This window comes from Nocardia sp. NPDC051990, from assembly GCF_040680755.1.
Taxonomy (GTDB): Bacteria; Actinomycetota; Actinomycetes; order Mycobacteriales; family Mycobacteriaceae; genus Nocardia.
The window spans coordinates 604842-662512 of record NZ_JBFAXH010000001.1; the positions used below are offsets into that span (position 1 = coordinate 604842).

Here is a 57671-nt window from a genome sequence, read left to right on the forward strand (position 1 = left end):
CTCCGGCGCACCAATTTCCACTCGGCACCCGCATGCAAGCGGCGCGGCGGGTACAGCTCGTCGAATTCGCCAGGCGTGCGGGCCTGCTCATCATCGAGGACGACTATGACGGCGAATTGCGCTACGACACCGCGCCTTTGCCACTGCTGGCGGCGATGGCCCCGGACGTCGTCGTCCATCTCGGCACCACAAGCAAGATCCTCACACCGACCTTGGGCACCGGCTGGCTCGTCGCCGCCCCAGATATCACCGAAGCCGTTGTCGCGCATCGCGAGCGAACCGGTACCGGCCCGAGCCCCGCCGGCCAGCGCGTGCTCGCCGCATTCGCCCGGCACGGCGATCTCGCCCGACACCTGCGCCGGCTGCGCCGCGCGGTGCCGCCGCGCCGAGCCTTGGTCGTGGCCGAGCTGCGCCGGCGCGGACTCGAAGTACTCGGCGACGATGCCGGTTCTCACGTGGTGGTGCCACTGGATTCACCCGTAGCCGAACAGCGCGCCGTGACAGCGGGCCGTGCACGCGGTGTGGCGCTCGACGGACTGTCCCGCCACCACCTTGCCGCACAACAACATCCACTCGCCACGGCAGCTGGTCCGCACACCTTCGGCATCGCACTCGGCTACACCGCACTGAGCTGGGCCGAGTTGAGCACCGCCATTCCGATTGCCGGAGACTGCCTTACGCAGCCCAGGTGCTGATTTCAGCCGAACAGTCGGGCGACGAAGGGCATGCTGTCCGGTAGCGAACCCGCGACGGTCGCACTGTGGTCCAGGCCGGGGTAGACGTGAACCTCGGGCCGGACGCCGTTGGCTTGAAGATCGGCGACCAGTTTCGCGGTCAACGGCGCGGGCACATCGGTGTCATTGGTGCCCTGGCCGATGAAAAGCGGACGGTCGTAGCCGGTCATCGGCACCTAGATATACCGGCGACCGGTACCGGATCGCACTAACCATTCGGATCGCCGGTGCGGTCGTAGCATAGTCCCCATGACCGAAGAGGACATCCTGGCGCGTATCAAGAAACTGGTCGATCGCGAGCATGAATTGCGGTCCAAGGCGACCGCTGGTGCGGTCGATCCGGTGCTCGAGCGGCAGCAACTCGCCGAACTGGAGGTAATGCTCGATCAGGCCTGGGATCTGCTGCGACAGCGCCGGGCGCGGATCGATGCCGGTGCCACACCAGATGAGGCGCAGCAGAACCCGGCCCGCCAGGTCGAGGGTTATCTCCAGTGACCGCTGATTCCACCGCCGAATACGACGTCATCGTGATCGGCGGTGGGCCCGCCGGTGAGAACGCCGCCGCCTACGCGATCGCGGGCAGTGACCGCACGGCCGTCATCATAGAGCGGGAACTGGTCGGCGGTGAATGTTCGTATTGGGCGTGTATACCGAGCAAGGCGCTACTGCGACCGGCCCACGTGCTGTCCAGCGCCGAGGCCATGGTCGGAATCACCGCGAGCGGCCTCGACGTCGACGCGGTGTTGCGGCGGCGCGATGCCTTCACGCATAACCACGACGACCGCTCGCAGGTCGACTGGGCCACCGACAATCGCATCGCAGTGGTCCGCGGGATGGGGCGGCTCGTGGGCGAACGACTCGTCGAGGTCGGCGGCCGACAACTGCGCGCCCGCCACGCGGTGGTGCTGGCCACCGGCACCAAGGCCGCGGTTCCCGACGTACCCGGGTTGCGCGACGCGCTGCCGTGGATTTCCCGGGATGCGACCAATCTGCATGAGGTTCCACGCCGGGTGGTGATCATCGGCGGTGGTGTGGTCGCGTGCGAGGCGGCTACCTGGCTCGCTGCGCTCGGCGCGGAGGAGATCACCATGCTGGTCCGCGGCGATGCCTTGCTCGGCAATGCCGAACCGTTCGCGGGCGCACGCGTGACCGCGGCGCTATCCGAAGCCGGTGTCCGGATTCGATTCGGCACCCAACCGACTCGGGTGACCCGCGTCGATGCGAAAGACTCCGGCGAGGGCTGGATTCATGGCGGTCCGGTGACCGTCGAGATCGGGCAGAGCGAGATCGAGGCCGACGAGATCGTGGTGGCTGCCGGTCGCGGGCCCGCGACCGCGGAACTCGGCCTGAACTCGGTCGGGCTCGCCGACGGCTATGTCGAGGTGGACGACCGGTTGACAGTGCGCGGCGTCGACGGCGACTGGCTCTACGCGGTCGGCGATGTGAATCACCGGGCCGCGCTGACACACATGGGGAAATACCAGGCCAGGGTGTGTGGTGATGTCATTGCCGCACGGGCCGAGGGGCGTGCGCTCGCGGATGCGCGATATGCGGCGACGGGCGACCACGGGCAGGTGCCGCAGGTGATCTTCACCGCACCGGAAGTCGCGTCCGTCGGGCGTACCGAGGCGGCGGCGCGTAAAGCGGGCTATGCGGTCGACACCGTGGAGCTGGATATCGCGGTCGCCGGATCGTCGCTGGCCCGCGACGACTACGCGGGGCGGGCGAAGATCGTCATCGATACCGCGACCGACACGCTGCTCGGCGCGACTTTCGTCGGACCCGGGGTCGGCGAGCTGATCCACGCGGCGACCATTGCTGTGGTCGGCAGGGTGCCGCTGGCCGCGCTGTGGCACGCAGTGCCAGCCTATCCAACGGTGAGCGAGGTCTGGTTGCGTCTGCTGGAGGCCCGCCGCGCATAGTTACCATCGGAAAGATGTCCGATATCACGACCGCCGATGGAGTTGTCCGCGGCTACCGCGGCCGTCGCGCGCTGCGCTGGCGCTCCCTGCCCTATGCCGCCCCACCGGTCGGCGACATGCGTTTTCGCGCGCCGGAGCCGGTGACGCCGTGGACCGATGTCCGCGAGGCGACCACATTCGGGTTCGCCGCGATGCAGCATCGGTCCGGTGCCAGGATCGGGCCGCGCGAGTATCAGCCGACCAGTGAAGACGCGCTGACACTCAATGTCGTCGCACCGATCGAACCATCGTCGACACCCCGGCCCGTGCTGGTGTTCATTCACGGCGGCGGATATCAGATCGGCACCTCGGCGCTCGGTCTGTATTCCGGTGCGCGACTGGCGGTCGGCGGCGATGTGATCGTGGTGTCGCTGAACTACCGGCTCGGCGCGTTCGGCTATGTCGATTTCGGTGAATTCAGCACGCCCGAACGACCTTTCGACAGCAACCTCGGGCTACGCGATCAGGTCGCTGCGTTGGAATGGGTACAGCGCAATATCGCCGCATTCGGCGGAGATCCGGGCAATGTCACTATTTTCGGCGAATCCGCCGGTGCCCATGCGGTGCTCGCGCTGCTGGCCACACCGGCAGCCAAGGGACTCTTCCACCGAGGCATCGCACAGAGCCCGCCCGCCGATTGGGGTATGAGCGCCGAGGATGGGCGCGCGTTCGCCCGCCGATGTATAGACGCGCTCGGTGCCACACCAGATACCGCGGCCAAAGCCCTGATCACCGCCGGTGCCAATGACATTCGGCGGGCTGTCGACAGGACCAGCGATAAGGTTTGGCGGGAGCGCCCCGGACTGTTCCCCGTCGCGCCGGTCGTGGACGGCGAATATCTGCCGCAGTCCCCGATCGATGCGATCACCAGCGGTGCCGCACACCAGGTTCCACTCATCATCGGCACCAATCGCGACGAGGGCACCTTGTTCGCGAAATTCGCCGATGAACTGCCGACCACCCCGGACCGCCTGCATGCCCTGCTCACCCGGGCCGGTGGCGCAGAACTCGAATCCCGAGTCATAGCCGCCTATCCGGGCTATCCGGATGCGAAGGTCGCCGTTCGTGCCGGTGGTGATTATGTGTTCTGGCGGCCCTCGGTCACCGTCGCGGCCGGGCACAGTCGCTACGCCCCGACCTATGCCTACCGTTACGACTTCGCTCCGCGCGCACTGCGGCTCGCGGGAATCGGCGCGACTCATGCCACCGACCTGATCCCGGTCTTCGGTGCGGGCAATTCGCCGATCGGCCGGGCCTTGACCGTCGCGGGTGGGCGGCGCGGACTGCTCTCGGTCACCCAGCAGTTCCAGGACAATTGGCTCGCATTCGCGCGGACCGGCCGACCGCTCCCCTCCTGGCCCGCCTATACCGAAGACCGGCGCACGACGCTGATCATCGATGAGATCACCCGGTTGGAGAATGATCCGGAACAGGCCAAACGGATTGCCTGGCAAGGAATCCGGGTGCCTACCTTGATCTGACCTACTTCAATAGGCGTGACATGCGGCGGTCGGCGAGTACCTTCCCGCCGGTCTGGCAGGTCGGGCAGTACTGGAACGAGCGCTCAGCGTAGGAAACCTCGCGGACGGTGTCGCCGCAGACCGGGCACGGCAGTCCGGTGCGGGCGTGTACCCGCATGCCGGAACGCTTTTCGCCCTTGAGGCGGGCGGCATCCTGCCCGACGGAGCGCTGCACGGCGTCAGCGAGCACCGAGCGCATGGCCTCGTACAGCACCGAAATGGTCGCCGCCGACATGGTTTTGGTAGTGGCGAAGGGCGAGATCTCGGCGGTGTGCAGGATCTCGTCGGAGTAGGCATTGCCGATTCCGGCGAGCAGGGACTGGTCGACGATCGCGGTCTTGATGCGTTGCGATGCGCCGTGCAGGATCGCGCCGAATTGCTCCTCGGTCACCTCGAGGGCGTCGGGGCCGAGGCGCGCGATGCCTGGCACGAGTTTCGGATCGTCGACGATGTACACCGCGAGTCGTTTCTTGGTGCCCGCCTCCGTCAGGTCGAATGCGGGCGTCATGCCCTCGGGGGTGAAGAAGTGGACCCGTAGTGCGAGCGGGCTCTTGCCGCCCGGTTTGGGTGGTGTCTGGCTCGGCTCATCGATCCAGCGCAACCAGCCGCCGCGCGACAGATGAGTGATCAACCAGAGCCCGTCGCACTCCAGCCCGAGGAATTTCCCCCACCGGCCCGCCCCGGTCACATCGCGGCCGGACAGCGCCGTAACCGGCGGATCGAACGTCTTGACCGCACTCAGGGCCGCCACATCGACACGCCCCACCACGGCGCCGACCGCGTGCTCCCGCAGGAACTGCGCCAACGCCTCCACTTCCGGTAGCTCAGGCACGATCCTCAGGCTACCTGGCACCACCGACATCGGCGCAGTTCACGCACGCGCGGGTGGATCAAGATCAGGTGGCGGGGCTTCTCGGGGGATGCCGCCATGGATTCCACCTGATCTTGATTGGCGTGGATCAAGATCAGGTGGAACTGGTGGCGGGGACTTCTCGCTTGGGCGGATGCCGCCATGGATTCCACTTGATCTTGATCGCCGACGCACCACGGCGACCGGCCGGTCCCCGATCACCGTCACCACGACTCGCGGAACTGCGAGCGGCACAGGCGAATTGGCCTTCGCCGCTGCCACCACCGGGACGACAAACCTTGTCGCCCAAGCCACGTGCACCGATCCCGAAGCCCCGCACCACTAGCTCCCCCAGCGCCTCGGCGCATTCGAGGCCATCCACACCTCGGCAACCGCACCCGCCCTCGCCACCGTGCAGGCCGTCGCTACTCAGGAGCCCGGACGCAGGAGGTGAACATCCATGATCCAACAATGCTTCGATGGCATCCGGCACAGTGCGACGCAACTCGATCCAAATCCCTTGCCGGGCAGTCGATTGTGGGGAAAGCTCGATTCGGCGAGGCGTATGAGCCGCCAGCTGATCTTGACTAGGCGAAAGCTAGGTCAGGCCGAGGGTAGATCGCGGATAAGAACGTCGAACGTCGGCGCGTCAGGCCAGCTCGGCTTGCTGATTCCAACACGGTTCCAACCCCAGCTGCGATAGGCGCGATACGCGCGTTCGTTGTCCGGTTCGACCAGCAGTGTCGCGCGCTGCTCTGGACGGCTCCCCAGCAGTTTGTCATGCAGCGCTCGCGCGAGACCGCGTCCGGCGTATTCGGTACACACCATGATCTCCGACAGCGCGAATGTGCGGGTGCCGTCCTCTTCGATAAGCGCGCTGCGGTCGGTGACGGTCTCGTCCGGCTGGAAGTTGGTCCACCATGCAGCATTCGGCCTCAGCGTCCAACCCCAGGTTTGGCCAGCTGCGCGGCTGTCCGCTTCGGCGATCACCATGGCGAACTCGCCACTGCGTGTTGGGTCGGTATAGCTGTCGAACCGGTGCATGAATGTCGCGGGCGAGTCGAACGGGTCACCGGAGGCGATCGCGTCGACATAGGAGCGGCGGTAGATGTCCTCGACGACCGCTCGCAGATCGCGGGCCTCCACTGCGTCTAGGTATCGGAACTCGATCCGTTCAGTAAGGCTCATGCGCTGATCGCTGTCTGCTCGGTCAGCGTGTCGAATTGGTGCCCGAAGTCGGCTCCGGCGGGGAGCGTCATGGTTGCGCGCCGGACTGGTTCGAGGACCTTCAGTGTGCGCGGCGAGGAGACAGCGGACCCGAGGTGGTCCAGCACCGGGAACGCTTCGGCGAGTGCCCCGTTGACGTCTCCAGCCGCCGCGCGGGCAGAGGCCAGCCATGCCCGAGCATTGATGGTGTTGCGCGCCGACGTTTGTTCGCTGGCAGCTGCTTCCAGCAGTTCCACTGCCTTCGTGTGCTGGCCAATGCGTCCGAACCCGCGGGCCTCGTGTCCGCTGACCTCGGCATGGTTGACGAACCGGAGCCAGGGCGGGCATTCCTGGATCGGTTCGTGCTCGACTGCCTGATCCACCTCGCGCCATGCGGTCGCGATCGCGCGGCCGAACGCGGAACGGTCTTCAAGCAGCGCGGCGGCTTGGGCTTGCCGGATCGCGACCAGGGCGTGGATACGCCCCGGCGGTCGTCCGCGCATGAGGTGGCGCGCTCGGTCGATAAGGTTCAGCGCGTGGTGCGGGCTCGCCTGCCCGCTTACGCTTAGCGCGATGGATTGGTTCGCGGCATATAGGCAGGTGTGGGCGGTCAGATCCGGATCGTCTGCCTGGCTTGCCAATGCCATCGCGTCGGAGAAGCAGCGGCGAGCGAGCGGCTGCATGTCAGCGTCTAACGCCAACCAGCCCGCCATGACGGCGAGTTCTCCGGTGGCGGAGGCGTAGGCATCCCCTGCCTGTAAGTCGAACTCACATGCTTCAAGCCGGTTCTTAGCGCGTGCTAGACCTTCGATTGCGTAGCTGACGAGCTGCGCACCATCAGCTCGCTGATCCTCCTGCTCCAGCTCGTCAACCCGATCGCGCAGTCGCCGCGCATCGGACAAGCCAAGCCGATGTGCGGCGTCGATGTCCCAAGAGCCCAGGACCGTCGCAGCCCCAGCCATGGCCGACAACCTGCCGAACTCTCGCCGTCTCACGTCACCATCGACTTCCCACGCATAGATACCTAGCGCACCATCTGACCCATCGGTTTCGTGTACACCACGATGCCCAATATTCGTTGGGCGCGCTGCGTTGACTGCTGACCAGAACCGCTCCGCCTGCTCCTGGTTTAATCCCGCGAGCGTGGTGTCGAGGTCATGGGCCGACTTGCCTCGTACTGGCCGCTCCGCCGTAGCACGCTGCCACTTGCGCACCGTCACCGGCTGATAGCCGAGCCGTTGTGCGAACTCTTCCTGAGTCAGGCGCATGGCCACGCGCCACAACGCCTTGACTTCAACACCCGTCCAATCAGTAACGATCATCCGCCGCCCCGTCCCGCGCCTGCAATCCGGTGTAGCGGAAGCGTATCGGTTTTGTGCGGTCTTGTGCCTGGGAACGAACCGGCTGCTCAATCACGCTCGAAGTAGCCCCGGTGCCGGGGAGTACGTCATCACCTACGCCGCCGGTGATGAACTCCGGCGCCGGGTGCGTTCCAGCGTCGAGCGACACGGGAGACAAAGGATGTACAGCGAACGCGAAGGCGCTCCGCCACAAGGCGGTCAAATGCTGACCGCACCAGAACGGCCGCACCGGGCCGAATTCGTAGGGCCGCCGCGCCCAGTCCGCTGCGATGTGCCGGGTGACGTCATTGCTCAATTCCGCGATGCCCTTATGGAATTGGACACCACAGCGGACCCCGCCCCAAGCCCAGCGCCGAGCGAAGAGATCGCTCGCGCCCGCCGCGCCCTCTCCATATGGGCGACCCCAGAACGCCCCGATGGCGGGATGTCATATGGCCTGCCATCGGGTGCAATCCACGAGTTCTCTTCCCGGAACAGGAGTGCCTCATGACCCGGGATCGGTTGCGCACCAGCCAATCCCCGGATGGCCGACTGGTCGCGCAGTGGCATCTCGACGGCACGATCGCCCGGATTCACCAGGTGCAGAACCACGCTGACGCTAGACGCGGGCTGGTCGTCTTCGATACCGCCAAGCTGCCGGATCTGGCCGACGCACGTGCAGCGCTTCCCAGCTACGAAGCTCTGTGGGACACGATCCGGCACGAACGCCTCTCGGCAATTTTCAGCGTCGCTGAAATCCCCACGGGCACTGCATGAATGTCTACGGGGATTCGGTGACCGCCGACCGGGCGCCGCGCGGTGTAGACGCGCCTATGCCCAATGCCGCCCGCATCTACAACTACTTGCTCGGCGGTAAAGACAATTACATGGTCGACCAGCGGGTCGCCGAGCGAATGCTCGCGGTCGCACCGGACACCAAGACGACGGCGTGGTTCAGTCGCAAATTCCTACTCAGAGCCGTGGAAGACGCGGCCGAGGCTGGAATTCGGCAGTTCATCGATATAGGTGCCGGTATCCCCATCTCACCCAATGTGCACGAGATAGCGCAGAAGATCGACCCTTCGGCGCGGGTGGTGATGATCGACTACGACCCGGTCGTTCATGTGCACACCCACGCGTTGTTGTCCGCCGCGACCGGGGTCACGTCGATACTCGGTGATATCCGCCGGACCGACAAGGTCATCGAGAAGTCGAAGACCGAGGGGCGCATCGACTTCGACGAGCCGGTAGCGATTCTGATCGTCGGCGTCCTGCACTTCGTGATGGACGATGAGTATCCGGCCGAGATTATCGCGCGACTCCGCGATGTGATGGCACCAGGAAGCATTCTCGCCTTCACGCACGCTTCGGCGTGGTCGTCCGAGGAGCTTGTTGCGCAGGTGACTGGCGACACCGAAGGCAGCTCGGCGCAGTGCCAATTCCGGACCCCGGATGAGGTGGCCATCTTCCTGCACGGATTCGAAGTGGCCGAGCCCGGTCTGGTGCCGGTACAGGAATGGCTCGACGACGAACTGCCCGCTACCGGGCTGCACGTACTCGCTGCCATCGGTCGCGTCGTCGGCGCTGGATAGAGGGTGTCATCGCTCCTGTAGCCACCCACTGATGCCCCCACCCCACAAGCAATCGAAAACCACTGGGAGAGAACATGGTCAGCACAGAATCCTCGCCCAGCACCATCGCGCCCGAAGCAGTCGGTCGCGTGCTGAGGCTGGTTATCGACGCGGTCAACGAATGCAACCTTCGCTGCCTCTACTGCCATCCGGGCGAGGTGTGGAGGCAACAGCAACTCCCGCCACCGGCGTTGTGGTCCGCGCTCGAGGCAGCCGAGGCCGCGGGCGTGCTCGAAGTGGTCCTGACCGGCGGTGAGATCACCATGCATCACAGCCTGCCCGCGGTGCTGGGAGCTACGCATCAGCTCCGGCGGACGGCGTCCACGCTGATCACCAATGCCACCCAGCTCACCCCTACAATCGTCGACCTGCTGACGGCATCGAACCTGACCCGCATCTGCACCAGTGTGGACGGCGTAACCAACGATCTCCACGGCTCCGCGCGGGGGAAGAACCTTGCGAAGGTGCTCGACGGTTTGCGGAACCTGAACGAGACCGGCAAGTCGATCACTGTCATCACGGTTGTGCATCAACGCAATTGGATGCAGGTGATCGAACTCAGCGAGTTCCTTGCCGCCAACGGACTCGCATCGCAGCATCATCTGTGCGCACCGAGCTTTTCCGGGCAGGCCCGCGCCCACTATGCACAGCTGGGGTTGCGTGAAGACGAGTTCCACGGCGTGCAAGAGTTAGTGGACGACCATCACCAGCGATTGGCCGACGCGGGGCTGTACCTGACGTTCAACTCGATCTGGCCAGCCACCGGCGTCCGGCCACTGGCAGTCAACCCGACGCGGACGATCACGTTGCAGCAGTTGTCCGAGCAAGTCAAGGACACCCTCTGCAATGTCCGCCCCAATGGAGAGTTCCGGTTGCAGGCCGCCACCTGGGGGCGCGAGATGGTCGGCAACGCCGCTCTCGGCTCCGTGCACACCGAAGCGGCGGCTGACTTGCTCGCCCGCGCCGAATCGGTGCTGGAGGAAGGAACAGCGCGCCAGCTGCCCCGAGAGCTGGAGGCCCAGCACAAGTTTCAGCTCGGCACCGCCGCGAACCGGGATACGACCGAGCAGCTGATAGGCCGCACCGACAGTCCCGCCCCCAACGTCGACCTGATCCCTATCGGCAGCGTCGACCAGCACTGGTTGCTGGACAACCCAGTCGATATCGCAGATGTCGCCGCACAGCTCGACGCCCGGCCAGATGAACACCGCGTGGTGAGACATCCCAGCGGCACAGTGTTGATCTTCGACCGTCCCCGCTCGCTGGTGACATTGCTGAAACCCGCGGAATGGAAACAGATCCCCACCACCCCGACTGCGCGGGGGATGTCATGACGACCGCCACCCTGCTCGATCAGGCTCGCCAGTTCCTCCACTGCGACGACGGATTAGCCGCACTCGCAACCGAAGTGCTCAATCGTGCTCCGGCAGATACCGCGGTCCGGGCGGCGCTGGCCTGCCATCTCGCCGCACCACACACCCCAGCGGCGACGCTCGCCGCGAACGCAGGACTGGACATCGAGGCGGTCCGCGAGATGTACCGGTTCGCGCGAACGAATCACCAGTTTCGGCAGCTGGTCGGGTCGCCGTATTACCCGCACCGGTTGCGGTGCGGGTTCGCAGCAGCGACGGTAGCTGAGTGGCGGCGGCGTCCGGAGATCCCGCAACGGATTCTCGCCCGCAAACCGGTGTTGGCCGAGACCGTGGAGATTCACCCCCCCCCGCGGCACCTGCAACTACCGCTGCCGCATGTGCCTATGGTCCGACCAAGCCGAACTCACCTATGCCACAAAGCAACTCGACACCGACGGCCTCATGAGCGTCGGCGACTGGATCCGTGTCGTCGATGAACTCGCCGCCGCTGGGGTCCGGCGTCTGGTCATCTCCGGCGGCGGCGAAGCGCTGATCAACCCAGATCTGCCCGACATCCTCAACCATGCTGCCGGTCTCGGGTTCGAAATCCACGTCTACACCACAGGATTCAGCGCCCGGCCCGGCAGCAGACTGTTCACCGCGCTGCTGCGCTGCCAACGGATTCGGTTCTCCATACACTCGCCCGACCCGGTCACCTACGACCACGTCGCAGGCACGAGGCCCCCCCAGCGGGCGCTGGAACGAGTGACCGGTAATCTCGCCGCGCTGCTCGACGACCGGGGCGAATTTCCTGCGGTCGGGATCGGCATGGTGATCCAGCCCGAGAACCACGACCAGATCGAGGCGATGGCCGACTTCGCCGAAGCGTGCGGCGCCGACTGGCTCGATCTCCGCAAGGACGAGGTCGACGTGACCGACGGGCTCGATGGCGCACAGTTGACCGTGGTGCGCGAACAACTGAACGCCGTGCGTACCCGTGCCGGTGGATCAACCAGGATCGACATGGGCGACGAGCTCGTCGCACTCGCCAACGGTCTGACTCCGGACCGGGCGCGTACTCCGGAATGCGCTGGCCGCTGGTTCCGGCCGACGATCGGCGCATTCGGGCACCTCACGCCGTGCGATCTGAAGGCCGAACCACGATTCACGGCCACCGGCTACAACCTTGGCAATGTCAAGCGCTCTCGCATCCTGGACGTTGTCGCCAGCACGAGCGGGCACCGGATCGACGACGATTGTTCGCAGTGTATGCCCAGCTCGCGCACCGGCAACGCCGTGGTGCACAAGCTCCTCGAGGACCTACAGGCGGGTGTCAGCCTGGAAGAACAGCCGTTCGCCTAGCGGCTTTCCACCCGTTGAAGCAGGGCGGTCCGTGCCACCGCGGCCAGGCCGCGAACGATCAGTCCGACCGCCACCACGGGCGCGAACACGACCCACGGCGACCCCTTGTGGTAGTCGCAGTAGAACCGCAACGCGCTCCGGTGGTGTGACCGGACCTTCCGGAACGGTGCGGACCGCATACTGCCGCCCTCGCGGTGGCGGATCTCCACGTTCGGGTCCAAGACGACCCGCCACCCGTTGCGGTGCATGTCCAGGGCCATCTTGGTTTCCTCGAAGTAGAGGAAGTAGCGGTCGTCGAAGCCGCCTACCGCGTCGAACGCCTCGCGTCGAAACAACATGCAGCAGCCGGAAATCCAGTCCACATCACTGACTTTGGTGACCTGCTCGCCGAAGTAGCGACGTGTCGCCGGATTGTCCCGCCAGATCCCACCCAGTAGCGCGTGCGCGATGCCGACGACCAGCGAGGGGAACCGTCGCCCACTCGGGTACGGCTCGCCGTCCAGACGCGCGATGCGGGGGCCGATCATACCGATGCGTTGATCAGTGTTAGCGGTCTCGATCAGCGCGGCGATCGAGCCGGGTGTGAGTTTGGTGTCGGGATTGGCTACGAGGATCCAATCCGCGTTGGTCGCGGCTGCGCCTTGGTTGATCGCGGCGGCAAGGCCGACGTTTCGGGTGTTGCGGATGACTCGGCCGCCGAACTCTTCGACGATTTCGGCGCTGCGGTCGGTCGAGACGTTGTCGATGCCGACCACATCGACGGTGTATGGCTCGACTGCCGCTGGAAGTGTCTTCAGGAATCCGGGTAGATCTTCAGCGCTCTGGTAGGTGACGAGGGCCAAGCCGACACACTTCTCATCCGAGCTGGACATGATGGCGAACCTATCACTCGCCAACCCACCGCACAGCACCAGCAGCCGTACCCTCCCGGATCTCGCTCCTATCGCGGATCAAATCCTGCGAGAAACCTTGGGGCTCAACTACATCGAGCTCGCACAGCGCCTGCAACAAGTAGGGATTGCCCGGCGTGGACTAGATCGGGTGGCGCTGAAGAAGATCGAGGAAGGCGAGCGCCGCGTCGACACCGACGAACTCGTAGCCCTTGCCATCGCGCTGGACGTCTCCCTCATCACCCTGCTCATGCCGCTGGAAGCGGGCAGGCACGAGCGCTTCGTCGAGGAAATCACAGCGGCGCAATGGTGGGAGTGGCTACGGGCGTCCGAGCCGTACGCCGCCGCGCTGGGTGAACGCGGCGGACGCGGGCGATTGGAGTTCGCATTGAGAATGCCTGCCGTCATGGGTTGTCGATGAGCTTGCCGACGTAGTGCAAGCCGCGCAGCGAGAGGAGTAGCCATGTCGCCTGAACGACTGGCACCCGGCGAAGTAGGCACTTATTGGCCCGCTGTGCCGAGATGGAACGAAAATCGGCAGCACTTCGAGTGGTCCGTCACGATCGGCGAGCCCGTCGGCGATCCGAAATCTGTGTGGGCTCACGGCGCGTCAAAAGCAAGATCTACAACAAGATCGTGGAAGACACCCCGCTCGAGGTGTCTTCGCTGAAGACGTTGCGCTCGACGATGGCGACCCGCGTCACTGAGCAGTACCTGCATTTAGGGAAGGACTACGCTCTGGCACGAGCCAGGGAAATCCTGGTTCACGAGATCGGCAGCAAGGTCACGACAGCCCACTACGTTGCGGCCAGTTATCGACTTCACCGGGTCGGCCGATCCGGTTCCCAGCGAATCCCTTCACGAAAACCTTCACACGCCCCGGAGGGGAGATTCCGCCGGTGCTGTTTAGCAGGTCAGGCTGTTATTCGGTCCTCCGAAGCATATAAACATCCATGATCCAACCCTTTTCGGCACGCAATCGGGTGCGCCGGTCGACGATCTCCTGCTCGACCGCACGTAGCGGCCCCTCGATCACTACCTCGTCGGACATGCCCAGATACGCACCCCACCAGATGTGCACATCATCACCGGGCACCTCGGTGAACGAACAGTCACCATCCAGCATCACCACGGTCGAGCCGCTGAGCCCGTCCTCGCGCAGTCGACGCCCGGTGGTGACGTGCACCGGCTCGCCGATGCGGTGCAGCACCATCCGATGCCGAGCCGCCAATGCCTGCACGCTGGTGACGCCTGGAATCACCTCGTAATCGAAGCTCAGCGCCCCGCGATCGAGCACCCGCTCGACCATGCGCAGTGTGCTGTCGTAGAGCGACGGATCACCCCAGACGAGAATGCCGCCGACACCGTCGACCCGCGCGAACGCATCTTCCAGCAGCGCCGAGCGGCGATCGTGCCAATCCTCGACAACGCCTCGGTAGTCGGCGGGATCCCGGTCGCGCGGCGGATCGGCGATCTGCACAATGCGGTACGGATGATCGAGATGTTCGGCGAGGATCGCCGTGCGCACGTCGACCAGCTCCTGTTTCTCGACCCCCTTTCCGATGACGAAAAACACCTCGACCTGCCGCATTGCCTTGATCGCCTGCACCGTCACCTGGTCCGGATCCCCGGCACCGATGCCGATCACATAGAGCTTGCGCATGGCTCGAGCTTGCCAGGCACGACATGGGTAAGCTCGCCAGACGTGGCTATTAACGCTGACACCCAGTACGAGGACCTGCTGCGACTGGTCCTGGAGTCCGGCACCGCGAAGGCGGATCGCACCGGCACCGGTACCCGCAGCATCTTCGGCCATCAGCTGCGCTACGACCTCGCCGCGGGCTTTCCGCTGATCACCACCAAAAAGGTGCATCTGAAGTCGATCGTCTACGAATTGCTGTGGTTCCTGCGCGGCGATTCCAATGTGGCCTGGCTGCAAGAGCACGGCGTCTCCATCTGGGACGAATGGGCGGACCGCCACGGTGAACTCGGCCCGGTCTACGGCGTGCAATGGCGGTCCTGGCCCACACCGAACGGCACCCATATCGACCAGATCGCCGAAGTGCTGCACACGCTGCGCACCAATCCGGATTCCCGGCGCATCATCGTCTCGGCCTGGAACGTGGCCGAACTCGACAAGATGGCATTGGCGCCATGCCACGCGTTCTTCCAGTTCTATGTGGCCGACGGCAAGCTGTCCTGCCAGCTCTATCAGCGCAGCGCGGACCTGTTCCTCGGCGTGCCGTTCAATATCGCCAGCTATGCCCTGCTCACGCACATGGTCGCGCAGCAGACCGAGTTGGCACCCGGTGATTTCATCTGGACCGGCGGCGACTGCCATATCTACGACAACCATGTCGAGCAGGTCACCGAGCAGCTGACCAGACAGCCCTACCCGTTCCCGACATTGAACCTGCGGCCCGCGCCGACGCTGTTCGATTACACCTACGAAGATGTGGAAGTGGTCGGCTACCAACACCATCCGGCGATCCAGGCGCCGGTCGCGGTATGAACGCAGCATCGCGTAGCGATTCGGTTGGTCGGGTGACGGGAGGGCGTGACCGCACCATCGGTCTGATCTGGGCGCAGACTCCGGACGGGGTGATCGGCTTCGAGAACACCATCCCCTGGCGCCTGCCCGAGGATATGGCGAACTTCAAGGCCGTCACCATGGGGCATCCGGTCATCATGGGGCGGCGCACCTGGGACTCCCTGCCGGCCAAATTCCGCCCGCTCGACGGTCGCCGCAATATCGTGGTGACCCGCCGGCCGGACTGGTCGGGTGTGGGTGCCGAACGCGCCGCATCGCTGACCGAAGCCATGGCGATGACCACGCCACAGGACATCTGGATCATCGGCGGCGGCGAAATCTACCGAGCCGCCATGGATTTCGCGACCGACCTGTTGGTTACCGAGGTGGATACCGCCGTCGACGGTGACGCCTACGCACCCGTCATCGGCCCCGAATGGCACGCCGACGATACCGAGCCGTGGCACGAGTCCAAGTCCGGCCTGCGCTTCCGGATTCGCTGCTACACCCGAAAGTAAGCCAACTATTTCGCAACTCTCCGCATCGCGCGTTCGCTGCCCGCACAACACCCTTCCCGCACCGACCGGCATTGAACACACGGCATACCGGCGAGGCGGCCAAACCGGACACACGTCACCCGCCATTCGGGCATACTCCTGGATATCAGCCCGTGTCATCAGCTCTGATCCGGCTGATATGCATCTGCGAAAGGCGGTGTCCATGGACAAGAAATCGCTGACTGCGGTAGCGCGCCAACAATTGAAGTTGGCTGCCACCGCCACGAGCGGGCGCAGTTCGCAAACCATTTACGGTGGTCACGCCAATGCGCTGCGGCAGACGGTGGTCGGTCTATCGGCGGGCCAGAGCCTGGCCGAACACGATAATGCGGGTGAGGCCACCCTGCTGGTGCTCAGCGGCACACTGACCTTGCTCAGCGGCACCAACGAGTGGAAGGGCTCGGCGGGAGACCTGCTGGTCGTGCCAAGGGCGCGGCACAGCGTCAAGGCCGTCGACGATGTCGCATTCCTGCTGACAGTCGCCAAGTAGTAGCCGACGGGCCGTACCGCATGGCCGATGTGCCGGTGCCGGGCTCTAGGGTGGAGCGCATGGGTGCGCCGCAGCCGATCCTCGAACCGCTCACACCGGCCGCGATCTTCCTCGTCGCCACCATCGACGAGGGGGGCGAAGCGACGGTGCGCGACCTGCTCGCCGATCTTGCCGGGTTACGCCGTTCGGTCGGCTTTCGGCTGCCCGGCGCGGGGCTCACCTGCGTCACATCGATAGGGTCGGCCGCGTGGGATCGCCTCTTCGCGGGACCGCGACCGGCCGAATTGCATGTGCTTCCCGAATTCGTCGGCGCGCACCACAGCGCACCGACCACGCCGGGAGATCTGCTCTTCCACATCAAATCCGAAAGCCAGGACGCCTGCTTCGAATTGGCGATGACCATCGGTGACCGGCTCGAGGGCGCGGTCACCATTGTCGATCAGACCGTCGGCTTCCGGTATTTCGAGCAGCGCGATCTGCTCGGCTTCGTGGACGGTACCGAGAATCCGGAGGGTGCCGCGGCCGTCGATGCGGCCGTCATCGGCGATGCGGATCCCGACTTCGCGGGCGGCAGTTATGTCATCGTGCAGAAGTATTTGCACACGATGGCGCAATGGCGGGCGCTTTCGGTCGAGGAGCAGGAGCGGGTGATCGGACGCACCAAACTCGACGATTTCGAGCTCTCCGATGCGGATAAGCCCGCGAATTCACATGTCGCGGTGAACACTGTCGCCGACGCCGACGGCACCGAACGAAAGATCCTGCGCGCCAATATGCCCTTCGGCAGCGTCAAGGACGGCGAATTCGGCACGTATTACATCGCCTACGCGGCCAGCCCGAGCATTACCGAAACCATGCTGTCTCGAATGTTCGTCGGGACGGCGGAGGCGGCCTATGACCGGATCTTGGACTTCTCCATCGCGGTGACCGGCACGCTGTTCTTCACACCGCCCCTCGACTTCTTCGACGACCTCCCCGACGCACCCGAGGTCGCCGCGACCGCGCTTGAATCTCTATCGCCGAATCGTGTTGGCAGCAACGGTTCTCTGGGTATCGGCATGTTGAAAAGGAGCACGCAGTCATGAACAATCTCTATCGCGAACTCGCGCCGATCACCGCCGAGGCATGGACGGCCATCGAACACGAGGCGACGCGCACCTTCAAGCGCCATATCGCCGGTCGCCGGGTGGTCGATCTGTCCGGACCGCACGGCACCGACTACTCCGCGGTCGGCCTCGGCCGCACCACCGTCATCACCGCACCGGATGAGGGTGTGCAGGCCCGCCAGCGCGTGGTCGCACCGCTGGTCGAGTTGCGGGTGCCGTTCACGTTGTCGCGCGAGGAACTCGACGATGTCGAGCGCGGTGCACAGGACACCGATCTGGATGCGGTCAAGGAAGCGGCGCGCAAGATCGCCTTCGCCGAGGACCGGGCCATTTTCGAGGGCTATCAGGCCGCGAATATCACCGGCATTCGGGCGAGTTCGTCCAATTCCCCGATCACACTGCCCAGCGATCCGCGACTGGTGCCGGAGTCCGTCGCCCAGGCGCTGAGCGCGCTGCGGTTGGCGGGCGTCGACGGTCCGTATTCGGCGCTGTTGAGCGCGGATCTGTACACGGCGGTCAGTGAGACCTCCGATCACGGTCACCCGATCCGCACCCATATCGAACGCCTCCTCCCGGACGGCGAGATCATCTGGGCCCCGGCCATCGACGGTGCGTTCGTGCTGACCACGCGCGGCGGCGACTTCGATCTTCAGCTCGGCCAGGACCTCTCCATCGGCTACCTGACCCACGACGCGCAATCGGTGCAGCTCTACTTCCAGCAGAGTCTGCAGTTCCTCGTCTACACCGGTGAGGCGGCGGTCGCGCTGGCGTCCTGAGCTGTCGTCGGAGATATTGGGGACCTCGCCCGCGTCGGGAAGCCACCGGTCAACCCACCAACTAGGTTGGTGTGCGGTACGCAGGAGGACGAGATGTCGATGGTACGCGCGGGTGTGGTTCCGACCGGGCGGGCAATGCTGTACGGGACGCTCGGGATCGTGGTCACCGTGCTGGTCTGCAGTGCGACCGTGGCCGGATTCGGGGTCAACCGAATCTTCACCGGACTGCTGGCCGGTGCGGTCGCGGGAATCGCAATTCTGGCCGCATTGTTCGGGCGCGATGTCGTCGTCCTTACCGAGGGAGCGATCTACCAGCGCACCCCGTGGCAGGAATCCAGTATCGACTGGGAGCGGGTGGTGGCCGGACGGTTCGCACTCGACGAGCGGGCCCGCTGGTCTCTCGCGCTGGATCTGATCGGCGGCGACGAACGGCACGGCGAACTCGTACTGCTGTCCATCCCGCCGGTGCGGCGGCCGGTCGCCGGAGCGTACGACATGCGCAAACGCGAGCAGGTCAACGAGATTCGGGCCATGTTGCGGCGCAAGCGCGTGCCCATCACCGTGCTGCCGGAGATCGCCGGTGCGCTGCAACAACATTGGCAGATCGCGCCGCCCACCCGCTGATAGCCGGGGCCGCGGTGACCGAGACGGGCCGCGCTCAGGTCATATACCTTGGCAGATGTGTCGATGATGAAGGGCGCCGATGTCGCGGTGCCGATGTCGTCAATCCGCTGTGCTCGATGCGGTGAGCGGCGCGGAGGCGGCGCGGTTCGACAGCACCGGTGCGACCACCGAGACCGCGTTCGTGCTCGGGGAGCTGTATCGACGGCAAGGGGCGTGGAAGTTCCGGGCGGTTGGTCAGGGGTATGCGACCGGATTGGCCGGGCTGGCTACCGAGTTCGGGATTTTGGTCGATGATCCGGGGACCGGGCAGACGCAACACCAGCCTGCGGCTGTCAACGGCGAGTTGATCGTTCGGCGCGACGGCACCTTCATCCGGCCGCCCTCGGGGCATCCGGGCGGCGGTGTGCGCGAAATCGCACGCATGTACAACTGGGGCTTCGAGTTCAAAGCCACACGCGGCAAAGGCTAGAGTCGCGCACAACACGACCCCCCCAATTGATCGCCAGCATCCGCGAACTCACCGATCGCCTCACCGCGGCGATCGATTAGCTGTTGCGGGTCACGGCTGTTGGGACCGGGGCGAGCTCATGACTGGCGCTGCCGCTCCTTCTCAGCGATTGGTCGGATGATCTGGGCCAGCGTCGCTCCTGCACGGATGAGCGCGAGTCCACGCTGGGCGATGGCGATCAGACGTGCGTCGAGCGCTTCGAGCGAGTGACCTGCGTCGTCCAGGTCCCGGATCGCCGTGATTGCTTTCTGGACGTCGGGAATGCGGTAGCCGGCAGCCCGCAGGGCTGCTGTGATGCGTGCCTCTCGGATCGCTGTGAGCTGATAGCGACGAACCGATCCTGCTCGGGTGATGATCCGTTCCGGCCGCACCAGCCCCTGCTGCTCCCAGAAGCGGAGGGTGGAGGCACGCACCTCGAGTGCTTGTGACAGTTCGGTGATGGTCATCGCATCTGCTGCTACGGGGCTGGCGTCGGTCTCGACCTCGTTGTGGATGGCCTGCAGCGCTTCGCGGGCAGCGAGCGCTTGCTCTCGTTCCTGGTTGAGCCGTGCGTGGAAGGAGGACACCAGAGCGGTCGCCTGGTCGGTTGGCAGCGAGCGGATTCCGCGCATCGCTCGGCGTGCCTCAACTGGTCCAACGGCATGGGCGAGATCGCGGTAGGCGCCGAGGTCGCGGACGTGGTCTGCGGAGAACTGTCGGTATCCGTTACCCGCCCGGGTCGCGGATGCAATGACACCGAGCCGCTCCAAGTCACGGACCTGCTGGACGGAGTAGCCGGTCGCCGCTGCCACCGCCGAGACCGTCAGCAACTCTGCTGCCCGATGGTCACGATCATGAGTCAAGCCTCCATAAGCACTTCAACCGCACACTTGAACCATGAGTATGGACCAACTCCTCGAGACGATCCGAGCGTTCGACGGTGTCCTCGAGCTTGCGCCGACCGACGGCAGCCCGTTCCCCGAGATTGCGTGGGGCGACCATTTCTTCTACTACGCCCCCGATGGCCAAGTGCCGCAACGTGAACAGCCCTACGCCACCATCGTCACGAAAAACTACCCTGACGACAATTCGTGTGACCTCGATCAGCCGGGCCGATGGCGGCTGAACATTCACGTCGGCAGGAGCGCCTTCTCCGAACTCATTGGCGAGGATCCCCGAGCTAGCACGGGCGTAGTCGACTTCACGGCTGTCGACACCGTCCTGCCTCATCCGGTGTATCGCACACAGGGCTGGATCTCGATCGTCAACCCGAACGCGCAGACGCACGCATTGGCGGTAAGTCTTCTTCGCACGGCGCACGACGCAGCACGTCGACGAGCGGCCCGCCGTAGATCCAGCTCGCCTACCGGTGACACGACATCGGAGAGTGACCGATGAACCACCACAACGCTCCCTTGTCGAGCGAGGGCAGGCGACGATGAGTTGAGCGCTGCCAGCCCTCCTGCAACCAGCGGTCACACCGGAGCGGCGGCGACGGCCTCGGTCTCGGTCTCGATAACCGCCCCTGGCACGGCGAGTCCTGCCATGGTGATGGCGGGCGGATTCGGCCGTGGACCCCACATTTCGCCGAACGCCGCGAATCCGTCCCGCAGTGGCTGGCCGCCGACGATCAGAATCGTGCGTTGTGATCGTCATGCCCGCAACTGACAACCGACGCCGACATCCAGGGCTTCAATCGGCTTCGCGCGCAGTGGCTTCCGGACTCACCTGATCGCGGATGGTGCGCAGACCGGTGACAAAGGCGTCGAGCTGGTCAGGGGGCAGCAGACCGGTGAACCAGCGCTCGATGACCTCGAGGTATTCGGGGAGTACGCGGGCCAAGCGGGTCGCACCGGCGGCGGTGAGCACGGCGTAGGAGCTACGGCGGTCCACCGGGTCGAGTTCGCGGCGGACGAAACCGTTGCACTGCAAGCGATCGACCAGGCGGGTGACGCCGCTGGTGGACAGGTTGGTCTGGGCGGCGAGATCGGTCATCCGCAGGCGACGGTCCGGTGAGCGGCTCAGCCGCATGAGTGCGTTGACGTCGAGGCCGGACAGACCGTGTTTCTTCCAGGTCGGTTCCAACTTTCGGGTCAGGCCGTCGTACGCCTCGTAGAGCAGACCCATGGTGGTGAGCCTGGGGTCGTCGAAGAGTTCTGCATCCACGGTGCCGAGCTTAGCCGAGATAGTTGCGGTGGGGATAGTTGACACGGGGAATATGCGCACCCTAGATTGTTGTCACTGCAATATTCCTCACCGCAACTAAATGGAGATTCCGATGACTACCTCTGCGCGCTGGGTCGCGGGCTTCCGCTGCACACTGGTCGACCCCACCGAGCGAATTCGGTTGGCCGAGCCGCGCGGCTTCGCCGATGAGACGGTGCGTCAGGTGCTGCACCTGATCGGGAGCGGCGAGCAGCTGCGGGTGCGGCTGACGAATCGCTATGGCGCGACACCGGTGATTGTCGGCGCGGCGCGGATCGCGATGCGCAAGTCCGGGGCCGAGATCGTCGCGGAGACCGATACCGAGCTGCGCTTCGACGGCAAGGCGCAGGTGACCATTCCGGCGGGGGCCGATATCGTCAGCGACCCAGTCGATTTCGTGACGACGGCGGGCACGGATCTGACGCTGAGCGTATATCTGCCGAAAGAGACTGGCCTGGCTCCCTTTTCGCACCTGCCGATGGAATCCGGTTTCGTCGCCGCCGGCGATCAGGCTGCCGCTGCCGCACTGTCGGATGCGCAGGAGACCACCTCACGCTTCTTCGTGACCGGCGTCGACGTGCTCACCTCGACGAACGCCCCGATCGTCGTCGCATTCGGCGACTCCTGGTTCGAAGGGGTCGGGTCCACCTCGGGTACGAACCATCGCAGCGTCGATGTCCTCAGTGAACGCCTCACCAGCGGTTGGGCTCTCAATCAGGGCATCGGCGGAAACCGTTTGCTGACCGACCAGATCGGCGAGCACGGTTTGGCCCGTTTCGACCGCGATGTACTCGCAGTTCCCGGCGTGACTCATGTTGTGCTGAACTTCGGCATCAACGATCTGATCCTCGACAACACCACATCGTCGGCTGATGCGCTCATCGCCGGTTTCAGGCAATTGGCCGGACGGGCCCATGCGGCCGGACTCGCGGTGTACGCCAATACCATCGGCCCCTTCGCAGGTGCCATCTATCCGGACCTCAATGTCGCCGAGGGGCGGGCGGCGCGCGGTGCAGTCAACGAATGGCTCCGTACCACAAGGATTTTCGATGCGGTGTTCGATATTGCGGCCGCCGTCGAGGATCCGAATGATCCCGACTTCATTCGACCCGATCTCGACAGTGGCGACGGTCTGCATTTGAACGATGCGGGCCACCGCATCATGGGGGCGACCATGTCCATTCCAGGACTTACCTGACTACGGGGCAAGGCCACGCAGGACGATGTCGATGCCGAGGCGGAATTCCGTCTCGGCATTGACATCTCGGGCGTCGGTAGCGGTTTCGACGAGCACGGGATAGTCGGCCGGAGCCAGTCGGGTCATGGCGGCGGTGCCCGCGCCGGAGAGTGGGCCGTAGTGCTCGTTCTGGAGGTGACCGAGCAGGAAGGCCATGAGGGTGCGTTGGGCCAGGACGCGGCCGATGCCGGTGAAGCCCGCATCGGTGAGGACGGTCAGCATCGCCTCGATCCAGCGCAGGCTGTTGGGGGCGGACTGACGGTGGCGCACGATGAGTGGGACCGCTGCCGGATGAGCGGATGCCGTTGTGCGCATCCGATCCAGTAGGGTCGCGACGCGATCGCGCCAGTCCGGGGCGGTCGGTGGCGTGAGGTCGATATCGGCGAGGAGATGGTCGACGACCAGCAGCTCGAGTTCGTCGCGGTCGGCGACGTAGCGGTAGAGGCCCATGGTGGCAATGCGGAGTTCCTTGGCGACCGCACGCATGGTGAGGCCGGACAGACCGTCGCGGTCGAGCACCGCGACGGCGGCAGCTGCGATGGCGGGGCTGGTCAGCGAGCGGGGGCGGGGCACGGGTTGACAGCGTACAAGGTACGCCCATACTTATCGTAGGCGTACGAAGTACACCTACGAAAGGAGTTTCCATGACATTGCCGACCACGGTGCCTACCCGAGAACTGGTCACCATCGCCGACAGCACACTTCGGATTCCGGATCAGGATTGCCTGACCCATCTGCAATTCCGCCGCTTCGCCGGATGCCCGATCTGCAACCTGCACCTACGCTCGTTCGCGGTCCGGCACGCCGAAATCCGCGCCGCCGATATCCGGGAGATCGTCGTCTTCCATTCCAGCGCAGCCGAATTGCGCAAATACGAAGGCGACCTCCCCTTCGACCTGGTCGCCGACCCCACCCGAACCCTCTACCGCGAATTCGGCATCGAAGCCCAACCCCGCGCCCTCCTCGACCCCCGCGCCTGGCCCACCATCCTTCGCAGTGTCGTCACCGTAAGCATGGCCGTCCGCCGCAAGGAAAAGCCCGCTCCCCCAGCGAAACCCGAAGGCGGCCGCCTGGGCCTCCCCGGCGATTTCCTCATCGCGCCCGACGGGCGTGTGCTTGCCAGCAAACTCGGTCAACACGCCGATGACCAATGGTCGGTCGATGAACTGCTCGCGCTGGTTCCCAGCACCAAGGCCCGGCACTGACCATCGGACGCCCGAAGCTCGTCAGAGCATGCGCCATGCCGGCATCGAGCAGGCCATCCCTGGAGCCGTGGTGTCCAGCTCATGGCATCAGTGAACCCGGATCCACGGTGAATTCGAAGGGACTGCGCAGGGGTGACGGCATCTCCGGCCGCCACCCGGTGCGTCAGATCTGAGTTCGACAATATGAAGCGGACCAGTACGTTCCGGGCCGTTCGATTGAATTACCCACCACTGCAACGGAGTTCGCCTTCGCGCGCGAATCCGCATCGTTCGAGCAGTAGCAAGCTCCGGACGAAACCAGGTTCGTCCGGAGTCAACTACGTTGGTAACTTGCGCAGCAAGCGCTGTCTACTTGGCCGCCGTGGCCGACCAGCCGTAATACGTCGCGGATCCACCTGGAGCCACGGTCGCGGTGGGTTCACCTGTGCAGTCCGCGGAGGCATATACCAGGAAATTGCGCGTGCTGCGGTTCTGGAACCGTATGTCACGCGCGAAGCCACTAGCCCAGCACGAGTCCAGGTCGCTCAGCTCCAGGGTGCCGTCGATGATCACCACTGCTCGGCCGTCCCCGCCTCCGGCTGAGCCGGTCGGGATGGCCGAGACGGTGGGAGCCGCGACGGACACCACAGCAGCGGTGAGAGCACCTATGAAAGAGAGCATTCCGAGTTTCACGGATTGATGCTATATGTTGCGCGCACACCGTCCTCCAGCCCTCGACCGCTCCATCACCGCCGAATCCCCCTCTGCCAGAACCGAATCCGCATATTATCTGTTGAACACGACTCGGAGAGTTCCCAGTTGGACCGCACGTTTGAACGACGAGTCTGCTCCGGAAGGTTTCTCCGAGGTCCGACTCGTGGCTCAGCGGGCATCAGAGAACTACTCGGTAGCCGGTCGGCGTGTGATGCGTGGTGGGTAGCGGGACTCGAATAACAGCGAAGCCGTTGCCACACAGTGGCAACGGCTTCGCCCGGTATTTCGAACTACTCGACGACCACGATCCGCACGTTCTCGTCCGCCGCGTCGGTTGGCTCGTCCACAGCGACGAACCAGTGGCTGACCTCGCCGTCGGCCAGATCATCCGCGATCTCGTCCGCGCCGGGCAGCACCGACAACGCACCGGCGATGGCCGCCGCCATGCACTCCAGGAGTGCGACTCGACCCGAGACGGCGGTGGTGAATGTCGTCGACTCGTAATCGATGTCGTATTCCGAGCGCACCCGCTCGGCCTGTTCGAGCGCCTCGGTCTGACTGAAGGCGCGTGCCGTGCCGTCGGCCGCGAGGACCACGAAGGCCGGGTGTTCCTCGCCGAGCGGGCGCACCCGATCCGCGTAGGAGACCGGATGCACCGGGGCGGCGGTTAATTCGGCCTGCACCGCCGGATCGCTCGGCACCAGCCAGTTGATCGGGCCATCGACCGGTTCCAGCGTGATACCGAAAATGGCTCCGGCGGTGACCATTTCGGCGGTGGTCAGATCACCGGCGAACAGGCAGGCGGCACCGGCCTTCTGGATGGCCCAGACCGCGACCACCGCATCCACCGAACGCGGCAGCGCCTGGGCCACCACGTCGCCGGGTCCGACACCGTGTGCGATGAGCACCCGGGCCAGTTGCGAGGAACGGCGATCCAGCACGTGGTAGGCAATTTCGTCGCCGTCCACCAGCAGCGCGGGTGCCTCGGGATCCGCCTCGACCACCTCGGCGAGCACCCGCGACACCGTGCGTGCCCCGACCCGGCCCACCGGTTCCAACACGGGCGCCGCGGCCCCGATACCGGATTCCACGAGCAGTTGAGCCCGCTCACCGGCATCGAGGATATCGATATCGCCGACCAGCCCGGCGGGATCGCCGATCAGTGCGTCCAGTACCCGGATCAGCCTGGTGGACAGGGTTTCCACCTCATCGGCGGTGAACCGGTTGATGAGGTACTCGAGGGTGAACTCGAGCGTGGACTCCGCGGTCACCTGCAGGGTGAGCGGGTAGTGCGTCGCGCTGTCCACACCGACATCGGTCACCGACATGCCATCGATCGAACTCGCCGCGGCGATCGCCTCCCGATCGATCGGGTACGACTCGAACACCAACAGGGTGTCGAAGTGCGAGGCGATTCCGGCGGCCCGCTGGATATCGGCGAGGCCGACGTAGTGGTGATCGAGCAGGTCGGCCTGGTCGCGCTGCAACCGCTCGAGCTGATCGCCGATGGCCGCGCGGTCATCGATACGCACCCGCACCGGAAGCGTATTGATGAACAGACCAACCATCGACTCCACGCCGGTCAGTTCGGCGGGCCGACCCGACACCGTGGCGCCGAACACCACATCGGCGCGGCCGGTGAGCCTGCCGAGCAGGATGCCCCAGGCCGCCTGCACCAGGGTGTTGACCGTAATGCCGAGTCCGGCGCAGTGCTTGGTCAGCTGACGGGTGCGGTCGACGTCGATCCGGGTGATCAGTTTCGCGGTCTCGTAGGTCTCGGCCGTCCGGGCGGGCACGGCCAATTCGGTCGGTTCGGTCGCGCCGTCGAAGGCCTCGGCCCAGACCCGCAACGACGCGTCCTCGTCGCGCGTGGCGAGCCAGTCCAGGAAGTCCCGGTATGAGGAGACCTGCGGCAGTGCCGACTGATCACCACGAGTCGCGTAGAGCACCAACAGATCCCGCATCAGCAGCGGCATCGACCAGCCGTCGAGCAGTACGTGATGCGTGGTGATCGCCAGTGACCATTGCTCGGCCGCGGTGCGCAACAGCGTGTAGCGCACCAGCGGCGGGGTGGACATATCGAAGCGTTCCGCATGGTCCGCCTCGATCCGGCGACGCAGTTCCGCGTCCCGCTCCGCCTCCGGCAGTTCGGTGAGATCCACGACGCGCCAAGGCACTTCGACCCGATCGAGCACGACCTGCCGGACCTGACCGGTGGAGTCGGTGACGAATGCGGTGCGCAGATTCGGGTACCGATCCAGGATCGCCTGCGCGGCCGCGTTCAGCCGCGCCACATCCACCGTTCCGGCCAGCCGCACCACGGCCTGGATGGTGTAGATGTCCAGGGTGGCCGAGGTCATCAGCGCGTGGAAGAGCAGACCGGACTGCAGCGGCGAGACAGGCCAGACATCATCGAGGCCCGGGTAGGTCCGTTCCCACAGATCGATATCGGCCTGGCCGACCTGCACCAGCGGCAGATCCGACGGCGTATGACCACCGGCATCCGGCCGCCGCGCGTGCACGGCAAGCGCGGTGAGCGCGCCGACCCACAGGTCCGCCAACTCCTGCACCTGCTCCGGGGACAGCAGACCGACCGGGAACTCGAAGGTGGCCAGCAGCCGTGGACCATCTTCCTCGGTGCCGACGGTCACCGCGATATCGAGCGCCCCGTTCGCGGGCATCGCGGCATCCCGCTCGGTCTTGACCGCCACTTCCTGGTACCGGAAGCCGACCTGACCTGCCGGCGGCAGTTGCAGCAGCCCGTGGCCGACGCCCTGATCCGGCACCGCGCGCAGCTGTTCCTTCACCGACTTGATGACCGAACCGGCGGCATCGCCGCCGTCGAACGCGTCGGCCAGATCGATCCCGCCCAGCATGAGCCGGGCCGGGTAGACGGCGGTGAAAGCACCCACGGTGCGCGACAATTCGGCACCGGGGACCGCCACCCTTCCGTCACCGTCGAGCCGGATCAGCACTTCCGATCCGTGCTGTGCACCGCGCCAGCGCAGCAGCGCCATGGCCAATGCCGACAGCAGCCCGTCCGGCACGCCGCCGTGGAATCGGGTCGGAACCGTGGTGAGCAGTACCTCGGAGATCTCCGCGGGCACCTCGACGCGAACCCGTCGCGTGGTGGCGACGGTATCCAACGCCGGATCGAAGGCCCGCGCACCGAGCAGCGGCTCAGATGTGGCCGCAACCTCTTGCCAGAACGGCAGTTCGGCGGTGCGGCCACTCGCCTGCTCGGTCAGGCCGTAGGCCCAGCGCCGCAGCGAGGTACCGACCTCCGGCAGGGCGACCTGGTCGTCGGCGATCAGGGCGAGCAGATCGCCGGCCAGGATGCCGAGGGACTTCGGATCGGCCGCGAAGCCGTGCACCACGACGAGCAGGAAGTTGCCGCCGTCGAGGCGGTCAGCCGTACAGCGCACGAACTGTGCGAGCACACCGTTGGCCGGATCGAGGCGATCCGCCGCGGCCGCGCGTTCGTTATCGGCGAGCCGCATGAGCTCGTCATAGCCGTAGTCCTCGTCGAGGGTGGTATCGAAGGCGACCTCGTGCACCAGCGCATCGATATCGATGGCACCGCGCTCCAGCGCTTCGAATTCCCAGCCCTCGCCCGCCGGGCGCAAGCGTGTGCGCAGCGCATCATGCCGGTCGACCAGGGCGGCGATCGCCGCACGCAGCCGATCCCCATCGAGTTCGCTCGGCAGTGCCACCGCCGTCTCGTAGGAGAAGCGCTGGTACGCCGTGCCGTTCGCCAGCACCGCCGCGATGCTCGGCGGCAGCGGGATCTCGCCGATGCCACCGCCTGGCAGTTCGGCCACGGTCGCCTGCCGCAGATCGGCGGTCGAGGTGGCGATCGCGGCGAGTCCGGCGACGCTGCGCCGGTCGAAGACGTCGCGCACGGAGAACACCACACCGAGTGCTTTCGCCCGCGATACCAGCTGGATCGACAGGATGCTGTTACCGCCGAGTGCGAAGAAGTCGTCGTCGGCGCCGATCCGTTCGATGCCGAGCACATCGGCGAACACACCGGCCACGATCTGCTCGACCGGGGAGACCGGCGCGCGGAATGCGGCATGTTCGAAGGTGGGCTCCGGCAACGCCTTTCGATCGAGCTTGCCGTTCGCATTGAGCGGCAGGGCCTCGAGCTCCAGGAAGACGCTCGGCACCATGTACGACGGCAACTCGGCGGCCAACGCCGATTGCAGCGCGGGCTTATCGAGCTCGCCGGTGGCCGAAACCACATAGGCGACCAGTCGGTCACCGAGCGTCGGGTCGGTATGCGCGAGCACCGCGGCCGAGGTGATCGCGGCCTGCCGCAGCAAGGCCGCCTCGATCTCGCCCAGTTCGATCCGGAAGCCGCGGATCTTCACCTGGAAGTCGGTGCGGCCGCGGTACTCCAGTTCACCGGCGGCATTCCAGGCCACCAGGTCACCGGTGCGGTACATCCGAGCACCGGATTCGAACGGGTCGGCCACGAACCGCTCCGCGGTCAGATCGACCCGCCCGAAGTAACCGCGCGCCAATTGCGCACCGGCCAAATACAACTCACCCGAAACACCCACCGGCACCGGACGCAACCGCGCATCCAGCACATAGACACGGCTGTTCCACTCCGGGGCACCGATCGACACCGAGACGGTATCCGCATCGGTCACCTCGTGGTTGGTGATCGAGACCGCGGCCTCGGTCGGGCCGTAGAGGTTGAACAGGGTGGCCGCGTTCGACTCCCGGAACCGCTGCGCCGTCGCCGCGGGCAGCGCCTCACCGATGGCGAGCACCCGGCGCAACGACTCGGGCAGCTGCCCGTCCGATTCGGTCAGCAGGGCATCCAACATCGACGGCACCACATGCAAGGTGGTGACGGCGGCATCACGCATCAGCCTGTTGAGGTAGGACGGATCGCGATGCCCGTCGGCGGACGCGATGACCAGTCGGCCACCGGAAACCGCCGCCGACCAGAACTCCCACAACGACAGGTCGAACGTCGCGGCCGTCTTCAGCAGTACCGCGTCCGCGGCGCCGAGGCCGAATTCGGCAGTCTTCCACAGCAACTGGTTGACAATGGCCGCATGCGGCACCGCGACGCCCTTGGGGCGGCCGGTCGAACCGGAGGTGAAGATCACGTACGCCGTATTCGCCGCGTGCAATGGCGCGATCCGCTCCGCATCCGTGATCGGCGCGTCCGCGACATCCGCGAGTGCGTCCATCCGGACCACCTCGGTCACCGAGGTCTGGAAATCGGTGTCAGCGTTGGTCACCACACACAGTGGCCGAGCGGTCTCGAGAATGTAGTCGGTCCGCTCACCCACCTGATCCGGATCCAGCGGCACGTACGCGCCACCGGCCTGGGTCACCGCGTACATCGCGACCACCAGGTCCACCGAGCGGCGCAGCGCGAGCGCCACTCGCGCTTCCGGTCCGACACCCAGCGAAATCAGGTGCCGGGCAAGCTGATTCACCCGAGCAGCGAGCTCGCCATAGGCGACGGCGGTGCCGTCGTCGCCGACCAGCGCCACCGCGTCGGGCGTGGCCGCAACGGTTCGATCCAGCAGCGACGCCAGCGTCGCGGACGAGTCCACCTGGTGCGCTGTCGCATTCCGGCCGGAGACCAGTGCGCGGCGTTCGTCGGCGGCCATGATCTCGAGATCGCCGACCGCGGTGCGCGGCGCCGCGATGATCTCCGTGAGCACGCGGGCAAAGCGATCGGCGAACCCACGGACGGTATCGGAGTCGAACAGGTCAGTCGCGTAGGTGAAGTACCCGCCGATACCGGACGCAATGCCATCCTCGTCGTAGCTGTCCGCCACGATCAGATGCAGATCGAACTGCGACAACTGGGTGTCGATATCGAATCCGGCCACCGTGAGTCCGGGCAGTTCCAGTCTGGTCCGCGCCAGGTTCTGGAACGACAGACCCACCTGGAACAGCGGATGCCGCGCCTGCGACCGCACCGGGTTCAGCACCTCGACCAACCGCTCGAACGGCACATCCGCATGCGCGAACGCCTGGATATCCGTTTCGCGCTGCCGGCCGAGCAGCTCGGTGAACGGCTCGTCGCGATCCAGCTGGGTACGGAATACCAAGGTATTCACGAACATGCCGATCAGATCGTCGAGTGCGGCCTCACCACGGCCGGCCATCGGGGTGCCGATCGCGATGTCATCGGTGCCCGAGAGCCGCGAGAGCAGTACCGCGAACGCGGTGTGCACCACCATGAACAACGTCGCGCCCTCGGCGCGGGCCAGACCGACCAGCGCACGATGGGTTTCCGCGTCGATGCTCAGCTCGACCTTGCCGCCGGTGAAGGACTGCACGGCTGGACGCGGACGATCCGAGGGCAGATCCAGCTGATCCGGCACATCCGCCAATGCCGACCGCCAGTAGGCGATCTGCTTGGCCGCCAACGACTCCGGATCGTCCTCGCTGCCGAGCAGCTCGCGCTGCCAGATGGCGTAGTCCGCGTACTGCACCGGCAGCGGCGCCCACGTCGGGGATTCGCCGACCGAGCGGGCCGCGTACGCCGTCATCAGATCCCGGGTCAACGGGCCCATCGACGAACCGTCACCCGCGATGTGGTGCACAACGAGCACCAGCACGAACTCGGCTGGGGCAGGAGCGGAGCCTGCGGAAGGATCCGACGGCACAGCGGCGGGTGCGTCCATCACCTGGAACAGCTCGACCCGCACCGGCACCTCGGTGGTGACGTCGAACGGCGCCGCCATCACCGCGATCACCGTGGATTCCAGCTCGGCGGCCGCGATCGGCCGCAGCTCCAGCGGCGGAACGGCCTGCGCCGCCGGCAGAATCACCTGCGCCGGGGCACCTGCGGTCTCCGGGTACACCGTCCGCAGAATCTCGTGCCTGCCGACCAGATCCGCCATCGCCGCCCGCAGCGCATCGACATCCAGCGCACCGGTCAGCCGGACCGCGATGGGCAGGTTGTAGGCCGCCGACTCGGTGTCGAAACGGTTCAGGAACCACATCCGCTGCTGCGCCAGCGACAACGGCACCGGATCCGGCCGCGCGGCGGCGACCAGCGCCCGCCGCTCGCCGACACCGGACAGCTGCTCCAGCTTCACCGCGAGGGCCGCCACGGTGGGCGCCTCGAACAGCGCGCGCACCGGCACCCGCCCACCGATCGCGGCGCTCAACCGGCCGACCACCTGGGTGGCGACCAGCGAGTTGCCGCCGAGCGCGAAGAAGTCGTCGTCGGCACCGACACGCTCGATACCGAGCACATCGCCGAAGACGCCCGCCACGATCTCCTCCACCGGCGTTGCCGGGGCACGGAATTCGCGACTGGTGAAGCTCGGTTCGGGCAGCGCCTTGCGGTCGAGCTTGCCGCTCGAATTCAGCGGGAAGGCGTCGAGCACGACGATGGCCGCCGGAACCATGTATGCCGGAAGCGCATCCGATACCGCGGCCAGCAGCTCCCGCTGGTCGGTCGACTGTCCCGGGGCCGGGACCACGTACGCGACCAACTGATCACCCAGCGTCGAGGCGGCCACCAGCGCCACCGCCTGGCTCACCGCGGCATGTGCCAGCAGCGCCGTCTCGATCTCGCCGAGCTCGATCCGCTGACCGCGGAACTTCACCTGGAAGTCGGTGCGCCCCAGGTATTCCAGGCGCTGACCCGCACCCGCGGGAGCACGCCATACCACCAGGTCGCCGGTGCGGTACATCCGCTCGCCGGGCGCGAACGGGTTGGCCACGAAGCGATCCGAGGTCAGATCCGGGCGCGCGACGTAACCGCGGGCCAGCTGATCACCGGCCAGGTACAGCTCACCGGCGACGCCGGCGGGCACCGGCCGCAGCCGCGAATCCAAGACGAACACCTGAGTGTTCCACTGCGGCAAGCCGATCGGCACGGTACGCACATCGGTATCGCGCGCGGGCCAGTAGGTCACCGACACCGCAGCCTCCGTCGGCCCGTACAGGTTGTGCAGTACCGCGTCCGAAACGGCCCGCCACGCGGTCACCGTTTCCGGCGGCAGCGCCTCACCGATCACGAATACGTCCCGCAGGGTCGGGCAGGAGCCTGCTGCCAGCTGTGCGGCGAACACCGTCAGCATGGACGGCACGAAGTCGGTGACCGTAACCCCGTGCGCGGCGATCGCATCCGCCACGTAGACCGGGTCACGATGGCCGTCGTGGGTGGCGACCACCAGCTTCGCGCCCGCGCGCAGTGGCATGAAGTAGCCCCACAGCGACACATCGAACGTGGTCGCGGTCTTCTGCAAGTACACGTCATCCGGGCCGAGCGGGTACTCCGCGAGCATCCATTCGATCTGGTTGTTGATCGCCCCGTGCGATACCGCGACGCCCTTCGGACGACCGGTCGAACCCGAGGTGAAGATGACATAAGCCGGGTTGTCCTCGGTGACCGGGCGCAGCAGCTCACCGGGTTCGATCGGCGCGGACGAGAACCCGTCCAGCTCCAGCGAATCCAGTTCGAGCACCGGGATGTCCGCCGGGACCGGCACCGCGTCGGCCGCGGTGGTGACCACGCACGCGGGCTGGGCGGTATCCAGGATGTGCGCGATTCGCTCCGCCGGATGATCTGGATCCAGCGGTACATACGCGCCACCGGCCGCGACGATCGCGTACATGCCGACGACCAGATCGAGCGAGCGCCGAACGGCGAGACCGACCAGCGACTCGGCACCGACACCCCGCGAAATCAACAGGCGGGCAAGCTTGTTCACCCGTTCGTCGAATTCGCGGTAGGTGAGTTCAGCGCCCTCGTACACCACCGCGACGGCATCCGGACGCGTCGCGGCGGCGCGCCGGTACCCGTCGAGCAGCAGCTCGGGCACCACCGGACGCGTGGTGGCGTTCCAGCCGGCCAGCATCCGTTCCCGCTCCACCGGAGTGAGCAGCTCGAGCTCGCCTACCACCGTGCGCGGCGCGGTGATGATCTCGCCGAGCAGCCTGGTGAACCGGTCCGCGAACCCTTCGACCGTGCTTCGGTCGAACAGGTCGGTGGCGTAGGTGAATATGCCGCTGATGCCCGCCGGAGCACCGGACTCGTCGTACAGGTCGGTGAGGATCAGGTGCAGATCGAACTGCGACAGGCGGGTATCGAACTCCACGGCGGAGACCGTGAGATCCGGCAATTCCAAGGTGGTCTGGGCCAGGTTCTGGAACGACAGACCCACCTGGAACAGCGGATGCCGCGCCTGCGACCGCACCGGGTTCAGCACCTCGACCAACCGCTCGAACGGCACATCCGCATGCGCGAACGCCTGGATATCGGTTTCGCGCTGCCGCCTGAGCAGATCCGTGAACGGCTCGGCCGAATCCAGTCGGGTCCGGAACACCAACGTATTGATGAATGTGCCGATCAGATCGTTCAGCGCGGCCTCACCTCGGCCCGCCATCGGCGTACCGATCGCGATGTCCTGCGTGCCGGACAACCGCGACAGCAGGACGGCCAGCGCCGTGTGCACCACCATGAACAGCGTCGCGCCCTCGGCCTGCGCCACCTCGCCGAGACCGCGGTGGGTATCGGCGTCTATGCGCACCGCGACGGTGCCACCGGCGAAGGACTGCACCGCGGGCCGCGGACGATCCGCGGGCAGGTCCAACTGCTCCGGCAGCTCGGCCAGCGCGGTCCGCCAGTAGGCGACCTGCTTGGACATCAGCGAATCCGGATCGTCCTCGTTGCCGAGCAGCTCGCGCTGCCAAATGCTGTAATCCGCGTACTGGACCGCCAGTGGCGCCCAGTTGGGTGCGACACCCGCCGAGCGCGCCGCGTACGCCGTCATCAGATCGCGCGTCAGCGGTCCCATCGAGGAGCCGTCACCGGCGATGTGATGCACGACCATCGCGATCACGAACTCGGGAGCCGAACTCTCGGTTTCGATCTCGAACAACCGCACCCGCACCGGCACCTCGGCGGTGACGTCGAACGGCGCCGAAATCAACTCGACCACGGCGGATTCGACCTGATCGGGGGTGACCGTCCGGATGTCCAGCTCCGGAATCGCCTGTCCCACCGGCAGAATCAGCTGCACCGGTCCCGATTCGGTCTCCGGGTAGATGGTGCGCAAGACCTCGTGCCTACGCACCAGATCCGTGATCGCGGCGCGCAGTGCGTCCACATCGAGCGCGCCGGTCAGTCGCACCGCGATCGGGACGTTGTAGGCCGCGGACTGGGTGTCGAAGCGGTTGAGGAACCACATCCGCTGCTGGGCCAGCGACAGCGGAATCTGTTCCGGCCGTGGACCGGCGACCAGGGCGTGCCGCCCATGCCCGTCGGCCTGCTGCTCGACCCGGATGGCCAGTGCGCCGACAGTCGGCGCCTCGAACAGCAGCCGCACCGGGACACGGGTGTTCAGTGCCGCGCCGAGGCGGGCCGCGACCTGGGTCGCGAGCAGCGAGTTGCCGCCCCACGCGAAGAAGTCGTCATCCAGGCCGAGCTGGCGCGCATGCGCTCCGGAACCGAGGTGCAGCACCTCGGCGAAGGTGTTCGCGACGATCTCCTCGATCGGGGTGACCGGCGCGCGGAAGACCGCCTTCTCGAAGGTGGGCTCCGGCAGCGCCTTGCGATCCAGCTTGCCGTTCGCGTTCAACGGCAGCACATCGAGCGCGATAAAGACCGTCGGCACCATGTAGGACGGCAACTCGGCGGCCAATGCCGATTGCAGCTGCCCGTTGTCGAGTTCACCGGATCGGGTCACCACATAGGCGACCAGCCGGTCACCCAGATTCGGGTCGGTGTGTGCGAGCACCGCCGTGGCCGAAACCTCGGGCTGCCGCAACAGGGCCGCCTCGATCTCACCGAGCTCGATCCGGAAGCCGCGGATCTTCACCTGGAAGTCGGTGCGGCCGCGGTACTCCAGCTCACCGGCGGCATTCCAGGCCACCAGGTCACCAGTCCGGTACATCCGGGCGCCCGCGCCGAACGGGTTGGCCACGAAGCGATCCGCGGTCAGATCCACGCGTCCGAAGTACCCGCGCGCCAATTGCGCACCGGCCAGATACAACTCACCGGAGACACCGACCGGAACCGGACGCAGCCGCGAATCCAGCACGTACACCTGGCTGTTCCACTCCGGGCCACCGATCGGCACCGACACGGTGTCGGCATCGGTGACGGTGTGCGCGGTGATCGACACCGCGGCCTCGGTGGGGCCGTACAGGTTGAACAGCTCGGCCGCGTTGTCCAGCCGGAAGCGCTGTGCGGTCATCGCGGGCAGCGCCTCACCGATCGCCAGCACCCGCCGCAACGACGGCGGCAGGTGGCGACCGGATTCGGTGAGCAGCGCGTCGAGCATCGACGGCACCACATGCAGTGTCGTGACGCCGGTGGAACGCATCAGATCGTTGAGGTAGGCGGGATCGCGATGACCATCGGCGTCGGCGATGACCAGACGACCACCGCAGACGGCGGCCGACCAGAACTCCCAGACCGACAGGTCGAAGGTGGCCGCAGTCTTGAGCAGCACCGCGTCATCGGCACCGAGGCCGAATTCGGCGGTCTTCCACAGCAACTGGTTGACGATCGCCGCATGCGGCACCGCAACGCCCTTCGGCTGGCCGGTGGAGCCCGACGTGAAGATCACATACGCCGTATTCGCCGCAGCCAGCGGACGCAGCCGCTCAGCGTCGGAGATCGCACCGGCCGCGACGCCGGACAGATCCAGCTCGTCGATCGACACCACCTCGGTCACGGCGCTGTCGAAAGCGTCGCGGCCGGTGGTCAGCACGCAGACCGGTGCCGCGGTGCGCAGGATGTAGTCGGTGCGCTCGGCGGGCTGATCGGGATCGATCGGCACATACGCCGCACCCGATTTCGCCACCGCGTACATGGCGACGACGAGATCCACCGAGCGCCCGATGGCCAGCGCCACTCGGTCCTCGGCACCCACACCGAGGGTGATCAGGTGGCGCGCAAGGCGGTTGGTCCTGGCAGCCAATTCGGCGTAGGTGAGCGTCGTGTCGTCGGCAACCAGCGCCACCGCATCCGGGCTCGCCGCCACCGTGGCGTCCAACAGCGACACCAGCGTGGTCGAGGCGTCGATATCGAGTGGATGCGCGGTGTCGTTCCATCCGCCCAGAATTCGCGCGTTCTCGGCGGGTGAGAGCAGATCGATCTCGCCGACCCGCACATCCGGATCGGCCAATACGGCATCGAGCACCAAGACGAAGCGGTCGGCGAAGCCCTGCACCGTCGCCTCATCGAACAGGTCGATGGCATAACCGAATTCGGTGAGAATCTGGGCGGGCGTGCCGTCCTCGGCGTAGCGGTCGTACAGCGTGACGTGCAGATCGGTCTTGGCCAGCTGCGAATCGAAGTTCACCGCGCTGACCGACAGGCCGGGCAGCGTAAAGGTGGTCTCGGCCAGGTTCTGGAACGAAAGTCCCACCTGGAACAGCGGATTGCGTGCGGTCGAGCGCTCCGGGTTGAGCACCTCGACCAACCGCTCGAACGGCACATCGGCGTTCGCGAACGCCTCCAAGTCCCGCTCGCGCACATCGGCGAGCAGGTCGGCGAAGGTATCACCGGGCTTGATGTTCGTACGGAACACCAAGGTGTTGACGAACATACCGATCAGATCGTCGAGCTCACGTTCACCGCGACCCGCGATCGGTGTGCCGACCGCGATGTCGTCGGTACCCGAAAGCCGCGCAAGCAGGACGGCCAGCGCCGCGTGCACGACCATGAACAGCGAGGCGTGATTGGCCCGCGCCAGCTCATGCAGCTTGGCGTGCTTGTCCGGTGCGATCTCGAAACGAATCGCCTTGCCCTGGAACGACTGTGCTGGCGGGCGCGGCCGGTCGGCGGGCAACTCCAGCTGATCGGGCATACCCGCGAGCGCGGACTGCCAGTAGGCGACCTGCTGTGCCGCGAGCGATTCCGGATCCTCCTCGGAGCCGAGCACCGCACGCTGCCACAGCGCGTAATCGGCGTATTGCACCGGCAGCGGCTGCCACTGCGGGATCTCGCCCTGGGCCCGCGCCACATACGCCGCCATGACATCGCGCGCCAGCGGACCCATCGACGAACCATCGGCCGCGACATGGTGCACCGTGAACGCCAGTACGTGATCCTGCTCGGCGAGCCGGAACAGGGCCACCTTCAGTGGCACCTGCACAGTGACATCGAAGGTGGTGAGCGCGAATTCGATCACCGTGCCCACCAGGTCCGACTCCGAGATATCGATGACGGTCAGCTCCGGGGTGGCCTGATCGGCGGGCAGGATCACCTGGTGCGGGCCACTGGCCGAACTCGGGTAGGTGGTCCGCAGCACCTCGTGCCGGGCGAATACGTCGCCGAGCGCCTGCTCCATTGCCGCCACATCCAGCGCGCCGGACAACCGCACCGCGAGCGGAATATTGTCCACGGCCGAGGTGGTCGTATCGAACTGGTTGAGGAACCAGTACCGCTGCTGCGCGGGCGAGAGCGGCACCCGGGCCGGGCGCTCCCCCGCGACCAGCCGCGGCCGGCTGCGGCCGGATCCGGCATTGTGTTCGGCCTTGGCCGACAGCGCGGCGACGGTCGACGCCTCGAACAGATCGCGGACCGCGAGCTGGGTATCCAGCGCCGCGCCGATGCGCGCGGTCACCTGGGTGGCCAGCAGCGAGTTGCCGCCGAGTTCGAAGAAGTCGTCGTCGAGGCCGACGCGCGCGACCCCGAGCACATCGCTGAAGACGCCCGCCACGATCTCCTCGATCGGGGTGGACGGTGCGCGGAACACCTTCGCCTCGAACACCGGCGCGGGCAGCGCCTTGCGATCCAGCTTGCCGGAGGCGTTGAGCGGGAACGCGTCCAGGACGACGAAGGCCGTCGGCACCATGTACGCCGGCAGCTCACCCGCGAGTTCGGCACGCACCTGGTCGATATCGACCGCACGATCCGCCGCCGCGATCACATAGCCGACCAGCTGATCGCCGAGGCGGTCATCGGAGCGGACCACCACGGCCGCCTGCGCGATCGGCTCCAGCGCGGTGAGCGCCGATTCGATCTCGCCGAGTTCGATACGCAGACCGCGCAGCTTCACCTGGAAGTCGGTGCGGCCCAGGTATTCCAACTCACCACTGGCGGTCCAGGTGACGAGGTCACCGGTGCGGTACATCCGCGCGCCGGTGCCGAACGGGTTGGCGACGAAGCGATCCGCGGTCAGATCCGGACGCGCCACATAGCCGCGCGCCAGCTGATCGCCCGCGAGGTACAGCTCACCTGCGACACCGACCGGAACCGGGTGCAGCCGCGAATCCAGCACGTACACCTGGGTGTTGAACACCGGAGCGCCGATCGGGACCGAGACGGTATCGGCATCGGTCACCTCGTGATAGGTGACGTCGACCGCGGCCTCGGTCGGACCGTACAGGTTGTGCAGCCAGACACCGGTCAGCTCGCGCAACCGCTGTGCGGTCACCGCGGGCAGCGCCTCACCGGAGGCGAAAACATTACGCAGGTCGAAGCATTCGCCCACCCGATCGTCGGCCACGAAGACCGACAGCAAGGACGGCACGAAGTGCACTGTGGTGACCTGCTCGTCGGCAATGGTGCGCACCAGGTAGGCCGGATCGCGATGGCCGTCCGGCCGCGCGATGACCAGGCGCGCGCCGACCTGCAGCGGCCACCAGAATTCCCATACCGACACATCGAAGGTGGCGGGGGTCTTCTGCAGCACCACATCGCCGCGATCCAGCCCGTATTCGGCCTGCATCCACACCAGGCGGTTGACGATCGCGGCATGGCTGACCGCGACCCCCTTCGGCCGACCGGTCGAACCCGAAGTGAAGATCACGTACGCGGTATTCGACGGCCGCAGCGGCGCAAGACGTTCCGCATCGCTCAGCGGCTCGGCGGGGTATGCCGAGAGATCCAGTGCCGCGATATCCAGCGCCGTTGTGGTACCCGCGTCGAACTCGTCGGCGGCGGTGGTCAGCACGCAGACCGGCTGCGCGGTGTCGAGCACGTACCGGGTGCGGTCGGCCGGATGATCCGGATCCAGCGGCACATACGCGCCACCGGCCACGCTCACCGCGTACATGCCGATCACCAGCTCGAAGGACCGGCGCATGCCGAGCGCGACCATCGAATCGGGTCCGACACCCAGCGAAATCAGGTGCCGGGCCAAACGATTCACCCGAGCGGTGAAATCACCGTAGGACAGACTCGTCCCCTCGAACGTCAGCGCGGTCGCCTGCGGGCTCCGGGCCGCCTGCCTCTCGAACATCGAGACCAGCGTGGCCTGAGCATCGACGACCGCGGCCGTCTCGTTCCACTTTTCGAGCACCTTGCGACGCTCGTCGACATCGAGCAGCTCGACATCACCGACCGCGACGGCCGGATCCGCGACCACCGCATGCAGCAGGCGGACCAGGCGCTTGGCGACACCGGCGATCGTCTTCGCGTCGAACATATCGGTCGCGTAGGCGAATTCGGCGGTCATACCGTCCGCGTTCCCGGCCGCGTCGAACCGGTCGGCGAGGTTCAGGTGCAGATCGAACTTCGCGGTCACCACGTCGAGCGGCACACCGGCCACCTCGAGACCCGGGAGCTCGAACGACGCCTCACCGGTGTTCTGGAACGACAGCATCACCTGGAACAGCGGATGCCGGGCCTGCGAACGAGCCGGGTTGAGGATGTCGACCAGGCGCTCGAACGGCAGGTCGGCGTGGCCGAAGGCGGCCAGATCGGTTTCCCGTGCCCGCGCGACCACATCGGTGAAGGACGCACCCGCATCGACCGGCGTGCGCAACACGAGGGTATTGACGAACATGCCGATCGCATCGTCGAGCACGGCCTCACCGCGACCCGCGATCGCGGTGCCGATGGCGATATCGTCGCTGCCGGACAACCGCGACAACAGGGCAGCGAACGCCGCGTGCACCACCATGAACAGGCTCGCGCCATTCGCGCGGGCCAGCGCGTTGAGCTCGGTCAGCAACTGCGCGTCGATGCCGAATTCGTAGACATCACCGCGGTTGGACGCGACGGCCGGACGCGAACGATCCGATGGCAGATCCAGCTGGTCGGGCAGCCCGGCCAGATTCCGCGACCAGTACGCGACCTGCTGGGCGATCAGCGATTCCGGATCGTCCTCGGAGCCGAGGGTGTCGCGCTGCCAGAGCGCGAAATCGGCGTACTGCACCGGCAGCGGCGCCCAGGCAGGCGATTCGCCGCGGTTGCGGGCCGCGTAGGCGACCATCACATCGCGGGCCAGCGGACGCACCGACCAGCCGTCACCGGAAATGTGGTGCACCACCAAGACCAGCACGTGGGTGCCTGACATCGAGCCGTCTGTGTCTTCTGGTCGCTGCGCAGGCTCCGCTCCAGCGTCGTCTGGTCGCTGCGCAGGCTCCGCTCCAGCGTCGTCTGGTCGCTGCGCAGGCTCCGCTCCAGCCGGCGCCGCGAGCCGGAACAGCTTGGCGCGCACCGGAACATCGGCGGTCACGTCGAAGCCGGTCAGCACCAGCTCGCTGATGCGAGCGCGAATATCGGTCTCGGACACCACGACCGGGGTCAGGTCGAGGTGGACCTGACCGGTGGGCAGTACGACCTGCACACCGTGACCGTCCGCGGTCTCCGGGTAGACGGTGCGCAGCACCTCGTGCCGGTCCATCACATCGGTGACGGCCATGCGCAGCGCATCGGTGTCGAGTGCGCCGGTGAGCCGGACGGCCAGCGGAATGTTGTTGACGGCGGTCTGGTTGTCGAAGCGGTTGAGGAACCACATCCGCTGCTGGGCCAGCGACAGCGGAATCTGTTCCGGCCGTGGTCCGGCCGTCAGTTCTCGACGTCGGCCGCTACCCTGCTGCCCCTCCATCCGCGCGGCGAGCGCGGCGACATTCGGCGCCTCGAACAGCATCCGCACCGGAATGCGGGTGTCGAGTGCGGCGCCGAGGCGCGCGACCACCTGCGTGGCGATCAGCGAGTTGCCGCCGAGGTCGAAGAAGTCGTCGTCCAAGCCCACCGGACGCGCGCCGTCCGCGGTCAACAGACCCAGCACCTCGGCGAAGGTGTCGGCCACGATCTCTTCGATCGGGGTGGACGGTGCGCGGAATTCCTTGGCCTCGAAGGCGGGTTCGGGCAGCGCGCGGCGATCGAGTTTGCCGTTGGGGTTCAGCGGCATGGCATCGAGCACCATGAGCGCCGTGGGGACCATGTACGACGGAAGTTGCGCGGTCAGGTGCGTACGCAGTTCAGCTATGTCGACGGTGGCGCCATTCGCGGGCACCACGTAGCCGACCAGCTGATCACCGGTCCTGGCATCCGAACGCACCAGTGCCACGGCTTGGGCCACCGAATCGTGTGCGGTGAGGGCGGTTTCGATCTCCCCCAGCTCGATGCGCAGACCACGCAGCTTGACCTGGAAGTCGGTGCGGCCGCGGTATTCGATGGCACCGTCGGTGGCCCGGGTCACCAGGTCACCGGTGCGGTACATGCGAGCGCCCGGTGCGTCGAACGGGTTGGCCACGAAGCGATCCGCGGTCAGATCGGCACGACCGAAGTAGCCGCGCGCCAACTGCGCACCGGCCAAGTACAGCTCACCCGCGACACCCGGTGCGACCGGGTGCAAACGCGAATCCAGTACGTATGCCTGCGAATTCCACACCGGCAGGCCGATCGGCACCGCGCCGTCGACCTGGTCGGCCACCGGGCCGTGGGTCGCGTGGACAGTGAATTCGGTCGGGCCGTACAGGTTGTAGAGCTCGGCCGAGCTGACCCGGCGGATAGCGGTCGCAGCATCGGCGGTGAATGCCTCACCGGCAATGAGGAGTGCGCGCAGCGATGCCAGCGCGTCGCGACCCACGGCCGCGTCGACACTGCTCGCGAAGACGCTGAGCATCGAGGGCACGAACGAGGTCATGGTGACCCGTTCGGCCGCGATCACCTCGGCCAGGTACTGCGGGTCGCGATGGCCGTCCGGGCTCGCGACCACAATCCGACCACCGGTCGACAACGGGCCGAACAGTTCCCACACCGACACGTCGAAGGTCGCCGGGGTCTTGAACAACACCACGTCATCGGCACCGATGCCGTATTCACCGGTGATCCAACGGATCTGATTGACGACAGCGGCATGCGGCAGCGCCACACCCTTCGGCCGACCGGTCGAACCGGAGGTGAAGATGACGTACGCCGGATTGCTCGGCCGCAGCGGCGCGGTCCGCTCCGCATCGGTGACCGGCTCGTCCGAGTACTCGGACAAATCCAGATCATCGATGACGAGTGTGGGCAGACCGGTGCCGTCGAAGTCGTCACGCGAAGTGGTCAGTACACAGACCGGTGCCGCGGACTCGAGCACGTACCCGATCCGCTCCGCGGGCTGATCGAGATCGAGCGGCACATAACCGGCGCCGGCCTCGTGCACGGCGTAGGCCGCGACCACGAGGTCCACCGAGCGCCGCAGACCGAGTGCCACCAGGCTTTCCGGGCCGACCCCGCCCGCGATGAGGCGGCGGGCCAAGCGGTGCACGCGGGCACCGAATTCGGCGTAGTTCAGCGAGGTTCCGGTCGCCGGATCCACGATCGCGACCGCATCCGGCGTCGCCGCCGCCTGCCGGGCGAATTCGTCGACCAGTGTGCCGACCGCAGCGAGATCGCGCTCGGTGTCGTTCCAACCACGCAGTGCCAGTTCGGCTTCGTCCGCGTCGAGCAGATCGATATCACCGATGGCCCGATCCGGTTCGGTCGCGACGGCTCGCAGCAGCCGGTTGAACCGCTGTCCGAACGCCGCCATCGTGTCGGCGTCGAAAAGATCGGTGGCGTAGATCAATTCGGCGGCGATGCCCGATGGGGCGACGGTGGTACCGGCACCGTTGGTGGCGGTGATCGGGGTCGCGGTCTGCTCCGAAAGCACCAGCTGCAGATCGAATTTGGCCACATCGATCGGTAGATCGACCGCGCTGACCGTGAGTCCCGGAAGCTCCAGACTGTTCTGGCCGGTGTTCTGGAACGACAGCATCACCTGGAACAGCGGATGCCGCGCCTGCGAACGGGCCGGGTTCAGGATCTCCACCAGCCGCTCGAACGGCAGGTCGGCATGTCCGAATGCGCCGATATCGATGGCGCGCACGGTGCGCAGCAGTTCGGTGAAGGTGGCCGTGCCGTCGATCGGGGTCCGCAACACCAGGGTGTTGACGAACATGCCGATGAGATCGTCGAGCGCGCGCTCACCACGTCCGGCGATGGGCGTACCGATCGCGATATCTTCCTCGCCGGACAACCGCGACAGCAGCACAGCCAGCGCGGTGTGCGCGACCATGAACAATGTCGTACCCCGGGTACGCGCGAGTTCGGTGAGTTTGCCGTGGGTTTCGGCATCGATCTCGAAGACGTGCGTGGCACCGCGACCCGATGCCACCGCCGGACGCGGCCGGTCGGCGGGCAGGTCGAGCTGTTCGGGCAGGCCGCGCAGGGTCTCGGACCAGAATTCGATCTGCGCCGAGATCACCGATTCCGGATCGGATTCGGCGCCGAGCACCGCCCGCTGCCACAGCGCGAAGTCGGCGTACTGCACCTCGAGCGGCCGCCAGGCGGGCTCGCCGCCCTCGACGCGGGCCGCGTAGGCCGTCATCACATCGCGGGTGAGCGGCCCCATCGAGAAGCCGTCGGCCGAAATGTGGTGCACCACCAGGGCGAGCACATGTTCGGTCGGGCTGATCTCGAACAGCTTGGCCCGGAACGGAACTTCGGCGGTGACATCGAAGCCGGTCAGGATGACCTCCGCAACGCGCTGCGGCAGTTCGGCTTCGGTGACATCGATCGGCGTCAGATCCGGGATCACCCGGCCGGTGGAGACGGTCTGCTGGTAGGCGGTGCCGTCCTGTTCCGGGTAGAAGGTGCGCAGCGATTCGTGGCGGGCCAGCACATCGGCGACCGCGATCTGCAGTGCCTGCCGGTCGAGCAGACCGGACAGCCGCACCGCGGCCGGGATATTGTCCACGGCCGATTCCGGATCGAAGCGGTTGAGGAACCACATACGCTGCTGTGCCAGCGACAGCGGCACCCGCTCGGGGCGCTGCTGTGGCACCAGGGCCGTGCGCGCACCGGCACCGGCCCGCAACTCCGCGCGGGCCGCGAGGGCGGCCACCGTGGACGCCTCGAACAGTTCGCGGACACCGAAATCGGTATCCAGTGCGGCCGAGAGCCGGGCGGCGACCTGGGTGGCGCTCAACGAGTTGCCGCCGAGTGCGAAGAAGTCGTCGTCGAGGCCGACGCGTTCCAGGCCGAGCACATCGGCGTAGGTGGCCGCGATGATCTCCTCGACCGGCGTGGTCGGCGCGCGGAACACCGCGGCCTCGAATACCGGTGCGGGCAATGCCTTTCGATCCAGCTTGCCGGAGGCGTTGAGCGGGAAGGCATCGAGCACGATGACCACCGACGGGACCATGTACGCGGGCAACTGCCGCGCCAGATCCTCGCGCACCGACTCGATATCCAGGCGCAGGTTCGGCGTCGCGATGACATACGCGACGAGCTGATCGCCGGTGTGCTGATCACTGCGGACCACCACGATGGCCTGGGCGATCTCGTCCAGCGCGGTCAGCGCCGACTCGATCTCCCCGAGTTCGATACGCAGACCGCGCAGTTTCACCTGGAAGTCGGTGCGGCCCAGGTAATCCAGCTCACCGTCGGCCGTCCAGGCCGCCAGGTCGCCGGTGCGGTACATGCGCGCGCCATCGGTGGCGAACGGGTTCGCCACGAACCGATCACTGGTCAGATCCGGACGCGCGACATAACCGCGCGCCAGTTGGGTGCCCGCGAGATACAGCTCACCCGCGACACCGACCGGAACCGGACGCAACCGCGAATCCAGCACGTACACCTGGGTATTGAAGACCGGTGCACCGATCGGCACGGTGTCGGTATCGGTCGCGACCACCTCGTGGAAGGTGACGTCGACCGCGGCCTCGGTCGGGCCGTACAGGTTGTGCAGCGCCGCGCCGATCAGTTCGCGCAGGCGATGCGCGGGCTTGGGCGGTAGCGCCTCACCGGAGGCGAATACCAGCCGCAGCGAATCACAACGCACCGCGCGCGTCGGATCACTCAGTGCCGCAGTGGCATCGGCGACGAAGACCGACAGCATGGACGGCACGAAGTGGGTGACGGTGACCCGCTCCGCGGTAATGATCTCGGCGAGGTAAGCCGGATCGCGATGCCCGTCCGGCCTCGCGATGACCATGCGCGCACCGATCTGCAACGGCCAGAAGAACTCCCACACCGAAACGTCGAAGGTGGCGGGCGTCTTCTGCAATACGGCGTCGGCGCTGGTCAGCCCGTAGGCCGACTGCATCCACACCAGACGGTTCACGATCGCGGCGTGGCTGACCGCCACACCCTTCGGCCGACCGGTCGAACCCGAGGTGAAGATCACGTACGCGGTGTTCGACGGCCGCAGCGGCACACGCCGTTCCGTCTGGGTCACCGGCTCGTCCGACAGCCCGAACAGGTCGAGCAGATCGATGCGCACCTGGGCGGTATCGATCTTCAGGTCGTCACCGGAGGTCAGCACACAGACCGGATCAGCGGTGGCGAGAATGTATTCCGTGCGCTCGGCCGGATGGTCCGGATCCAGCGGCACATACGCGCCACCGGCCACGGTCACCGCGTACATGCCGACCACCAGATCGATGGAACGGCGCATACCAAGGGCCACATACGATTCCGCGCCGACACCGCGTTCGATGAGCCAGCGCGCGAGGCGGAAGACCTGGGCGCCGAACTCGGCGTAGGTCAGACTCGTCCCCTCGAAGGTCAGCGCGGTCGCGTCCGGCGTGGCGGCGAGCTGGGCCTCGAACATCGAGACCAGCGTGGCCGCCGCATCCACCTGGTGTGCGGTGTCGTTCCAACCGGACACCACGAGCTCGCGCTCGGCGGTGTCGAGCAGTTCGATATCCCCGACGGGCGCGGCCGGCTCGGTGGTGATCGCGGTGAGCACCCGCACCAGTCGATCGGCGATGCGGCGCACCGTCGGCTCGTCGAACAGGTCGCGCAGGTAGCCCGCGCGAATCCGCAGCCGGGAGTCCAGCTGCGCGATCAGGGTCAGCGGATAGTGCGTGGCATCGGCGGCCTGCATGTCGACCACGGCCATGCCATCGATATCGGCGGCCTGCGCCCGGATGCCCTCGGCATCGACCGGGTAGGACTCGAAGACCACCAGCGTGTCGAACAGGCCGCCGATACCGGCGGCGGACTGGATATCGGCCAAGCCGACGTAGTGGTGATCGAGCAGATCCGCTTGCTCGCCCTGGGTCCGGGTGAGCAACTGCTCCACCGATTCCGACGGATCGAAGCGCACCCGCACCGGAACGGTGTTGATGAACAGGCCGACCATCGATTCGACGCCGGACAGCTGGGCCGGACGGCCGGAAACCGTGGTGCCGAACAGCACATCGTCACGGCTGGTCATCCGGCCGATCAACAGGCCCCAGGCGACCTGCAGCACGGTATTCGGGGTGACGCCGAGCGAGGCCGCGAGTGCGGTCAGTCGCGCGGTCGCCTGCTCGCCCAGCTCGAAGAAGTATTCGCCGGACAACGCGGTGATTTCGCGGCTCGCATCGGGGCGCGACAGCAGCGTCGGTTCGCTGACACCGCGCAGCGCAACCGTCCACGCGGCCACCGAGGCGGCGTGGTCCTGCTGCCTGGTCCATTCCAGGAAGTGTCGGTAGGAGCGCGCCGCGGGCAGCACATTGGCATCGGCGTGCGCCGCGTAGAGCACCAGCAGATCCCGCATGAGCAGCGGCATGGACCAGCCGTCGAGCAGGATGTGGTGGTTGGACACCACGAATTGCCAACGGTCCGAAGCGGTTTGGATCAGCGTGAAGCGGATCAGCGGTGGCGCGGTCAGATCGAACCGCTGGGTGCGATCGGCGGCGATGATATCGGCGGCATCGCCGGATTCGATCCGGTCGTGCTCGGCCCAGGCGACGCGGGCGCTGTCGAGCACGACCTGCACCGGATTGCCATCGCTATCGGTGACGAAGGCGGTGCGCAGGTTCTCGTAGCGATCCACCAGAGCCTGTGCGGCCGAACGCAATCGGGTCGGATCCACGTGGCCGGTGAGCGTCAGCACAGCCTGCGCGGTGTAGACGTCCACCGAGGTGGCGGCCAAGCGCGCGTGGAACAGCAGACCCGCCTGCAGTGCGGACAGCGGCCAGATATCGGCCAGTGCCGGGAAGCGCTGCTCCCAGTTGTCGATATCGCGTTGGGTCGAACGCACCAGGGCGAAGTCGGACGGTGTGTGCCCGCCCGCGCCGTTCGAATTGGCGTGCCGGGCAACCGCTTCCAGTGCGGCGGTCCACAGTTCGCCGAATTCGCGGACCTGCTCGGCATCGAGCAGGGTGGTCGGGTAGCCGATATTGGCGGTCAGCTTGTCGCCGACCACGATGGCATTGATATCCAGCGGCGCCATCGCGGGCATATCCGCGTCGTAGGCGCCGCCGAGCGCACCGAGTTCGGCGGCCGGGATCCAGCCGAAGCCGCGCAGTGCCTCGGGCACATCGCCCTCGGAGACGCGGCCCAGGTAGTTGAAGCTCACCTGGCCCGGCTGTTCGACGGGCAGTTCGGTGGCGGTGGCCGCGTTCAGGTAGCGCAGCAGGCCGTAGCCGATGCCCTTGTCCGGCACCGCCAGCAGCTGCTCCTTGACCGCCTTGATGGCCTTGCCGAGCGCCGGGCCGCCGGTCAGCGCGGCATCGATATCGATGCCGGACAGGTCGAAGCGGACCGGGAAGATCGCGGTGAACCAGCCGACGGTGCGCGAAAGATCCGCGCCGGGCACGATGCCCTCTTCGCGGCCGTGGCCCTCCAGCCGGATCAGCAGCGCATCGTCGATGCGGCCGGTGCTGCGGCGCGCGCGCCACTTCGCGGTCGCCAGGGCGAGCGCGGTGAGCAGACCGTCGTTCACGCCGCCGTGGAACAGGGCGGGCACGGTGGTCAGCAGCGCCTTGGTGACCTCGGCGGACACCTCGACCTGCAGCTTCTCGATGGCGCCCGAGGTATCCACGGTCGGATCCAGCGGACGGTCGGTCAGCAGCGGATCCGGCGTGCCGACCACCGAACGCCAGTAGTCGAGTTCGGCCACCCGCTCGGCACTTTCGGCCTCGCGGCGCAGTGCGTCCGCCCAGGACCGCATCGAGGTCGCGGGTGCGACGAGCTGCGGTTCCTGACCAGCGGTGAGCTGGCCCCATGCGGCGACGAAGTCCGGCACCAGGATGCGCCAGGAAACACCGTCCACCACGAGGTGATGCGCGGCCACGATGAGCCGGCCGCCGCGGCTGCCATCCGACGGTTCCAGCCAGACGAATCGAATCACCACGCCCGCGGCCGGATCGAGTCGATCCAGCGCGGCATCCAGTGCGGCGGAGGCGATGCCGAACAGTCCGGCATCGTCGATATCGGCGGCGAATTCGGTGCGCTCGATCAGCGCGTCCACATCCACGGTGCCGGGTTCGGCGGTTTCGAGGATCCAGTCGTCCTCCGCGCGGTACAGACGCGCCCGCAGCATGTCGTGGCGATCGATCACCGCGGCAACGGTTTTCGCGATGCCCGCACGATCGATGCCGACCGGCAATTCGAGTGCCATGGTCTGGTTGAACCGGCCGAACGAACCGCGCCGCTGCGCCATGAACCGGACCACCGGGGTCAGCGGCATGGTGCCGATACCACCACCGGGCAGCTCGGCCAGTGCCGCGACGGCGGTTTCGGTGCTGTCGGCGGTTTCGGCGACCGCGGCGAGTCCGGCCACGGTGCGCTGCTCGAAGACATGGCGCGGGGTGAAGACCACACCGCGTGCCTTGGCCCGCGAAACCAGCTGGATCGACACGATGCTGTCGCCACCGAGCGCGAAGAACGAATCGTCGACACCGACCCGCTCGAGGCCGAGCACCTCAGCGAAGACCTCGGCAATCGTGTGCTCGATCGGCGTGCGCGGTGCGCGGAAGACCACCTCGGTCGCGAAGACCGGCTCCGGCAGGGCCTTGCGGTCCAGCTTGCCGACCGGGGTCAGCGGGATATGGTCGATCACCATCACCGACGACGGCACCATATACGCGGGCAGGCGCTGCTCGACGTGCGCGGTCAGCTCGGCGACATCGATCGAATGACCCGGCGCCGCAACCACATACGACACCAGCGAAGTGGCGCCCGCACCGCCCTTGTGGCCGAGGGTGACCGCGAAGTCGACAGTCTCGTGCGCGGCCAGGGCCGCGTCGATCTCGCCGAGTTCGATGCGGAAGCCACGCACCTTCACCTGGAAGTCGGAGCGGCCCACATACTCGACCTCAGCGTTGTTCGTCCATCGAACCACGTCACCGGTGCGGTACATGCGCGCACCAGCGACATACGGGTTGGCCACGAAGCGTTCGGCGCTCAGCCCGGCGCGGGCGTGATAACCGCGCGCCAACTGGATGCCCGACAGATACAGCTCACCCGCGACACCCACCGGCACCGGCCGGAGCTGGGCATCCAGGATCAGCGACTGCATGCCGCGGATCGGCGCACCGATCACCACCGTGTCACCGGCCACCAGCGCAGCGCTGATATTGGTCATGATGGTGGTCTCGGTCGGACCGTAACCATTGTGGAAGCTGCGGACGGACCCGTTCTCCAGCGGCACCGCCCATTTCGCGACCAGATCCGACGGTACCGCCTCACCACCGGCGACCAGTACCCGCAACGAGTCCAGACCGGTCGGATCGAAGGTGGCCAGCGCGGCAGGGGTGATGAACGCGTGCGTGACCCGCTCGGTGCGGATCAGCTCGGACAGTTCCTCACCGCCGTACACGCCGGGTGGCGTCACCACCAGCGCACCGCCGGCGCCGACCGCGAGCAGCAGTTCGAGAATCGAGGCATCGAAGCTGGGCGAGGCGAAATGCAGTGCGCGCGAACCGGAATCGAGGTCGTAGCGCACGATCTGCTCGACACTGAAGTTCGCGAGACCGGCGTGGGTGACCACCACACCCTTGGGCACACCGGTGGAGCCCGAGGTGTAGATGACGTAGGCCGGATGCGCCGGACGCAGCGGGCGGACCCGGTCGGCGTCGGTGATCGCAGCGCCGTCGAATCCGTCCAGGTCGAGCTCGTCGAGCACCAGCCAGCGCACTGAGTCGGGCAGGCCGTCGCGGACCGCCGCGACGGTGAGACCGACGGGAGAACCGGAATCGGTCACCATGTGCGCGATGCGCTCGGCCGGGTAGTTCGGGTCGACGGGGACGAATGCCGCACCCGTCTTCGATACCGCCCAGGCGGCGAAGACCGAATCCGCGGACCGCGGCACGCCGACGGCAACCAGGTCCTCGGTCCCGATGCCCTCGGCAATGAGCAAGCGCGCCAACCGGTTCGATCGCTCGTCGAGGTCGCCGTAGGAGACACGTGTCCCCTGGAACACCACGGCGGTCGCGTTCGGATCCAGCGCGGCGGCCTCGGCCAGCAGCTCGGGCAGGGTGCGCGCGGGCACCGCGGGTGCACCGGTGCGGGCGATCAGCTCGGCTCGCTCCTGCGCGTCGAGCACATCGATGGCACCCACCGTGATCGTCGGGTCGGCGGCAATCGCCTCCAGCACCCGCCGCCAACGCTGTGCGATCAGCGCCACGGTCGACTCGTCGAACAATTCGGTGGCGTAGGTGAGCGCCAAAGTCATTCCGGTGGAACCGGATTCGGACAGGGTGAACTGCAGGTCGAAGCGGGCGACATTCTCTTCGAGGTCAAGCGCGGCCACCGAAAGACCCGGCAATTCGAGTGCGGTGCGCTCCAGGTTCTGGAATGCGAGCATCACCTGGAACAGTGGGTTGCGCGCCTGCGAACGCTGCGGCGCCAGCAGTTCCACGAGCCGTTCGAACGGTACGTCGGCATTGCCGAAGGCATCCAGGTCGGTCGACCGCATCCGGTCCAGCAGCGCGGTAAAGGATTCCGACTGGTCGATACCGGTCCGCAGCACGAGGGTATTGACGAACATGCCGACCAGATCGTCGAGCGCCTGCTCACCACGTCCCGCGATCGGCGAACCGACGGCGATATCGTCGGTGCCCGACAAACGGGCCAGCAGCACCGTGAGCGCACTGTGCATCACCATGAACAGCGACGCACCGCGTTGGCGCGCAATACCTTCCAGCGCCACGATCAGTTCGGCGGGCAGATCGGTCCGCAGGGTCGCGCCGCGATGCGAGGCGATCGCGGGGCGCGGCCGGTCGGTGGGCAGCGGCAGTTCGTCCGGGACGCCGTCGAGTGCGCGCTGCCAGTGCGCCACCTGATGCGCCATCAGCGAAGTCGGATCGTCCTCCGAGCCGAGGACTTCACGCTGCCAGCTGGCGAAGTCCGCATACTGCACCGGCAGCGGCGCCCAGCCGGGTGCGGCGTCCTGGGTGCGCGCGGTGTAGGCCAGCATCACGTCGCGGGTCAGCGGGCCGATGGAGAAACCGTCGGCCGCGATGTGGTGCACGACGACGACGAGCACATGCTCGTCGGCACCGGCGCGCAAGAGCCTGGCCCGCAGCGGAACCTGTTCGGACACATCGAATCCGGTGGTCACGAATTCGGTCACCACCGCGATCAGCTCGGCCGGATCGACCGAAACCGGCTGCAGGTCGAGTGCGATCGCATCGGCGGGCACGATTACCTGGACCGGGGTTCCGCCATGCTCCGGGTAGCGGGTGCGCAGCGATTCGTGCCTGCGCACCACATCCGCCACCGCGAGTCGCAGTGCATCCGTATCCAATGTGCCGGTCAGCCGGATGGCGACCGGGATGTTGTAGGCCGCGGATGTGGTGTCGTACTTGTTCAGGAACCACATGCGCTGCTGTGCGAACGACAGCGGCACCAGTTCGTCGGCCTTACGCGGCCGGGCGATCAACCGGGCGCGCGCGGCGCCGTCGGCATGCGATTCCACCCGGGCCGCGAGCGCCTCCACAGTGGATGCCTCGAACAGCGCGCGCACCGGGACGGTGGTGCCGAGCGCCGCGCCGATCCGGGATACCACCCGGGTCGCGATGAGCGAATTGCCGCCGAGGTCGAAGAAGTCGTCGTCGACACCGACCCTGGGCAGGTCGAGCACATCGGCGAAGACAGCCGCGACGGTCTCCTGGACCGGCGTCACCGGGGCGCGGAAGGCCTTGGCCTGCACCGCGGGCGCGGGCAGCGCGCGACGGTCCAGCTTGCCGTTGACGGTCAACGGAATCCACTCGAGCCGCACCAGTGCCGCGGGCACCATATAGGACGGAAGTCGCTGCGCCGCACCGCTGCGCACCACGTCGAGGTCCGGGATCACCTCGGGTTCGGCGACCACATAGGCCACGATCCGCTGATCGCCCGGCTGGTCCTCGCGCACGATGACCGCGGCCTGGGCAATGCCAGGCTGGGCCAGGATGGCGGATTCGATCTCGCCGAGTTCGATGCGGAAGCCACGCACCTTGACCTGATCGTCGGCGCGGCCGAGGTATTCGAGTTCGCCGAAGCGGTTCCAGCGCGCGAGGTCGCCGGAGCGGTACAGGCGGGTGCCCGCGGCGTCCGCGTCGGCGAGCGGGTTCGCGACGAAACGGGTGGTGGTCAGGTCCGGGCGGCCGAGGTAGCCGCGGGCCAATTGCGGTCCCGTGACATACATTTCGCCCGCGACGCCGACCGGAACCGGCCGCAGCCGGTTGTCGAGGACGTACACGCGCAGACCAGCGATGGCGCGGCCGACCACGCTGCCCGAGGCGGCGGCGATGGTCGCCGCGTCCAGTGCGCGGTAGGAGACGTGCACCGTGGTCTCGGTGATGCCGTACATATTGACCAGCAGTGGAGCGGTCGGCGCGGAGCCCGCGTAGCGCCGGTCGGCACCGTCGCCATGCCGGGCGACCCAATCCGCGAGCCTGCGCAGTTCGAGGGCTTCACCGCCGAACACCACGTAACGCAGTGCCAGTGGCTCGGCATCCGATGCGGCATTGCGATCCGCCTCGGCCAGTTGGTAGAACGCGGACGGCGTCTGGTTGAGCACCGTGACCTGTTCCACCCGCAGCAGTTCCAGGAACTGTTCGGGCGAGCGCGAGGTGTAGTAATCGACGACGACCAGGGTTCCGCCGAACAGCAGCGGACCCCACAGCTCCCACACCGAGAAGTCGAAGGCGTAGGAGTGGAACAGCGTCCAGACATCGCCGGGGCCGAAGCCGAAGTCACGATCGGTATTGGCGAACAGCCGCACCACATTCCGGTGCGCGACCGCCACACCCTTCGGGCGGCCGGTCGAGCCGGAGGTGTAGATCACGTACGCGACATTGTCCGGGCCGAGCGCGGCGAGGCGGTCGGTGTCGGTGATCGGGGCATCGTCGGCGTCCTCGACATTGCCGGCCTCCACCGCGAATCCGTCGAGGACCACGGTCGGCAGTTCGGCGGGCACGCTCACCTGGACCGTGGAATCGAGGATCACACTGGTCGGACGCGAATCCGTGAGCACATAGGCGATACGGTCGGCCGGATAGGTCGGATCGACCGGGACATAGCCCGCACCGGTCTTCACCACCGCGAGCAGTGCGACCACGAGATCGAGCGAGCGCGGCAGGATGACCGCGACCAGCGATTCGGGACCCGCGCCGTCGGCGATCAGCCTGCGCGCCAACACATTCGCGCGCCGATCCAGCTCCGCGTAGGTCAGCGATTCGATACCGAATTTGGCCGCCGTGTTGTCCGGATGCGCCGCCACCGCCTGGTCGAACAAATCCACCAGCGTGGTACCCGGCGCGTTGAATCGCGCTGTGCTGTGTCGGATTGCGGCGCCTCTGGTGCCCTCCGTGTGCGCGTACACCTTGCCGCGTGCCGCGTTGACGGCCCCCCGGTTGCGTGCGGTTGCCGCCTCCGGGCCGGTCGCTCGCGCCAGGCTGTCGAATCCGGACGACACCCAACGCTGCGACACATTCAGCCGCTCGGCCTCACCCAGCAGGTCGATATCACCGATGACGATCTCGGGATTCTCGACCACACTCCGCAGAATCCGGACCAGGCGATCGGCGAACGACGCCACCGTCTCCGGATCGAACAGCTCGGTCGCGTAGTTCCACGACAGGCCCAGCGCACCGTCAGCGGTCTCGCCGACGGTCAGCTGCACATCGAATTTGGCCGTGCCGGCATCGAATTCGACCACCGACAGCTCGACACCCGGCAGCGCGACGGTGCCCATATCCGCGGCCGAGGCGGCCTCGAAGGTCAACGCCACCTGGAACAGCGGGTGGTGCGCCTGCGACCGGGCCGGACTGTGTTTACCCACCCCGGCGGCGGGGCCGCCTTGCCGCCCCCAGATGACGTCGACCAGCCGCTCGAACGGCACATCGGCATTGGCGAAGGCCGCCAGATCGGTCCGACGCACCTGCGCGAGCAGATCGCTGAACTTGGCGCTCGGCTCGACCGCATTGCGCAACACCAGCGTATTGACGAACATGCCGACCAGGTCGTCGAGCGCGCGTTCACCGCGCCCGGCGATCGGCGTGCCGATGGCGATATCGGTGCTGTTGGACAGCCGGGCCGCCCAGGTCGCCAGTGCGGCGTGCATGACCATGAACAGCGTGACGCCGCGGGCGCGGGCCAGTTCGGCCAGTGCCGCGCGCAATTCGGCGTCGACCGAGAAGCCATGGGTGCCACCGGCGTTGGAGGCGACCTCGGGTCGCGAGCGGTCGGCGGGCAGTTCGATCTGATCGGGCAGGTCGGCCAGCTGTTCGGTCCAGTACGCGAGCTGCTGTGCCGCGAGCGATTCCGGATCGTCCTCGCTGCCGAGCACCGCGCGCTGCCACAGCGCGTAGTCGGCGTACTGGACATCCAGCGGCGCCCAGGCGGGCACCTCACCGCGGCTGCGCTCGGTGTAGGCCAGCACCACATCACGCAGCAGCGGACGCAGCGAGAAGCCGTCACCACTGATGTGGTGCATGACCAGCACCGCGATGTGGTTGTCCGCATCGATGCTGAGCAGGTTGGCCCGGAACGGCACCTCGGTGGTCACATCGAAGTGCACGCTCGCCAGCTCGACGATGCGCGCGGGCACCGCTGCGGGGGTGATCGTCTCGGTCGCCAGCTCGAAGCGCACCTCGTCGGTGTGCAGGACGTGCTGGTAGCCGGTGCCTTCGACCTCCGGGTAGATGGTGCGCAGCGCCTCGTGCCTGGCCAGCACATCGCCGATGGCGGCGTGCAGCGCCGCGAGATCGACATCGCCGGTGAGCCGAACGGCGACCGGAATGTTATTGACCGCGGTGCGGTTGTCGAAGCGGTTCAGGAACCACATCCGCTGCTGGGCCAGCGAGAGCGGGACCAGCTCGGGGCGCGGCTGCGGAGTCAGCGGTGCCCGACCGCCTGCACCGGCGGCCGATTCCACCAGTGCGGCCAGCGCCGCGACACTCGAAGCCTCGAACAGCGCGCGCACCGGGATGTGGGTGTCCAGTGCCGCGCCGAGTCGGGCGGCGACCTGGGTGGCGATCAGCGAGTTGCCGCCGAGTTCGAAGAAATCGTCGTCCAGACCGACGCGGTGGCCGGCGCCCTGCAATCCGAGCACCTCGGCGAAGGTGCCCGCGACGATCTCCTCCACCGCAGTGGTGGGCGCGCGGAATACCTTGGCCGCGAACGTCGGTGCGGGCAGCGCCTTGCGATCCAGCTTGCCGGAGGCATTGAGCGGGAACTCGTCGAGCACCATATAGGCCGCGGGCACCATGTAGGCGGGCAACTGCGCACCGAGGGTGTTCTTGACCGTCTCGAGATCGATGGCCCGGTCCGGATTCGAGACCAGGTAGGCGACCAGCTGATCGCCGGTCCGCTCATCGGAGTGCACCAGCACGACCGCCTGCGCCACCGCGTCCTGCGCGGTGAGCGCCGACTCGATCTCGCCGAGTTCGATGCGCAGACCACGCAGCTTCACCTGGAAGTCGGTGCGGCCCAGGTACTCCAGTTCACCGCGCGCCGTCCAGGTGACGAGGTCACCGGTGCGGTACATGCGCTCGGCCGTACCGAACGGGTTCGCGATGAAACGTTCGGTGGTCAGGTCCGGGCGGCCGACATAGCCGTGCGCCAACTGCGCACCCGCCAGATACAGCTCACCCGGGACACCCACGGGCACCGGACGCAATCGCGAATCCAGCACGTACACCTGGGTGTTGAACACCGGCGCACCGATCGGCACCGAGCTGATATCGGCATCGGTCACCTCGTGGAAGGTGACGTCGACCGCGGCCTCGGTGGGGCCGTACAGATTGTGCAACCGCGCGCCGGTCAGCTGCCGCAGGCGCTGCGCGGCCACAGCGGGCAGCGCCTCACCGGAGGCGAAAACATTGCGCAGACTGGTGCATTCGGCCGCGCGGTCCTCGGCCGCGGCGGGAGCGACGGGCCCGGAGGAGGCAGCTTGCGTAACCACGGAGGGACCCGCGGAGGCCGCGATCGTGCTCAAGAAGACCGAAAGCATGGACGGCACGAAGTGCACCGTGGTGACCTGCTCGTCGACGATCACGCGCGCCATATAGACCGGATCGCGGTGACCGTCCGGCTTGGCCACGACCAGGCGGGCACCGACCTGCAACGGCCAGAAGAACTCCCACACCGACACGTCGAAGGTCGCCGGAGTCTTCTGCAGCACCACGTCATCGGCGGACAGACCGTATTCGGCGTGCATCCACACCAGGCGGTTGACGATCGCGGCGTGCGAGACCGCCACACCCTTGGGCCGACCGGTCGAACCCGAGGTGAAGATCACGTACGCGGTATTGCCCGGACGCAGCGGGCGATGCCGATCCGCGTCGGTCAGCGGTTCATCGGAGAACTCGGAAAGGTCGAGTTCATCGATGCGGACCTGGCGCGACACCGTGGTCTCCAGGTCGGTGCCCGCGGTCAGCACGCAGACCGGTCGCGCGGTCTCCAGGATGTAATCGATGCGCTCGGCCGGATGATCCGGATCCAGCGGCACGTATGCACCACCGGCGGCATTGATCGCGTACATGCCGACGACCAGCTC

Annotated in this window: 31 protein-coding genes and 1 pseudogene (2 of these 32 cut by a window edge); 19 read left to right on the plus strand and 13 right to left on the minus strand. The window is 66.7% G+C overall.

What is annotated here, in order from left to right; translation table 11 throughout:
- Positions 1-695 carry the end of a PLP-dependent aminotransferase family protein gene (locus AB0L63_RS02900; protein WP_364493583.1) on the plus strand. 709 nt of this gene lie to the left of the window's left edge, so 695 of the gene's 1404 nt are visible here — the last part of the coding sequence; its start codon lies beyond the left edge, outside the window; it ends in the stop codon at positions 693-695.
- A 2-nt stretch (positions 696-697) separates the two neighbouring features.
- On the opposite strand, the gene AB0L63_RS02905 is transcribed toward AB0L63_RS02900, so the two are convergent.
- Positions 698-904, minus strand: a complete 207-nt coding sequence (locus AB0L63_RS02905) for a prolyl oligopeptidase family serine peptidase (protein ID WP_364493585.1) — start codon at positions 902-904, stop codon at positions 698-700.
- A 79-nt stretch (positions 905-983) separates the two neighbouring features.
- On the opposite strand from AB0L63_RS02905, the gene AB0L63_RS02910 reads away from it, so the two are divergent.
- Genes AB0L63_RS02910 through AB0L63_RS02920 form a run of 3 tightly spaced genes read left to right on the plus strand, consistent with a single transcriptional unit; the run spans position 984 to position 4176 of the window.
- Complete coding sequence (locus AB0L63_RS02910; RefSeq protein ID WP_364493587.1) at positions 984-1229, plus strand: DUF2630 family protein; 246 nt, start codon at positions 984-986, stop codon at positions 1227-1229.
- Entirely contained in the window at positions 1226-2656 is a 1431-nt protein-coding gene (locus tag AB0L63_RS02915) for an NAD(P)/FAD-dependent oxidoreductase (RefSeq protein WP_364493589.1), read from the plus strand. Before AB0L63_RS02910 ends, AB0L63_RS02915 begins: the two co-directional genes overlap by 4 nt.
- Positions 2657-2670: 14 nt before the next feature.
- Entirely contained in the window at positions 2671-4176 is a 1506-nt protein-coding gene (locus AB0L63_RS02920) for a carboxylesterase/lipase family protein (protein WP_364493591.1), read from the plus strand.
- 1 nt (position 4177) lies between these two features.
- Here the strand turns inward: AB0L63_RS02920 and AB0L63_RS02925 are convergent, their stop codons facing one another.
- The 4 genes from AB0L63_RS02925 to AB0L63_RS02940 form a co-directional block, all read right to left on the minus strand.
- Positions 4178-5047: a DNA-formamidopyrimidine glycosylase family protein gene (locus AB0L63_RS02925; RefSeq protein WP_364493593.1), complete on the minus strand. Its 870-nt coding sequence runs from the start codon at positions 5045-5047 to the stop codon at positions 4178-4180.
- Between the two features lie 621 nt (positions 5048-5668).
- The gene (locus AB0L63_RS02930) at positions 5669-6253 is read right to left on the minus strand and encodes a GNAT family N-acetyltransferase (protein ID WP_364493595.1); all 585 of its coding nucleotides are present in this window, start codon (positions 6251-6253) and stop codon (positions 5669-5671) included.
- Positions 6250-7593, minus strand: coding sequence for a hypothetical protein (locus tag AB0L63_RS02935; RefSeq protein ID WP_364493597.1), 1344 nt, complete (start codon positions 7591-7593; stop codon positions 6250-6252). Before AB0L63_RS02935 ends, AB0L63_RS02930 begins: the two co-directional genes overlap by 4 nt.
- A complete protein-coding gene (locus tag AB0L63_RS02940; protein ID WP_364493599.1) occupies positions 7580-7927 on the minus strand; it encodes a hypothetical protein in 348 nt (115 codons plus the stop codon). The genes AB0L63_RS02935 and AB0L63_RS02940 overlap by 14 nt, the downstream gene beginning before the upstream one ends.
- Positions 7928-8118: 191 nt before the next feature.
- On the opposite strand from AB0L63_RS02940, the gene AB0L63_RS02945 reads away from it, so the two are divergent.
- From AB0L63_RS02945 to AB0L63_RS02960, 4 genes are all read left to right on the plus strand, one after another.
- On the plus strand, positions 8119-8388 hold the full coding sequence (locus AB0L63_RS02945; protein WP_364493601.1) for a hypothetical protein: 270 nt from the start codon (positions 8119-8121) through the stop codon (positions 8386-8388).
- Complete coding sequence (locus AB0L63_RS02950; protein WP_364493603.1) at positions 8385-9203, plus strand: SAM-dependent methyltransferase; 819 nt, start codon at positions 8385-8387, stop codon at positions 9201-9203. Before AB0L63_RS02945 ends, AB0L63_RS02950 begins: the two co-directional genes overlap by 4 nt.
- A gap of 74 nt (positions 9204-9277) precedes the next feature.
- Positions 9278-10576, plus strand: coding sequence for a radical SAM protein (locus tag AB0L63_RS02955; protein ID WP_364493605.1), 1299 nt, complete (start codon positions 9278-9280; stop codon positions 10574-10576).
- A 300-nt stretch (positions 10577-10876) separates the two neighbouring features.
- Complete coding sequence (locus tag AB0L63_RS02960; RefSeq protein ID WP_364494007.1) at positions 10877-11956, plus strand: radical SAM protein; 1080 nt, start codon at positions 10877-10879, stop codon at positions 11954-11956.
- Here the strand turns inward: AB0L63_RS02960 and AB0L63_RS02965 are convergent.
- Positions 11953-12828 carry a glycosyltransferase family 2 protein gene (locus tag AB0L63_RS02965; protein WP_364493607.1) on the minus strand — a complete coding sequence of 292 codons (876 nt, stop codon included), beginning with the start codon at positions 12826-12828 and terminating at the stop codon, positions 11953-11955. The two genes, AB0L63_RS02960 and AB0L63_RS02965, sit on opposite strands and share 4 nt — an antisense overlap.
- Position 12829: 1 nt before the next feature.
- Here AB0L63_RS02965 and AB0L63_RS02970 point away from each other — a divergent pair, with 1 nt between their 5' ends.
- Entirely contained in the window at positions 12830-13267 is a 438-nt protein-coding gene (locus tag AB0L63_RS02970; RefSeq protein WP_364493609.1) for a helix-turn-helix transcriptional regulator, read from the plus strand.
- A gap of 501 nt (positions 13268-13768) precedes the next feature.
- On the opposite strand, the gene cobF is transcribed toward AB0L63_RS02970, so the two are convergent.
- Positions 13769-14509: a precorrin-6A synthase (deacetylating) gene (cobF, locus tag AB0L63_RS02975; RefSeq protein WP_364493611.1), complete on the minus strand. Its 741-nt coding sequence runs from the start codon at positions 14507-14509 to the stop codon at positions 13769-13771.
- A gap of 48 nt (positions 14510-14557) precedes the next feature.
- Between cobF and AB0L63_RS02980 the strand changes: the two genes are divergently transcribed.
- The 7 genes from AB0L63_RS02980 (at position 14558) to AB0L63_RS03010 (ending at position 19398) form a co-directional block, all read left to right on the plus strand.
- Positions 14558-15358 carry a thymidylate synthase gene (locus AB0L63_RS02980; protein ID WP_364494010.1) on the plus strand — a complete coding sequence of 267 codons (801 nt, stop codon included), beginning with the start codon at positions 14558-14560 and terminating at the stop codon, positions 15356-15358.
- A 32-nt stretch (positions 15359-15390) separates the two neighbouring features.
- Positions 15391-15894 carry a dihydrofolate reductase gene (locus AB0L63_RS02985; protein ID WP_364493613.1) on the plus strand — a complete coding sequence of 168 codons (504 nt, stop codon included), beginning with the start codon at positions 15391-15393 and terminating at the stop codon, positions 15892-15894.
- 202 nt (positions 15895-16096) lie between these two features.
- Positions 16097-16423 carry a cupin domain-containing protein gene (locus AB0L63_RS02990; protein ID WP_364493615.1) on the plus strand — a complete coding sequence of 109 codons (327 nt, stop codon included), beginning with the start codon at positions 16097-16099 and terminating at the stop codon, positions 16421-16423.
- Positions 16424-16482: 59 nt separating this feature from the next.
- On the plus strand, positions 16483-17508 hold the full coding sequence (locus tag AB0L63_RS02995; RefSeq protein WP_364493617.1) for a Dyp-type peroxidase: 1026 nt from the start codon (positions 16483-16485) through the stop codon (positions 17506-17508).
- On the plus strand, positions 17505-18305 hold the full coding sequence (locus tag AB0L63_RS03000) for a family 1 encapsulin nanocompartment shell protein (RefSeq protein WP_364493619.1): 801 nt from the start codon (positions 17505-17507) through the stop codon (positions 18303-18305). The genes AB0L63_RS02995 and AB0L63_RS03000 overlap by 4 nt, the downstream gene beginning before the upstream one ends.
- 93 nt (positions 18306-18398) lie before the next feature.
- Positions 18399-18929, plus strand: a complete 531-nt coding sequence (locus tag AB0L63_RS03005; protein ID WP_364493621.1) for a hypothetical protein — start codon at positions 18399-18401, stop codon at positions 18927-18929.
- A 121-nt stretch (positions 18930-19050) separates the two neighbouring features.
- Positions 19051-19398, plus strand: a complete 348-nt coding sequence (locus tag AB0L63_RS03010) for a TerD family protein (RefSeq protein WP_364493623.1) — start codon at positions 19051-19053, stop codon at positions 19396-19398.
- Between the two features lie 116 nt (positions 19399-19514).
- On the opposite strand, the gene AB0L63_RS03015 is transcribed toward AB0L63_RS03010, so the two are convergent.
- Both AB0L63_RS03015 and AB0L63_RS03020 read right to left on the minus strand, forming a co-directional pair.
- Positions 19515-20048, minus strand: coding sequence for a MerR family transcriptional regulator (locus AB0L63_RS03015; protein ID WP_364494013.1), 534 nt, complete (start codon positions 20046-20048; stop codon positions 19515-19517).
- Between the two features lie 45 nt (positions 20049-20093).
- Positions 20094-20228: pseudogene (locus tag AB0L63_RS03020) on the minus strand (MerR family transcriptional regulator); the annotation flags it as partial.
- An 85-nt stretch (positions 20229-20313) separates the two neighbouring features.
- Here AB0L63_RS03020 and AB0L63_RS03025 point away from each other — a divergent pair.
- Entirely contained in the window at positions 20314-20814 is a 501-nt protein-coding gene (locus AB0L63_RS03025) for a DUF6194 family protein (protein WP_364493625.1), read from the plus strand.
- A 294-nt stretch (positions 20815-21108) separates the two neighbouring features.
- On the opposite strand, the gene AB0L63_RS03030 is transcribed toward AB0L63_RS03025, so the two are convergent.
- On the minus strand, positions 21109-21582 hold the full coding sequence (locus tag AB0L63_RS03030; RefSeq protein ID WP_364493627.1) for a MarR family transcriptional regulator: 474 nt from the start codon (positions 21580-21582) through the stop codon (positions 21109-21111).
- Positions 21583-21694: 112 nt separating this feature from the next.
- On the opposite strand from AB0L63_RS03030, the gene AB0L63_RS03035 reads away from it, so the two are divergent.
- Positions 21695-22819: a GDSL-type esterase/lipase family protein gene (locus AB0L63_RS03035; protein WP_364493629.1), complete on the plus strand. Its 1125-nt coding sequence runs from the start codon at positions 21695-21697 to the stop codon at positions 22817-22819.
- Here the strand turns inward: AB0L63_RS03035 and AB0L63_RS03040 are convergent, their stop codons facing one another.
- Complete coding sequence (locus AB0L63_RS03040) at positions 22820-23431, minus strand: TetR/AcrR family transcriptional regulator C-terminal domain-containing protein (RefSeq protein ID WP_364493631.1); 612 nt, start codon at positions 23429-23431, stop codon at positions 22820-22822.
- A gap of 71 nt (positions 23432-23502) precedes the next feature.
- Here AB0L63_RS03040 and AB0L63_RS03045 point away from each other — a divergent pair, with 71 nt between their 5' ends.
- Positions 23503-24063 carry a peroxiredoxin-like family protein gene (locus AB0L63_RS03045; RefSeq protein WP_364493633.1) on the plus strand — a complete coding sequence of 187 codons (561 nt, stop codon included), beginning with the start codon at positions 23503-23505 and terminating at the stop codon, positions 24061-24063.
- A gap of 348 nt (positions 24064-24411) precedes the next feature.
- Here the strand turns inward: AB0L63_RS03045 and AB0L63_RS03050 are convergent, their stop codons facing one another.
- Both AB0L63_RS03050 and AB0L63_RS03055 read right to left on the minus strand, forming a co-directional pair.
- The gene (locus AB0L63_RS03050) at positions 24412-24735 is read right to left on the minus strand and encodes a hypothetical protein (protein ID WP_364493635.1); all 324 of its coding nucleotides are present in this window, start codon (positions 24733-24735) and stop codon (positions 24412-24414) included.
- A gap of 311 nt (positions 24736-25046) precedes the next feature.
- Positions 25047-57671, minus strand: the 3' portion of a protein-coding gene (locus tag AB0L63_RS03055; protein ID WP_364494015.1) for a non-ribosomal peptide synthase/polyketide synthase. The gene runs 11382 nt beyond the window's last position; only the last 32625 of its 44007 coding nucleotides appear in the window; the start codon falls outside the window, past its right edge; it ends in the stop codon at positions 25047-25049.

What these genes read in the sequence shown, in the direction of transcription:
- AB0L63_RS02905 (WP_364493585.1), bottom strand. Translation starts at nt 904, where the DNA reads ATGACCGGCTACGACCGTCCGCTTTTCATCGGCCAGGGCACCAATGAC.
- AB0L63_RS02910 (WP_364493587.1), top strand. Translation starts at nt 984, where the DNA reads ATGACCGAAGAGGACATCCTGGCGCGTATCAAGAAACTGGTCGATCGC.
- AB0L63_RS02920 (WP_364493591.1), top strand. Translation starts at nt 2,671, where the DNA reads ATGTCCGATATCACGACCGCCGATGGAGTTGTCCGCGGCTACCGCGGC.
- AB0L63_RS02930 (WP_364493595.1), bottom strand. Translation starts at nt 6,253, where the DNA reads ATGAGCCTTACTGAACGGATCGAGTTCCGATACCTAGACGCAGTGGAG.
- AB0L63_RS02935 (WP_364493597.1), bottom strand. Translation starts at nt 7,593, where the DNA reads ATGATCGTTACTGATTGGACGGGTGTTGAAGTCAAGGCGTTGTGGCGC.
- AB0L63_RS02945 (WP_364493601.1), top strand. Translation starts at nt 8,119, where the DNA reads ATGACCCGGGATCGGTTGCGCACCAGCCAATCCCCGGATGGCCGACTG.
- AB0L63_RS02950 (WP_364493603.1), top strand. Translation starts at nt 8,385, where the DNA reads ATGAATGTCTACGGGGATTCGGTGACCGCCGACCGGGCGCCGCGCGGT.
- AB0L63_RS02955 (WP_364493605.1), top strand. Translation starts at nt 9,278, where the DNA reads ATGGTCAGCACAGAATCCTCGCCCAGCACCATCGCGCCCGAAGCAGTC.
- AB0L63_RS02965 (WP_364493607.1), bottom strand. Translation starts at nt 12,828, where the DNA reads ATGTCCAGCTCGGATGAGAAGTGTGTCGGCTTGGCCCTCGTCACCTAC.
- AB0L63_RS02970 (WP_364493609.1), top strand. Translation starts at nt 12,830, where the DNA reads ATGGCGAACCTATCACTCGCCAACCCACCGCACAGCACCAGCAGCCGT.
- cobF (WP_364493611.1), bottom strand. Translation starts at nt 14,509, where the DNA reads ATGCGCAAGCTCTATGTGATCGGCATCGGTGCCGGGGATCCGGACCAG.
- AB0L63_RS02990 (WP_364493615.1), top strand. Translation starts at nt 16,097, where the DNA reads ATGGACAAGAAATCGCTGACTGCGGTAGCGCGCCAACAATTGAAGTTG.
- AB0L63_RS02995 (WP_364493617.1), top strand. Translation starts at nt 16,483, where the DNA reads ATGGGTGCGCCGCAGCCGATCCTCGAACCGCTCACACCGGCCGCGATC.
- AB0L63_RS03000 (WP_364493619.1), top strand. Translation starts at nt 17,505, where the DNA reads ATGAACAATCTCTATCGCGAACTCGCGCCGATCACCGCCGAGGCATGG.
- AB0L63_RS03005 (WP_364493621.1), top strand. Translation starts at nt 18,399, where the DNA reads ATGTCGATGGTACGCGCGGGTGTGGTTCCGACCGGGCGGGCAATGCTG.
- AB0L63_RS03015 (WP_364494013.1), bottom strand. Translation starts at nt 20,048, where the DNA reads ATGCGCGGAATCCGCTCGCTGCCAACCGACCAGGCGACCGCTCTGGTG.
- AB0L63_RS03025 (WP_364493625.1), top strand. Translation starts at nt 20,314, where the DNA reads ATGAGTATGGACCAACTCCTCGAGACGATCCGAGCGTTCGACGGTGTC.
- AB0L63_RS03035 (WP_364493629.1), top strand. Translation starts at nt 21,695, where the DNA reads ATGACTACCTCTGCGCGCTGGGTCGCGGGCTTCCGCTGCACACTGGTC.
- AB0L63_RS03045 (WP_364493633.1), top strand. Translation starts at nt 23,503, where the DNA reads ATGACATTGCCGACCACGGTGCCTACCCGAGAACTGGTCACCATCGCC.